Below are 49,566 nucleotides of genomic sequence, written 5' to 3'. Positions count from 1 at the left end.
GGATTTGTCCGACCCGGAGCTGGAAGAGTTCGCCACCTTTGCCGAGTCGCCGGAGGGCAAGGCGTATTACCAGGCTGCCCTTGCCGCCATTCGCGCAGGGCTTGCCGTTGGCCAGAGCACCTCAAGCCTGACGCAGTAAACCCTGTGGGAGCTGGCTTGCCTGCGATTGCGATCTGTCAGTTACACCGCTATCGCAGGCAAGCCAGCTCCCACATTTGGATTGCGTTATTTCAGGTGGCTTGTGAGAAAACTGAAGTACTCATAGCGAATCTGCGGAATTTCATTGGCCAAGTGATGCCGACCCTGCTTGAGCATCAACACCTCAGGCTGATCGAACTTACCCCGCAACACCTGCAGATTGTGCTGCCAGTCCACCGTCATATCTTCCTCACCCTGCACGATCACCGGGCGCCGGGGGCTGCGGGGTGCGGCTTCGATGCGTTTGATCCAGCGCGCCAGCGACCCCACCCAGGCGGTAGGCAGTTGGCGAGGCTGTAGCGGGTCGGCTTCCAGGAACGGCTTGAACGCCGGGTCGTTGGAGTTATCGCTGAAACGCCGGGCGATGCCTTTGACGAAGGGGCGCAGCAGGTAATAGCTGACCTGCGACCAACCCCAGGCACGCGGCCGCACCAACGGCGACAGCAGGAAGGTCTTGCCCTGGGCCGGGCTTTGGGCGCCGTGGTTGAGCAGGTGGTCCACCACGATGGCGCCGCCGGTGCTTTGCCCGAACAGGTGCCAGGGTTGCGGCAATTGCAAAGCCTTGGCCTCGACGAACAACGCCTGCACCACGCTCTGGTACACCGCAAAGTCATCGATGCTGGCGCGCACGCCGCTGGACAAGCCATGGCCCGGCAGGTCGCAGGCGATCACCACGAAGCCCTGGTCCAGCGCCCAATCCACCACATGGCGATACAGCCCCATGTGATCGTAGAAACCGTGAAACAGGAACATCGTCGCCACCGGCGCCGGCGGCCACCAGACCTGGGCCACCACCTCAAACCCATCCACCTCAAAACGCCCCAGGCGGCTCACCGCCGGCACCTGGCGTGCGGCCAGGTCGAGCCCGTAGAAACGCTGGTAAACCCTCGCCTCGGCTGACAGCGGCTGCGCATCCACCAGGGGGCGCAAGCTTTCGCGCAGATGATCAGGGTCAAAGGTGACGGGCATAAAGGCTTCCAGACTTGCGGTGAAGATGAATATCGAGCTGCGATATTCATCTGTCAGGACAAGCATGGCAAGCTACGCGACCTGCGAGGATACATCCAATGCGACCGCCCTACCGTAACGCCCTGTTCGCCAGCGTGATCCTGGTTATTTGCGCCGGGGTACTGTGGGCGGCCTATGACTGGTTCCAGGGCCGCTACCTGCGCGCCTTCAGCGAACACACCGCGGTATTTTCCGGCGATGCGCTGCAACTGCCCGCCGCCCTCAGCGGCCCTGGCCCGATTCGTCTGGTGCACTTCTGGGACCCGGCCTGCCCGTGCAATGTCGGTAACCAGCAACACCTGGGCGAGTTGATCGAGCAGTACGCGCCCCAGGGGGTGGAGTTCTATGCCCTGCAAAAACCCGGCAGCCACGGCCAGTTGCCCGAGAACCTGCGCCACCTGAAAGTCCTTGATGCCCTGGCCGGCGCCGACCAGATACCCGCCAGCCCGGCCGTGGGCATTTGGGACCGCACCGGCAAGCTGGCGTATTTCGGCCCCTATAGCGAAGGCCTGACCTGCAACGCCAGCAACAGTTTTATCGAGCCAATTCTCAAGGCCCTTGGAACCGGACGCGACGTGAATGCCACTCACACCCTCGCGGTAGGCTGCTATTGTTCGTGGCCTAAGGATCTGTAGCCCGTCCACTTTGGTAAGGAATGTTCATGAAGCGCGTCTTGCAGGTTTTTGCGGTGCTGATTGTGCTGGTCGCCCTGGGCGCCGGTTGGTACGTCTACAGCAAACAACCTACGCGCCAGGGCACGGTGACGCTGGCGCACCTGCAAGGCTCGGTCACGGTGCGTTACGACGACCGTGGCGTACCGCATATCCGCGCCGAGAACGAAGCCGACCTGTACCGCGCCCTGGGCTATGTGCACGCCCAGGACCGCCTGTTCCAGATGGAGATCATGCGGCGCCTGGCCCGTGGCGAACTGGCCGAGGTGCTGGGGCCCAAGCTGCTGGACACCGATAAGCTCTTTCGCAGCCTGCGCATCCGCGAGCGTGCCTTAAGCTATGTGGAGCATATGGACCCTGGCTCAGCCTCGTCCAAGGCCCTGCAAGCCTACCTGGACGGGATCAATCAGTATCAGGACAGCCACGCCAGCCCCATGGAGTTCGATGTGCTGGGCATCGCCAAGCGCCCGTTTACCGCCGAAGACAGCATCAGCGTCGCCGGGTACATGGCCTACAGCTTTGCCGCGGCCTTTCGCACCGAGCCGGTGCTGACCTATGTGCGTGACCGGCTGGGCAGCGACTACTTGAAGGTCTTCGATCTCGACTGGCAACCCAAGGGCGCACTCAACCTGGCGGCCAGCGATTGGCAGACCCTTGGCGCCATCGCCGCCCTGAGCGAACAGGCCCTGGCCGACAACGGCCTGCCGCAGTTCGAAGGCAGCAATGCCTGGGCCGTCAGCGGCAGCCATACCCAAAGTGGCAAGCCGTTGCTGGCGGGTGACCCTCATATCCGTTTTTCGGTGCCTTCGGTCTGGTACGAGGCGCAACTGTCGGCGCCAGGCTTCGAGCTATACGGCTACCACAACGCGCTGGTACCGGTGGCGTTCCTGGGGCACAACCTGGACTTCGGCTGGAGCCTGACCATGTTCCAGAACGACGACCTCGACCTGGTCGCCGAGAAGGTCAACCCAAACAACCCCAACCAGGTCTGGTATCACGACCAATGGGTGGACATGAGCAGCAGCGAGCAGCAGATCCAGGTCAAGGGCCAGGCGCCGGTGACCCTCACCCTGCGCCGCTCGCCCCACGGCCCGATCATCAACGATGTGCTCGGTGAGAACGCCGGCAGCACACCGATTGCCATGTGGTGGGCGTTCCTCGACAGCGAAAACCCGATCCTCGATGGTTTCTATCAGCTCAACCGTGCCGATACCCTGGCCAAGGCGCGTGCCGCGGCCGCGAAGGTCTCGGCGCCGGGCCTGAACATCGTGTGGGCAAACGCCAAGGGCGATATCGGCTGGTGGGCGGCGGCGCAGTTGCCGATCCGCCCGGCCGGCGTCAACCCGGCGTTCATCCTCGACGGCAGTACCGCCCAGGCCGACAAGCTGGGTTTCTACCCCTTCAGTGCCAACCCCCAGGAAGAAAACCCGCCGCGCGGCTATGTGGTGTCCGCCAATGCCCAGCCAGCATCGCCCACCGGCATGCCGATCCCCGGCTATTACAACCTGGCGGATCGTGGCCAGCAGTTGAACGTGCAGTTGAGCGACAAAAGCGTGAAGTGGGATGTGACCAACAGCCAGGCCCTGCAACTGGGCACCACCACCGCCTACGGCACGCGCCTGCTGGCGCCGCTGTTGCCGGTGCTGCGCGAGGTGGTCAAGGACCCGGCGCAACTCAAATTGGTGGAACAGCTTGCCAACTGGAAGGGTGACTACCCGCTGGACTCCACCAGCGCCACGCTGTTCAACCAGTTGCTGTTCAACCTCAGCGACGCGACCTTTCACCCCAAACTCGGCGATGCCTTGTTCAAGACCTTGCTCGGCACCCGCGTGATCGACGCCGCATTGCCCCGCCTGGCCGCATCGGCAGACTCGCCCTGGTGGAACGGCAACCGCGCCGATACCGTCAAGCTCGCCTGGGACAACAGCCTGGCCCACCTCAAGGCGACGTTCGGCGATGACCCGGCGCAATGGCAGTGGGGCAAGGCGCACACCCTGACCCACGGCCACCCGCTGGGCCTGCAAAAGCCGCTGGATAAAATTTTCAACGTCGGCCCGTTCCCGGCGCCGGGCAGCCATGAGGTTCCGAACAACCAGACCGCGCTGATTGGCCCGGCACCGTGGCCGGTGACCTACGGCCCGTCGACACGGCGCCTGATCGACTTCGCCGACCCGACCCACGCCCTCACCATCAACCCGGTGGGGCAAAGCGGTGTGCCGTTTGATACGCACTATGGCGACCAGGCGCAGAGCTATATCGAGGGAAGGTACGAGCAGGCGCACTTCAGTGATGAGGAAGTGACGGCCAATACCCGCGGCACCTTGAAACTGCTGCCCGCCCGATGATCGTTCCCACGCTCCGCGTGGGAATGCAGCCGTAGACGCTCCGCGTCCGCCCTTAAAAGCGGGGACGCAGAGCGTCCCAAGAGGCGTTACCACGCAGAGCGTGGGAACGATCATCGCTCAAACCGGCGCCGCAAAGTTAAGCCTGAACTGTTGCGGCGTGACGCCCAGCCGGCGGTTGAACACACTGCGCATGTGCTGGGCGTCGCGAAAGCCACATTGATAGGCCACGGTTTTAAGCGGTGCATGGCTGCTTTCAAGCATCACCCGCGCCGCATCCACACGCGCCCTCTCGACAAACTCCGCCGGCGTAATCCGCGCTTCACGGGCAAACACCCGGGAGAAATTACGTGCACTCATATTGGCCGCCTTGGCCAGGTCGGCAATGGTCAGGTCTCCCGTCAGGTTGGCCAACACGTACAGCTGCACCAGCGCCACCGCCGAGGTGGTTTCGGCATGGGGGGTTAGGAACGGGCTGAACTGCGATTGCCCGCCCGAGCGCTGGGTAAACACCACCAGGCGCTTGGCCACGCTCAGCGCGACTTCCGGGCCGTGATCCTGGGCCAGCAGATACAACGACAGGTCGATACCTGCCGTGACCCCGGCGGAGGTGTAGAGCTTGCCATCCTGCACATAGAGACGGTCGGCTTCGACCTGGGCCGAGGGGCACAGGCGCGCCAGGCTGGCGGCGTCGTTCCAGTGGGTAGTGACGGTCTTACCGTCCAGCAGGCCCGCACGGGCCAGCATGAAGGCGCCGTTGCAGATCGAGCCGAAGCGCTGCGCCTTCGCGGCGGCAGTGCGCAGCCAGGCGTCAAACTCGGGGCCGAAATCTTCGAAGGGTAACTGCGGGCCACCGGCGACCAGCAGCAGGTCGTAGGGTTGTCGGGCTTCGCTGTAGTGCTTGTGCGCCTGCAATGACAAACCGTTGGAGGCCGCCATGGCGCCGTGGCCGAAGCCGAGCACTTCCAGCCGATAGTGAGCCTCGGGCGCCAGGAAGCAGTTGGCCTCGCAGAACACATCCATCGGCCCGGTCACGTCCAGCGACTGAACACCAGGAAAGATCAGGATGGCGACGGTTTTGCCCATACTCACAAACACCTTTTTCCACTGAATAAACACCAATCCCTTGTGGGAGCTGGCTTGCCTGCGATGCAGACGCCTCGGTACCTCAGGTACACCGAGGTGATGCTATCGCAGGCAAGCAAGCTCCCACAGGGGATCGCTTACAGGCTTGGCACGATGTGGTGGCACATTGGCCGGGATCGCCTCCCTGTGGCGATAGCCGCTCCTGGGTCATGGGACCAGACTGGAATCTTTCCAGAGGAGATCCACCATGAGCACCACCATAGCCGGTATCCAGATTCCTGACAGCGCCTTGGCCCGGGCCACCACCGAATACATCCGCGACGTCGAGTCCGACCTGCTCTACCACCATTCGCGTCGGGTCTTCCTGTTCGGCGCCTTGAGCGGTGAGCGCAAGCAGTTGGCCTACAACCCGGAGTTGCTCTACGTCGGCGCGATGTTCCATGACCTGGGCCTGGTGGAAGGCCACCGCAGTGACGACGAGCGTTTCGAAGTGGACGGCGCCAACGCCGCCGCCGCGTTCCTCAAGCCTTATGGGTTGAGCGATGACGATATTGAACAAGTGTGGTTGTCCATCGCCCTGCACACCACGCCGGGCGTGCCGAAACACCTGCGCCCCACGGTGGCGTTGGTGACCGCTGGTGTGGAGATGGACGTGCTGGGCATGGACTACGCCGCCTTCAGCAGCGTGCAGCGCGAAGCGGTGGTGCATGCGCATCCACGGGGTGAAGGGTTCAAGGAGTGCATCATCTGCGCGTTCGCCGACGGCTTGCGCCATCGCCCGCAGACCACGTTTGGCAACGTGAAGACCGATGTGCTGGTGGACCAGGAACCTGGGTTCAAGCCGATGAATTTTGTGCAGGTGATCCGCACATCGCCGTGGGCTGACTGAAACCCGATTTTATAAGCACCGCAAAACTACTGTGGGAGCTGGCTTGCCTGCGATGGCGGTGGGTCAGCATCTTATAAGTGACTGATGCACCGCAATCGCAGGCAAGCCAGCTCCCACATTTTCACCCTGTTCCGGCAGTTAGACCGGTGCTGGCGCCCGGCGTTTGTCCGGCTGTTGCCAGCCATCCGCCGCAGCTTCTTCAATCGCCTGCTGGATGGCCTTCTTGCGATGCTCTTCGGCCCGACGGCTGAAGAACCACACCAGGAAGGTCACCAGCGACACCGCCAACAGAATCAGGCTCGCCACGGCGTTGATCTCGGGCTTAACCCCAAGGCGCACCGCCGAGAACACTTCCATCGGCAAGGTGGTGGAACCGGGGCCCGACACGAAGCTGGCGAGTACCAGGTCATCCAGGGACAGTGCGAAGGACATCATCCCGCCCGCCGCCAGCGACGGCGCGATCATCGGGATGGTGATCAGGAAGAACACCTTCCACGGCCGTGCGCCCAAGTCCATCGCCGCTTCTTCGATCGACAGGTCCAGCTCACGCAAGCGCGCCGACACCACCACCGCCACATACGCCGCACAGAAGGTGGTGTGGGCGATCCAGATGGTGACGATGCCACGCTCCTGGGGCCAGCCGATCATCTGCGCCATGGCCACGAACAGCAGCAACAGCGACAGACCGGTGATCACTTCGGGCATTACCAACGGCGCCGTCACCAGGCCACCGAACAGCGTGCGGCCCTTGAACTGGCTGATGCGCGTGAGCACGAAGGCTGCCAGGGTACCCAACGCCACCGCCGCCACCGCCGTGTAGCAGGCGATTTCCAGGGAGCGGGCCACCGAGCCCATCAACTGGGTGTTGTCCAACAGGCCCACGTACCACTTGATCGACCAACCGCCCCACACTGTTACCAGCTTGGATTCGTTGAACGAGTAGATCACCAGGATCAACATTGGCAGGTAGATGAACAACAAGCCTGCGACCAGCATGAAGCTGGAGAAACGAAAGCGTTTCATATCTTGCCCTCCAACTCTTTGGCTTGGCTGCGGTTGAACAGGATGATCGGCACGATCAGGATCGCCAGCATCACCACCGCCAGGGCAGACGCCACCGGCCAGTCACGGTTGTTGAAGAACTCTTGCCACAACACCTTACCGATCATCAGGGTTTCCGGGCCGCCGAGCAGTTCAGGAATCACGAACTCGCCCACCACCGGGATAAACACCAGCATGCAACCGGCGATGATGCCGTTCTTGGACAGCGGCACGGTGATTTTCCAGAAGCTGTTGAAGGTGCTCGACCCCAGGTCGGAGGCGGCTTCCAGCAGGCTCTGGTCGTGCTTCACCAGGTTGGCGTACAGCGGCAGGATCATGAACGGCAGGTACGAATAGACCACGCCGATGTACACCGCGATGTTGGTGTTGAGGATCTGCAGCGGCTCGTTGATCAAGCCCATGGACATCAGGAAGCCATTGAGCAGGCCGTTGTTGCTGAGGATGCCCATCCACGCATACACCCGGATCAGGATCGCGGTCCAGGTGGGCATCATGATCAGCAGCACCAGCACGGTCTGCATCTCTTTGCGCGCGGTGGCGATGGCGTAGGCCATCGGGTAGCCGATCAGCAGGCACAGCAGCGTGCTGAAAAACGCCATCTTCAGCGAGCCCAGGTAGGCGGCGATGTACAACTCGTCGCCCGCCAGCAAGCTGTAGTTGGCCAGGTTCAGCACCACCTCCAGCTTTTGCTCAACGTAGGTATAGATCTCGGTATAGGGCGGGATCGCCACATCGGCTTCGGCAAAGCTGATTTTCAGCACGATGAAAAACGGCAGTGCGAAAAACAGGAACAGCCAGAGGAAGGGAATCCCGATGACCACCTGCTTGCCATTGGGCACGATGCGATCCAAGCGCCGCTTGAATTTCTTCATGTTCATGAGCGAAGTACCACGCCGCTATCGTCTTCCCACCACACATACACCTGGTCACCCCAGGTTGGGCGCTGGCCACGGCGTTCGGCGTTGGCGACGAAGGACTGCACCAGCTTGCCGCTCGGCAGCTCCACGTAGAACACCGAGTGGCCGCCCAGGTAGGCGATGTCGTGCACCTTGCCGCTGGACCAGTTGTGCTCGCAGGTTGGCATTTCGGTGGTCACCAGCAGCTTTTCCGGGCGAATCGCGTAGGTCACCGACTTGTCTTCCACCGAGGTGGCGATGCCGTAGCCCACGTAGATGTCGCGGTCCAGGTCCGGGCACTTGAGCACCGCGTGGCCTTCAGCGTCGTCCACCACTTGGGTGTCGAAGATGTTGACGTTGCCAATGAACTCGCACACCAGGCGGCTGGTGGGGGTTTCGTAGATATCGATGGGGCTGCCGATCTGGGCGATCCAGCCCAGGTGCATGATCGCGATGCGTTCGGCCATGGTCATGGCCTCTTCCTGGTCGTGGGTCACCATCACGCAGGTCACCCCAACGCGCTCGATGATCTCCACCAACTCAAGCTGCATCTGCGAGCGCAGCTTCTTGTCCAGCGCGCCCATTGGCTCATCGAGCAGCAGCAGTTTCGGGCGCTTGGCCAAGGAACGGGCCAACGCCACACGCTGGCGCTGGCCGCCGGACAACTGGTGCGGCTTGCGCTTGGCGTACTGGCTCATCTGCACCAGCTTGAGCATCTCGGCCACGCGTGCGTCGACTTCAGCCTTGGGGATCTTGTCCTGTTGCAGGCCGAAGGCGATGTTCTGCGCCACGGTCATGTGCGGGAACAAGGCGTAGGATTGGAACATCATGTTGATCGGCCGCTCGTAGGGCGGCATGTCGGTGATGTCCACACCGTCGAGGTAGATGCGACCTTCGGTTGGGCGCTCGAAACCTGCCAGCATGCGCAGCAAGGTGGATTTGCCCGAACCCGAACCGCCGAGCAAGGCGAAGATCTCGCCTTTCTTGATTTCCAGGGACACATCGTCCACGGCAATCGTCTCGTCGAACTTCTTCGTGACCCGGTCGATTTTGACCAGCACCTTTTTCGGTGTCTGGTCGCCCTCGAGGGCTTTCTTATAGGCGCCGGAGGCAACTGCCATTTACGAAACTCCCAAAAAAAACTGTGCAGCCGGCCCAATGCGGGCCAGCCTTGGATAGTTTGAGCCTTACTTGCCCGTCTTGACCTTGGTCCAGCTACGGGTCATTAAACGCTGCACTTTCGGGGGTAGCTCAAAGTTGACGAATGTCCGCTCGAGAACCGCCTGCGGTGGGTAAACCGCTGCGTCAGTGCGTATCGATTGCTCCATCAGTTTGTCCGCCCCTGGGTTAGGGTTGGCGTAACCGACTTGATCGCTGACCTGAGCGATCACCTCAGGCTGCAGCAAATAGTTGATGAAGGCGTGGGCTTCCTTGACGTTGCTGGCATCCTTGGGAATCGCCAGCACGTCGAACCACAGGTTGCCGCCTTCTTTTGGAATCGTGTAGGCGATGTTCACGCCTTTGCCCGCCTCTGCTGCGCGAGCCTTGGCCTGGAACACATCGCCGGAGAAACCGGCCGCCACGCAGATGTTGCCGTTGGCCAAGTCCGAGATGTATTTGGAGGAATGGAAGTAGGTCACGTAGGGCCGCACTTTCAGCAATTTTTCCTCGGCTTTCTTGTAGTCGGCCGGGTTGGTGCTGTTGGGGTCCAGGCCCATGTAGTTGAGTACTGCCGGCAGCATTTCATCGGCCGAGTCCATGAACGACACGCCGCAAGTGGCCAGCTTCTTCATGTTTTCCGGTTCGAACAACACCGCCCAGGAGTCGATCTTGTCGACACCCAGCACTTGCTTGACCTTGTCGACGTTGTAGCCAATGCCGTTGGTGCCCCACAGGTACGGCACGGCGTATTGGTTGCCCGGGTCGTTCTTTTCCAGGCGTTTGAGCAGTACCGGGTCGAGGTTGGCGTAGTGGGTCAGCAGTGACTTGTCGAGCTTCTGGAACGCGCCAGCCTTGATCTGCTTGCCCAGGAAATGGTTGGACGGCACCACGACGTCGTAGCCGGTACGCCCGGCGAGCAACTTGCCTTCCAGGGTTTCGTTGGAGTCAAACACGTCATACACGGGCTTGATACCGCTGGCCTTTTCAAAGTTGACCAGGGTGTCGGGGCCGATGTAGTCCGACCAGTTATAAATATGCACCGTCGGTGCGGCCTGCACGCTGGCAGCCAGCGTGATACCTGCACCCACCAGCATGGCTTTGCGAAATAAAGAAATTGGCAAGTGGAGGTCCTCTTAATAGTTGGGGCCTTGAAGTTGTTGCCCGGCAACAAAACCGGCGCGCAACTTACCGTCGATAAACCGATCCGGCAAAACTTTCTGTCATTTATTTTCTGTACGGTTGCCGCTGTTTGTAGGAGCGAGCTTGCTCGCGAAGAACTCACAGGCAACGCGGGCGACCAGAGGCGCTGCGTTATCGTTGACGATTTTCGCGAGCAAGCTCGCTCCTACAGGTTTCTGGCGTTATTTACCGGATTTGATTTTGGTCCAGCTACGGGTCATTTCACGCTGAGTTGCCGCCGGCATGTCGGCAATGGCGTAGAGCTTGGATTGCACTTCGGCCGACGGATAAATACCCGGGTCGCTGGTGATGTCTTTATCGACCAGGGCGGTGGCTTTCTCGTTACCGTTCGGGAAACGCACACTGTTGGTGATCGCCGCCATGACGTCTGGCTTGAGCAGGTAGTTCATGAATGCGTAGGCAGCGTCGACGTTTTCGGCATCCTTGGGAATGGCGACCATGTCGAAGAAGCTGCCAGCACCTTCCTTGGGAATGTCATAGGCAATCTTGACCTTGCCACCGGCTTCAGCCGCGCGGGTTTTGGCCTGTTCGATGTCACCCGAGTAGCCCACAGCCACGCAGATGTTGCCGTTGGCCAGGTCGGAGATGTACTTGGACGAGTGGAAGTAGCCGATCGAAGGACGGATTTTCATGAACAGGTCTTCGGCCTGTTTCAGATCAGCCTTCTTTGTAGTGTCGGTCGGCAGGCCCAGGTAATGCAGCGCTACCGGCAGCATTTCGGTTGGCGAATCGAGGAAGCTCACGCCGCAGCTTTTCAGCTTGGCGATGTTTTCCGGCTTCATCAGTACGTCCCACGAGTCGATCTTGTCCACGCCCAGTGCGGCCTTGACCTTCTCCGGGTTGTAGCCGATGCCCATCGAGCCCCACATGTACGGGAAGGCGTGCTTGTTGTCCGGGTCGCTGACCGATACGGCCTTGAGCAGGGATTTGTTCAGGTTGTCGTAGTTGGACAGCTTGGACTTGTCCAGCTCCTGGTAGACACCTGCCTTGATCTGCTTGGCGAGGAAGCTGTTCGACGGCACGACGATGTCGTAGCCGGACTTGCCCGCCAGCAACTTGGCTTCCAGGGTTTCGTTGCTGTCAAAAACGTCGTACACCACTTTGATGCCCGACTCTTTTTCAAAGTTGGCGATGGTGTCCGGTGCAATGTAGTCGGACCAGTTGTAGACGTGCAGCACTTTGCTGTCTGCCTGGGCCGCGCCCGCCATTGCGCCCATCAGGGACAAGGCGAGGAGGGTCTTGCCAGCGTTCTTCAAACCTAATGCCTTCATTTGGTGATGCTCCAATTTTTTCTTTTTTGGGCCACAAGCGTTGTATGTTTTACGGCCCAACCGAAGGGCAACAAAACAGGGCGACAGTCTGGCAAGTTCAGGGGCCGGCTTTCAACCAAAGCCCCTGCATTTTTAACTGCCCAATGCACCGCGCACTGAGCCTAGCACTTAGCCCTGCAAGGCAGCCAAAGTCAGGTCCAGGCAATGGCGGGCCTTGGTTACCAGCTCGTCGATTTCAGCCTTGCTGATGACCAGCGGCGGCGAAATGATCATGGTGTCGCCCACGGCGCGCATGATCAGGCCATTCTCGAAGCAGAAGGTTCGGCAGATCATGCCGGCGCCTTTGCCTTCGTGACGCTTGCGCGTCGCCTTGTCCTGCACCAGCTCGATCGCCCCGAGCATGCCGACGCCGCGTACTTCACCCACCAGCGGATGATCGCCCAGTTCCCTCAGACGTTTCTGCAAATACGGTGCCGTTTCTTCGTGCACACGGTTAACGATTTTTTCATCGCGCAGGATGCGGATGTTTTCCAGGGCCACAGCCGCAGCGACCGGGTGACCGGAGTAGGTAAAGCCGTGGTTGAAATCGCCCCCTTCGTTGAGCACCGCCACCACTTCGTCGCGCACGATCAGGCCGCCCATGGGCACGTAGCCCGAGGTCAGGCCCTTGGCGATGGTCATCATGTGCGGCTTGAGGTCGTAGAAATCGCTACCGAACCACTCACCGGTACGGCCGAAACCGCAGATTACTTCGTCGGCGACAAACAGGATGTCGTACTTGGCGAGGATTTCCTTGATGCGCGGCCAGTACGTGGCAGGCGGCACGATCACGCCACCGGCACCCTGGATCGGCTCGGCAATAAAGGCGCCGACGTTGTCCACGCCCAGCTCCAGGATTTTTTCTTCCAACTGGTTGGCGGCCCACACACCGAATTCCTCGGGGCTCATCTCGCCGCCTTCGCCAAACCAGTACGGCTGCGCGATGTGGGTAATGCCCGGGATCGGCAAGTCGCCCTGCTCGTGCATATAGGTCATGCCGCCCAGGCTGGCGCCGGCCACGGTAGAGCCGTGATAGCCATTCTTGCGGGCAATGATGGTTTTCTTGTTGGGCTGGCCCTTGATCGCCCAGTAGTGGCGGACCATGCGCAACATGGTGTCGTTGCCTTCGGAGCCCGAGCCGGTGAAGAACACGTGATTCATGCCAGCCGGCGCGACATCGGAAATGACCTTGGCCAACTCCAATACCGGCGGGTGTGCGGTCTGGAAGAACAGGTTGTAGTACGGCAGCTCTTTCATCTGCTTGGCGGCGGCATCGGCCAGTTCATCGCGACCGTAACCGATCGCCACGCACCACAGGCCGGCCATACCGTCGAGGATCTTGTTGCCTTCGCTGTCCCACAGGTAAACGCCGTGGGCTTTGGTGATGATCCTTGGGCCTTTCTCTTTCAATTGCTTGAAGTCGCTGAACGGCGCCAGATGGTGATCATTGCTCAAGGCTTGCCATTCACGGGTTTGCGGGTTGTTGCTGGACATACCGATCTCCTAGACTTTTCAGTGAAGGGCGCGCCTGGAGGGCGTGATCCCCGTAAATGACGGCCGTCATTTACGGGGATCACGCCCTCCAAGGGCGCGCCCGGCGCATCAGACGGCGAAGAGCAGGAATTCCCGCTCCCACGAACTGATCACGCGCTTGAAGTTTTCATGCTCGGCCCGCTTGACCGCGACGTAGCCCGTGATGAATTTTTGCCCCAGGTATTTCTCGATGGTCTTGCTGTTTTCCATGCGTTCCAGGGCGTCTTCGATGGTCAACGGCAGACGCAGGTTGCGTCGCTCGTAACCACGGCCCACCACCGGCGCGCTCGGGTTATGGCCTTCGACCATGCCGATGTAGCCGCACAACAGGCTGGCGGCAATCGCCAGGTACGGGTTGGCGTCGGCGCCCGGCAGGCGGTTTTCCACGCGGCGGTTCTGCGGGCCGGCATCCGGGACGCGCAGGCCGACAGTGCGATTTTCTTCGCCCCATTCCACGTTCACCGGCGCCGAGGTATCGGGCAGGAAGCGGCGGAACGAGTTCACGTTGGGGGCGAATAAAGGCAGCAATTCAGGGATGAATTTCTGCAGGCCGCCAATGTGGTTGAGGAACAGTTGGCTCATGGTCCCGTCTTCATTGGAGAAGACGTTCTTGCCGGTGGCGATGTCGATGATGCTCTGGTGCAGGTGCATCGCGCTGCCGGGCTCGCCGGTCATGGGCTTGGCCATGAAGGTGGCGGCCACGTCGTGCTTGAGCGCGGCTTCGCGCATGGTGCGCTTGAACACCAGGATCTGGTCGGCCAGGGACAGGGCATCGCCGTGACGGAAGTTGATTTCCATCTGCGCGGTGCCGTCCTCGTGGATCAGGGTGTCGAGGTCCAGTTCCTGCAGTTCGCACCAGTCGTAGACGTCTTCGAACAGCGGGTCGAATTCGTTGGCCGCTTCTATAGAGAAGGACTGGCGACCGGTTTCCGGGCGGCCGGAGCGGCCAATCGGCGGTTGCAGCGGGAAGTCCGGGTCTTCGCAGCGCTTGGTCAGGTAGAACTCCATCTCCGGCGCCACGATGGGCTGCCAGCCGCGGTCGGAATAGAGCTTGAGGACTTTCTTGAGCACGTTGCGCGGCGACAGCTCGATCGGGTTGCCTTGCTTGTCGTAGGTGTCGTGGATCACCTGGGCGGTCGGCTCGATGGCCCACGGCACCAGAAATACCGCGTTCTGGTCGGGGCGGCAGATCATGTCGATGTCGGCCGGGTCGAGCAATTCGTAATAGATGTCGTCTTCGACATAGTCGCCGGTCACGGTCTGCAACAGAACGCTTTCGGGCAGGCGCATGCCTTTTTCGGCAATGAACTTGTTGGTCGGCGAGATCTTGCCCCGGGTAATACCGGTGAGGTCGCCAATCATGCATTCGACTTCTGTGATCTTGTGGTCTTTCAACCAATCGGTGAGCTGGTCGAGGTTGTTACTCATAAATGCCTCTGGGCTGGGTTTCCTGGCATCCATTAAAGGCCAGGCGTTGGTTGACGCAGCATCCGCGTCGTTTTTTCATTCAGGGTAGGAGCTTACCTGCCATTTGCCCATGGGTTGCATTCCTCAGGCCAAAGTTGTGCAGAATCACGATCGGCACAGCGGATGAGGGCAGGTCAGTGGCGTAGGAGATGGCAAAAAGGAGATCGGCCGGGCCGTCAAGAATATTGGCCGGTGCCTGGGCATTCACACGGGGCGAACGAGCTGCGGACAAAGCCTGGCTGGAGCAGGCGCAGACGCCGATTGGCGGCAGGTGAAACATGAAGCACCCCGGTATTATTGCTGTTATGGGTTTGAATCGAGCTTAGCCTTGTTCATTTTTTTACACAACACCCCCGTAAAAAATCCTACACGGCCCGCTCAAGCCTGCAGGTCCCAAGCCCCTCAAACCCAAAAAATCGCCCCAAAACCCCGCAAAAAAGGCTTCGTGGCGCTTTTTTAGGGCAAAAAATGCCTCGCTTGACTTCGGCAGGCCGTTCGGGTTGACTGAAACCAGAAAAGATCAATGATTGATATTTTTAACAACAAAGGTGTTGCATCATGTCGGTACCCCCGCGTGCCGTTCAGCTTAACGAAGCGAACGCGTTCCTTAAGGATCATCCTGAGGTTCTGTACGTAGACCTTCTAATTGCGGATATGAATGGTGTGGTGCGCGGTAAGCGCATCGAACGCACCAGCCTCCACAAGGTTTACGAGAAGGGCATTAACCTGCCTGCCTCTTTATTTGCCCTGGATATCAACGGCTCTACGGTGGAAAGCACCGGCCTGGGCCTGGACATCGGTGATGCTGACCGAATCTGTTATCCAATCCCCGACACCCTGTGCAATGAACCCTGGCAAAAGCGCCCTACCGCGCAACTGCTGATGACCATGCACGAACTCGAAGGTGAACCTTTCTTCGCCGATCCGCGCGAAGTGCTCCGCCAAGTTGTTACCAAGTTTGACGACCTCGGTCTGACCATCTGCGCCGCCTTCGAGCTTGAGTTCTACCTGATCGACCAGGAGAACGTGAACGGCCGCCCGCAACCGCCCCGCTCGCCGATCTCCGGCAAACGCCCGCACTCGACACAGGTCTACCTGATCGACGACCTCGACGAATACGTCGATTGCCTCCAGGACATTCTGGAAGGCGCCAAAGAGCAAGGCATCCCGGCGGACGCCATCGTCAAGGAAAGTGCCCCGGCGCAGTTCGAAGTGAACCTGCACCACGTCGCCGACCCGATCAAGGCCTGCGACTACGCGGTACTGCTCAAGCGCCTGATCAAGAACATCGCCTATGACCATGAGATGGACACCACCTTCATGGCCAAGCCTTACCCAGGCCAGGCAGGCAACGGGCTGCACGTACACATCTCCATTCTGGACAAGGACGGCAAGAACATCTTTGCCAGCGAGGATCCCGAGCAGAACGCCGCATTGCGTCACGCGATCGGCGGTGTGCTGGAGACCCTACCCGCCCAAATGGCGTTTCTGTGCCCCAACGTCAACTCCTACCGTCGTTTCGGCGCACAGTTCTACGTGCCGAACTCACCGTGCTGGGGCCTGGATAACCGCACCGTGGCGATTCGCGTACCGACTGGCTCGTCCGATGCCGTGCGTATCGAACACCGCGTGGCAGGCGCCGATGCCAACCCTTACCTGCTGATGGCCTCGGTATTGGCGGGCGTGCACCACGGCCTGACCAACAAGATCGAGCCGAACGCTCCGGTGGAAGGCAACAGCTACGAGCAGAACGAGCAAAGCCTGCCGAACAACCTGCGCGATGCCCTGCGCGAGTTGGACGACAGCGAGGTGATGGCCAAGTACATCGATCCTAAATACATCGATATCTTCGTCGCCTGTAAGGAAAGTGAGCTGGAGGAGTTTGAACACTCCATCTCCGACCTTGAGTACAACTGGTACCTGCATACCGTGTAAGCGGTGGTAGCTGTCGAAGGAACGCCGCTGGCTTTGGTCCGCGGCGTTTTTTTATGGGTTTATTTTGGGAAACCGGGTTGGCCTCATCGCAGGCAAGCCAGCTCCCACAGTGGATCGCATTTCAAGGCTTGAACTCGGTCAAATGTGGGAGCTGGCTTGCCTGCGATAGCGGCCTGGCAGACAACACAACCTTCCTGCTCATACAATGCCCGCTGCCTTGTAGGAGACATCCATGACCACCCGCCCCGCCACTGTTCGCAAACCCCGCGCCCGCAGCCAGGCCCGGATCGATGCGATCCTCGACGCCGCCCGCACCTTGCTGGCCGCCGAAGGCGTGGCCAGTTTGTCGATCTACAGCGTGGCCGAACGGGCACAGATTCCGCCGTCGTCGGTGTACCACTTTTTCGCCAGTGTGCCGGCATTGCTGGAGGCGTTGACCGCTGACATTCACGCGGCCTTTCGCGCCGCCATCCAGGCGCCCATCGAGCATGAATCTCTCAAGCATTGGCGCGACCTGTCCTACATCGTTGAACAACGCATGCTCAGCATCTACAGCAACGATGCCGCGGCGCGCCAGTTGATCCTGGCCCAGCACGGGTTGACCGAAGTGACCCAGGCCGATCGCCAGCATGATCTGGAATTGGGCGACTTGATGCTGGCGGTGTTCAATCGCCACTTTGAAGTGCCAACGCTACCGAGCGATGTGGATGTGTTTGCCCTGGCGCTGGAGTTGAGCGACCGCGTGTACGCGCGCTCGGTGCATCAGCATGGGCTGATTACGCCGCGCATGGCGGAGGAAGGGATGCGGGTGTTTGATGCGTATGTGGGGCTTTATTTGCCGGCCTACCTGCCCAAGCGCTGATCGTTCCCACGCTCTGCGTGGGAATACATCCCGTGACGCTCTGCGTCACCTTTGGCACAGCGGGACGCGGAGCGCCCCAGGCGGCATTCCCACGCAGAGCGTGGGAACGATCAGGACAGTGCCAATCACAACTTGGCAATCGACACCTCAGTGGACTTCACAAAAGCAATCACTTCACTGCCGATCACCAGCTCCAACTCCTTGACCGAACGGGTGGTGATCACCGAAGTGACAATGCCGGACGCGGTCTGCACGTCAATTTCCGACAGCACATCGCCGACCACGATTTCCTTGATGGTGCCTTTGAACTGGTTACGCACGTTGATGGCTTTAATCGTCATGATGTTTTTCCTGTGTGAGTTATTGAGCCCAACGCAATTGCGTCGGCAGCGGTGAAACAGGTTCGGGTTCCGGTGGAGAACCGGGGAGCGACAGCACGCGGTTGAGTACTTCGGCTTCCAGCGCGGCCAGGCGGTGTGAACCACGGGCCCGTGGGCGTGGCAGGTCGATGGTCAGGTCGAGGCCGATTTCGCCGTTTTCAATCAGAATCACGCGGTCGGCAATCGCCACGGCTTCGCTGACGTCGTGGGTCACCAGCAACACCGTGAAACCGTGCTTGCGCCACAGGTTTTCGATCAGTTGCTGCATCTCGATGCGGGTCAGGGCATCCAGTGCGCCCAGCGGCTCATCAAGCAGCAACAGGCGCGGCTGATGGATCAACGCCCGTGCGAGTGCCACGCGCTGTTTCTGGCCGCCGGACAACGCCGCCGGCCATTCATTGGCGCGCTCGGCCAGGCCGACCGCTTCCAGGGCTTCCAGCGCTTTGGGGCGCCAGTCGCCCTTGAGGCCCAGGCCGACGTTATCGATGATCTTTTTCCAGGGCAGCAAGCGCGCTTCCTGGAACATCAACCGTGTATCTTCAATCGCCTCGTGCAGCGGCGCGGAGCCGGCCAGCAGCTCGCCGCCACTGGCTTTGTCCAGCCCCGCCAACAGGCGCAGCAAGGTACTTTTGCCGCAACCACTGCGGCCGACCACGGCCACGAACTGCCCTGCGGGAATATGCAGGTCGATCTCTTTGAGCACTTCGCGGGTACCAAAGGCCTTGCGCAATTTGCGCACCGCCAACGGGATACCCTTCAACAAGCGCGGAGGTTGTTGAGCGGTCATGCTGCACCTCCTTTGACTTGATACGCCGGGTGCCAGCGCAGCCACACACGTTCCAGCCCACGGGCTGCCAGGTCGGCCAGTTTGCCGAGGATGGCGTACATGACGATGGCCAGCACCACCACGTCGGTTTGCAGGAATTCACGGGCATTCATCGCCAGGTAACCGATGCCGGAACTGGCCGAGATGGTTTCTGCCACGATCAGCGTCAGCCACATGAAGCCCAGGGCAAAGCGCACCCCCACCAGGATCGACGGCAGCGCGCCCGGCAAGATCACTTGCCAGAACAGGCTGAAACCGGACAAGCCATAGCTGCGCGACATCTCTACCAGCGCCGGGTCGACATTGCGGATGCCGTGGTAAGTGTTCAGGTAGATCGGGAACAAGGTGCCCAGGGCCACCAGGAAAATCTTCGCGGTCTCATCAATGCCGAACCACAGGATCACCAGCGGAATCAGCGCCAGGTGCGGCACGTTGCGGATCATCTGCACGGAGCTGTCGAGCAAGCGTTCGCCCCACTTCGACAAGCCGGTGATAAAGCGCAGGGCCAGACCGATGCTGCCACCGATCACAAAGCCCAGGCCGGCGCGCCAGCCGCTGATGGCCAGGTGAGTCCAGATTTCGCCGCTGACCACCAGGTTCACCCCGGCTTCGATCACCGCACTCGGCGCTGGCAGAATGCGCGTCGACAACCAACCCGCCGACACCGACAACTGCCACACCGCCAGCAATAAGATCGGCAGCACCCAGGGCGCCACGCGATGGCTGATTTTTTCTAAGTCCATAACGGCGCCTCAGCTCTGCGACGCAGCTTTGGGAAGGATGTCGTTGGCGACCATCTCGCCGAACGGGCTGACGTAGCCGGCGCTTTTGGGCAGCTCGGGACGTTCGATATCCAGGTGCGGGAACAACAGCTCGGCGACCCGATACGACTCTTCCAGATGTGGATAACCGGAGAAGATAAAGGTATCGATACCCAGGTCCGCGTACTCCTTGACCCGCGCCGCAACCGTTGGGCCATCGCCCACCAGCGCCGTCCCTGCGCCGCCACGCACCAGGCCGACGCCGGCCCACAGGTTGGGGCTGACTTCCAGGTTGTCACGGCTACCGCCATGCAAGGCTGCCATGCGTTGCTGGCCCACCGAATCGAAACGCGCCAAAGACGCCTGGGCGCGGGCGATGGTCTCGTCGTCCAGGTGGGAGATCAGTTTGTCGGCGGCTTTCCAGGCTTCGTCGTTGGTTTCGCGCACGATCACGTGCAAGCGAATACCGAAGCGCACCGTGCGCCCCAGCTTTGCGGCTTTGGCGCGTACCTGCGCGATCTTTTCCGCGACGGCTGCCGGCGGCTCGCCCCAGGTCAGCACCATCTCCACCTGTTCGGCCGCCAGGTCCTGGGCGGCGTCGGAGGAACCGCCGAAATACAGTGGCGGGCGTGGCTGCTGAATCGGCGGGTAGAGCAATTTGGCGCCTTTGACGCTGATGTGCTCGCCGTCGTAGTCCACGGTCTCGCCTTCCAAGACACGGCGCCAGATGCGGGTGAATTCCACCGACGCCTGGTAGCGTTCTTCATGGCTCAAGAACAAACCGTCGCCAGCCAGTTCTTCCGGATCGCCACCGGTGACCAGGTTGAACAGCGCACGACCGCCAGACAAGCGATCCAGAGTCGCGGCCTGACGCGCGGCCACGGTCGGGGAGATGATCCCGGGGCGCAGGGCAACCAAAAATTTCAAGCGCTGGGTCACGGGGATCAGCGAGGCTGCCACCAACCACGAGTCTTCGCAGGAGCGACCCGTAGGGATCAACACCCCGCCGAAACCCAGGCGGTCGGCAGCCTGGGCCACTTGTTGCAGGTAACCGTGGTCGACAGCGCGGGCGCCTTCGGCGGTGCCAAGGTAATGACCGTCGCCGTGGGTGGGCAGGAACCAGAAAATATTGAGGCTCATGGAGTTGTCTCCTGAATGAAGTCAGATTACGGCGCTTTGGCAACCGCGGCGGGTGGCGTCCAGATCACGTCCTTGATGCTCAAGGGCTTGGGGATCAATTTGAGTTGGTAGAAGCTGTCGGCGATTTTCTGCTGGGCGGCGACCACTTCCGGGGTCAAAAACAGCGCGCCATAGCCCTGGCGTTTCACCGAAGTGAGGGTGATATCTGCCGGCAGGCCGAGCAGTGGGGCGACCTGCTCAGTCACTTCCTGCGGGTTGGCCTTGGACCATTCGCCTACCGCACGCACCTCTTCCACCAACGCCTTGATCACTTGCGGGTGTTGCTCGGCGTAGGGCTTGGTGGCCAGGTAAAACTGATGGTTGTCGGCAATCCCGGTGCCGTCTCGCAGGGTGCGCGCTTGCAGTTGCTTCTCGGCGGCGGCCTGGTAGGGGTCCCAGATCACCCAGGCGTCCACGCTGCCACGCTCGAACGCGGCACGGGCATCGGCGGGCGGCAGGAACACGGTCTTCACGTCGGTGTAGTTGAGGCCGGCGTCTTCCAGGGCACGCACCAGCAGGTAGTGCACGTTGGAGCCTTTGTTGAGCACGACCTTTTTACCCTTGAGTTCGGCCACCGATTTGATCGGCGAGTCCTTGGGCACCAGGATCGCTTCGCTGGTAGGCGCGGGTGGTTCGTAGGCGACATAGAGCAGATCGGCGCCAGCCGCCTGGGCGAACACCGGTGGGGTTTCGCCGGTAACGCCGAAGTCGATGGAGCCGACGTTCAGGCCCTCGAGCAATTGCGGGCCACCGGGAAACTCGGTCCACTGCACCTGCACACCTTGGGCGGCCAGGCGTTTTTCCAGGGTGCCCTTGGCCTTGAGCAGCACCAGGGTGCCGTACTTCTGATAACCGATCCGCAAGGTCTCGGCGGCGTGGGCTTGAACGATGGCGCCGAAGGACACAGCCGCAGCAAAGAGTGCGACCAGACCACGACGCAAGATGACAGTGCGCATGGCGCTCTCTCCAACTGTGCGATTAGGGTTTTGGCTGCACCTGCTTGGCCGTTGTCGGCTGAGTAAGGTGAGGGTTTCCAGCTTTTCGGGGTGAGGCTCAGATGCTCCAGCGAGCACTCAACAAACGTTCATTCAATACGTCAGGGTCCAGCGGTTTTGGCCGGCGCGCCATGGCGCTGTAGAGCTGCTCCAGGGCTTCGTGCAAACGTTGCTCGAGTACCGGCACCAACTGCGCCTGTACGCTGCCTTCGCCATAGGCGATCTGGCTGTCTTCGGCAAAAATACCGTGGAGCAATTCCTGAGCCTTGAGCGCCGACAGCACCGGCTTCAGGGCGTAGTCCACCGCCAGCATGTGGGCGATGCTGCCGCCGGTCGCCATCGGCAGCACCACCTTATGGGCCAACGCACGCTCCGGCAGCAGGTCCAGTAGGGTCTTCAACGCCCCGGAAAACGACGCCTTGTACACCGGCGTGGCGATCACCAGGCCGTCGGCATTGGCGACTTGTTGCAGCAGGTCAATGACCTTGGGGCTGTCGAAGCGTGCGTGCAGCAAGTCTTCAGCCGGGAAGTCCCGTACCTGGTAACTCACCACTTCCACGCCCTGCTGTTGCAGCCACTGACGAGTTTTATCCAGCAAGACCCCAGAGCGGGAACGCTGGCTGGGACTGCCTCCAAGTGTTACGACCAGCATGCAGGAGATTCCTTGAGCAAGTGTCGGCGGTTCGCTGTGCGGCGATGGCGCCAAGATGGGATAGACCTTATCAGCAGATTTATATATCTATAAATCTTATTTATTCATTTGTTTATTCCACAAATGCATAAGTGTTTAATCAATCGCCAGGCGAAAAAAAAGGCCGTCGAAACGGCCTGAAAACCCCTGCTGTGTGAGACGGTTTGCAACTTGATGCCTTTGCTGTTCATGAGGCCACCATCGCGGGCAAGCCCGGCTCCCACAGGGGAATGCGGTCAACTGTGGGAGCCGGGCTTGCCCGCGATGGCGATATTCGCCTTAACGATTGGGTTGTGGGGTAAGACGCAGGTACGGCTTCACCGCGCGATAGCCCTTGGGAAAGCGTTTCTTGATCTCTTCCTCGTCCTTTAGCGACGGCACGATCACCACTTCATCCCCATCCTGCCAGTTGGCCGGCGTCGCCACCTTGTGGTTGTCGGTCAGTTGCAGGGAATCGATCACCCGCAGGATTTCATGGAAGTTACGCCCGGTACTGGCCGGATAGGTGATGGTCAGGCGGATCTTCTTGTTCGGGTCGATCACGAACAAGGAGCGCACGGTGAGGGTATCGCTGGCATTCGGGTGGATCAGGTCGTAGAGGTCCGAGACCTTGCGGTCTGCATCGGCCAGGATCGGAAAGTTGACCACGGTGTTCTGGGTCTCGTTGATGTCTTCGATCCACTTGTGGTGCGAGTCCACCGGGTCTACTGACAGGGCGATGGCCTTGACCCCACGCTTGGCGAATTCATCCTTGAGCTTGGCGGTGAAGCCCAGTTCGGTGGTGCACACCGGCGTGAAGTCCGCCGGGTGGGAAAACAACACTCCCCAGCTGTCGCCCAGCCATTCATGGAAACGAATCTTGCCGGCGCTGGAATCCTGTTCGAAGTCGGGGGCGATGTCGCCCAGTCTTAGGCTCATGGTATGGCTCCTGGTGAGTGCTTATGGAGCCCACTGTGCATGGATTTCTGCTGATTTAAAAAGAATAAATATCGATTTATCTAGACGATAAAGGAATATTAAAAATCAGTTCATTGGACTTGGGAACGGCCTGAGGCCAACATCGCTTTCAAGGTTCGAGAAGGCCTTGAGACGCTGCAAAAAAGAGGGGTTCAGGAAGGGCTTGCGGGGGTTGAGCCCGACTTGAACAGCAAGACACCTTGCCCGGCATTGCGCCGGGCAAGGTTTTACAGTCTTACAACAGCGGGATCGAGTAGCTGACGATCAAGCGGTTTTCGTCCTGGTTACGCGCGCTGGCGATGTCGCTGCGCCACATAGCGTTTTTCCACGCTACGCCGACGTTCTTCAGCGGACCTTCCGGTACAACGTAGGCAACAGTGATGTCACGTTCCCACTCGGACTGGCCGGTGAACTCGGTACGGTTGCTGGAGACGGTGTCGATATGGTCGCCCTTCAGGTAAACCACACCCGCGGTCAGGCCAGGTACGCCGACTTTGGCGAAGTCGTAGGAGTAGCGAGCTTGCCAGGTACGCTCGCCGGCACGGGCGAACTTCTGGATCTGCATGTCGGTGGTGATGTAAGCCGACGAGCCGTCACCCTGGTTCAGCCAAGGGAAGTCGCTGCTGCCGTTGCTGACCTGATAACCGCCACCAAAAGTGTGACCGGCTACCGAGTACAGGAACAGGCCGCTGTACAGGTTGTTGTCGACTTTGCCACGGCCGGAGTTCACGCCGCCGTAGTTGCCCGTCGAGAAGTAAGCGGACTGGTTGCCGTTGTTACCATCGTCGGAGCTGTTGAAGTAGCGCAGGTCAGACTTCAGCACGCCCGGGCCGATAGCCCAGTTGTGGGTCAGGCCCAGGAAGTGTTGCTTGTAGAAATCTTCCAGGTTGCCGTAGTAGTACTGGGCGGTCAGATCCTTGGTGATCTTGTAGTCGCCACCGGCGTAGTAGAACTTGTTGCTCGAACGCCAGTTCACGCCACGGCTGTTGGCGCCGGAGATGGACAGGCTTTCGTTGTTGCTGGAGTTACGGCCCTTGGCTTTTTCGATCTGGCCGGCAACCAGGGTCAGGTCCTTGATGTCGCTGGAGGTGATCTGGCCACCCTGGAAGGTCTGCGGCAGCATACGACCATCGTTGGTGACGATGACCGGCAGCTTAGGCTGCAAGGTACCCAACTTCAGTTCGGTCTGGGAGATCTTGGCCTTGGCGGTCAGGCCCAGGCTCGAGTAGTTATCAACGGCTTCGCCATTGGACTTGCTCGGGAAGATGGTGCCGCCGTAGGAGCTGGCAGTCGCGCCGTTGGTGCCGCCGCCCGAATCCAGGCGAACGCCCAACAGGCCGATAGCGTCGAGACCGAAGCCAACAGTGCCTTGGGTGTAACCGGAGATGAAACGCAGATCGAAGCCTTGGCCCCATTCTTCGTTGCGGCTCGGGTTGGCCGTGCCTTCGCGGTTATCGGTGTTGATGTAGAAGTTACGCAGGCCCAGTGTGGCCTTGCTGTCTTCGATGAAACCGGCAGCGCCTGCTTGCTGGGCGATTGCGCCCAACGTTACAGCCACAGCCAAGGTGGACTTCTTCATGTACCGCTCCTCTCATTTCTAATTTTTGTATTTCTTTGGTCTCGGGTCTGACGCCCTCGATCCACAGATGCGCGATTAGCGCCAGATAGTGACTACCAAGTCAATCGTAACCTTGTGTGTCTACTACCTTCGTCTAATCGCAGTTGATTTGGTCCCTGCAGGGTAATGAGTTTTTCATACACCCAAAAAGAATTATTTCATTCTTTTTCATACGATCCAGGAATAAGTCTTTCCGTGAAGCTGGCCGGTCAGGATAGACGCGCCGCTCCATAAGCTAATTCCTAAAGGGTATTTACTGGTGCCTTTTTAGATCGATTAGTGTGGTCGTACGGTTGCATACGTCACTCACGATCAAAAAGGCGACGCCATCATGGCCAAACGCACATCCTCCCGTCAATTTGTTACAGTTTTTGTATCGCTATTACTTTCTTTTGGTGTCAACGCCGCCGACCTGACGGTGGGCTACCAGACCGGCATCGATCCCAGCAAGGTTCCCCAGGCCGACGGCCTGTACGAAAAAGCCATCGGCGAAAAAATCGCCTGGCGCCGCTTCAACAGCGGGCCAGAGGTGGTCACGGCCATCGCTTCGGGTGATGTACAAATCGGCAACCTCGGCTCCAGCCCGCTTGCGGCGGCGGCGTCGCGCAACCTGCCGATTGTGGCGTTTATCGTATCGGCACAGATCAACGCTTCTGAAGCCCTGGTGGTGCGCAACGGCAGTGGCATCGACAACCCTCAAGACCTGATCGGCAAAACCATCGCCACCCCGTTCGTCTCGACCTCCCATTACAGCCTGCTCGGCGCGCTGAAACACTGGGGGTTGAACACCCAGCAAGTCAAAGTGGTGAACTTGCAGCCAGCCGAAATCGCCGCCGCTTGGAAGCGCGGCGATATTGATGGGGCTTTCGTGTGGTCGCCGGCCCTGGGCGAAATCCGCAAGACCGGCAAGACCCTGACAGACGCGGCGCAGGTGGGCCAATGGGGCGCGCCGACGTTTGAGGTGTGGGTGGCGCGCAAGGATTTCGCGGAAAAACATCCTGACGTAGTGGCCAGGTTCGCCAAGGTCACCCTGGATGCTTTTGCCGACTATGCCGCCCACAAAGACAGCTGGACGGTGGATTCCGAGCCGGTGCAAAAAATCGCCAAATTGACAGGTTCCAATGCCGACGACATTCCGGAGCTGTTGGCGGGCACAACGTTTCCGGATGCGCGGGCACAGCAAACCGCTGCGTTGCTCAAGGGCGGCACGGCGAAGGCGATTGGGGAGACGGCGAAGTTCTTGAAGGAACAGGGGAAGGTGGAGACGGTGCTGCCGGATTATTCGGCCTACGTGACCGATAAATTCATCCCAGAATAAAAGCGCGGTCCAGTGTGGGAGCTGGCTTGCCTGCGATGCCAGCAACTCGGTCCTTCAGATAAACCGAGGCGCCGCTATCGCAGGCAAGCCAGCTCCCACACAGAGCAGTAATCTTTTACAGGGCCTTTTCGAAGATCTTGGAGTTGCGCTGATAGTTGTACAGCGACGCCCGCGCCGACGGCAGGCGGTCTACGCTGCTCGGCACAAAGCCGCGTTCGCGGAACCAGTGGGCCGTACGGGTGGTGAGTACAAAGAGGGTTTTCAAGCCCTGGGCGCGCGCCCGGGTCTGGATGCGTTCGAGCAACACATCGCCGCGCGCGCCGTGGCGGTACTCCGGGTTCACTGCCAGGCACGCCAGCTCCCCCGCATCCGAATCCGCAATCTGATACAGCGCTGCGCAGGCGATGATCATGCCTTCGCGCTCGACCACGCTGAACTGTTCGATCTCACGCTCCAGCACTTCCCGCGAGCGGCGCACCAGAATGCCCTGCTCTTCCAGCGGGCTGATCAGATCCAGCAAACCGCCGACGTCTTCAATCGCCGCTTCGCGCACCAGTTCGAATTGCTCCTGGGCCACCAGCGTACCGCCGCCGTCGCGGGTGAACAGTTCAGTGAGCAAGGCGCCATCTTCGGCGTAACTGACGATATGGCTGCGCCCTACTCCACCGCGGCAGGCTTCAGCAGCGGCATCGAGCAGTTCGGCTTGATAGTTGCTGCCCAGGCGTTGCAGGTGCGCAGGCACTTGTTGTGGGCGCAATTCACGCACCAGGCGACCGTTCTCATCGATCAGACCGGGATCGGCGCCGAACAGCAGCAACTTGTCGGCACCCAGGTCGATGGCGGCGCGGGTGGCGACGTCTTCGCAGGCCAGGTTGAAGATCTCGCCGGTAGGCGAATACCCCAGGGGCGACAGCAGCACGATGGAGCGTTCGTCCAACAGGCGGTTGATACCCTTGCGATCGACCCGGCGCACTTCGCCGGTGTGGTGGTAGTCCACGCCTTCCAGCACGCCGATTGGCCGCGCGGTAACCAGGTTGCCGCTGGCCACACGCAGGCGCGAGCCCTGCATCGGCGAGGACGCCATGTCCATGGACAAGCGCGCCTCAATGGCAATGCGCAGATGGCCAACCGCGTCGATCACACATTCCAGCGTCGCGGCATCGGTGATGCGCAAGCCTTCGTGGTAAGCCGGGGTAAGGCCGCGTGCTTCAAGGCGGGTTTCGATTTGCGGGCGCGAGCCGTGCACCAGCACCAGGCGCACACCCAGGCTGTGAAGCAGCACCAGGTCGTGGACGATATTGCCGAAGTTGGGGTGGTCCACACCATCGCCGGGCAGCATGACCACAAAGGTGCAGTCGCGGTGGGCGTTGATGTAGGGCGAAGCGTGACGAAGCCAATTGACGTATTCGGGCATAACACCTGGGCCTGTAATAAAAAGCAGCCAAATAAAGGATCAATCGTGAAAGCGCACAGCGGCTGATGGTTATCGTCGGAACAGGCTTGGCGACACGCTCACTCTCCTTATGTACGAATGGGCAAGGGTTAATTTATGCAGGTTTCAGGCAGTAGTGTTCGATCAGTTCCCGCAATAGACGCACTGTAGGCGTCAAGCGTGACATTTCAAGGTATTCGCCCGGCTGGTGGGCGCAGGCAATGTCGCCAGGGCCGAGCACCAGGGTTTCGCAACCGAGGCGCTGAAGATAAGGCGCTTCGGTGCCGAACGCTACTGCTTCGGCACGATGACCGGTCAAACGTTCCGCCACCCGCACCAACTCGGCGTCTTCGGGCTGCTCAAAGGGTGGCACTGCGGGGAACAACGGCGCGTAGTCGATCTTGACCTTATGCCGCTCGGCCACGGGTTCGAGCTTCTGGCGAATCGCGGCGCGCAGCACCTCGGGGTCCATGCCCGGCAGGGGTCGCAGGTCGAACTCCAGGGAGCACTGGCCACAGATGCGGTTGGGGTTGTCGCCGCCGTGAATGCAGCCGAAGTTCATGGTCGGCTGCGGCACGCTGAATTGCGCGTTGCGGTACTCGCGCTGCCAGGCCAGGCGCAGGCCGCGCAACTCGCCAATAGCGTCATGCATGGCTTCCAGCGCGCTGTGGCCCAAGCTTGGGTCCGACGAGTGGCCGCTGCGCCCGAGGATGTCGATGCGCTCCATCATCACGCCTTTGTGCAGGCGGATCGGCTTGAGCCCGGTCGGCTCGCCGATCACAGCTGCGCGACCCAGCGGGCGCCCCGCCTCGGCCAGCGCACGGGCACCGGACATGGAGCTTTCCTCGTCACAAGTGGCAAGAATCAACAGCGGCTGCTTGAAGGGTTGGTCGAGCAGCGGCAACACCGCTTCGATGATCAGGGCGAAGAAACCCTTCATGTCACAGCTGCCCAGCCCTACCCAGCGGCCATCGACTTCCGTCAGCTTGAGCGGGTCGGTTTTCCACAGCGCCGCGTCATACGGCACGGTATCGCTATGCCCCGCCAGCACCAGGCCACCGGGGCCGCTGCCGAAGCTGGCCAACAGGTTGAATTTGCCGGGGCTGACGTGTTGGATATCGATGGCAAAGCCCAGATCGCCCAGCCAAGCGGCGAGCAGGTCGATCACCGGGCGGTTGCTCTGGTCGAGAGACGCCTGGGTGCAACTCACCGACGGCGCGGCGATCAAGGCGGCGAACTGCTCTTTCATGGACGGTAACGGCATGCGCGGTCTCCCAACTTCCCGGATGAACCTCACTATAGAGGCATCTGTGCAACACAATAAACCGTTGCGGCGCGTTGCCGGGCTCAGTCCTGTACACTGCACGACCTTGGCAGCCACACTTTTCCCCGGCTGCGCTCCCGATCCTGGATTTTCCGGCCATGCAGAAAGAAACCGAAATCAAGCTACGCGTCAGCCGCGAAACACTCGCCGCGCTGCGTGAGCACCCGTTACTGAAAAAACGCAACAAAAGTGGCTGGGAACGCCGTGAGTTGATGAACCAGTACTTCGATACCCCCGAGCGCGACCTGGCCCAGGCCAAGGTTGCCCTGCGCCTGCGCAAGGACGGTGACGACATCATCCAGACCCTCAAGACCCGCGGCCAAAGCGTCGCCGGCTTGTCGGAACGCAACGAATACAACTGGGACCTGCCCAAAGCCAAGCTCGACGTGAAGAAACTCGATGGCGAGTGCTGGCCCGAGCAACTGGCCGAGCTGGACAAAAAGACCCTCAAGCCGATCTTCACCACCGACTTCGTGCGTGAACGCGCCGAGATCGCTTGGGGCCGTGGCAAGGCCAAGGTGGTGATCGAAGCCGCCCTGGACCTGGGCCACGTGGTGGTCGGCAAGCAGAAAGAAGAAATCTGCGAACTGGAGCTGGAATTGCGCGAAGGCGAACCGGCTGCCCTGCTGGAATTGGCTGCCGAGCTGGCCGCGACCCTGGCCCTGATGCCGTGCGACATCAGCAAGGCCGAACGCGGCTACCGCCTGTATGACGCCAGTAGCTATTCCCTGAGCTTGCCGGCGCCACAGATCCACGCCGAAATGCCATTGGACGACGCCTTCGCCGCGATCCTGTGGTACCTGCTGGGCAGCAGCCAGCGCCTGGCCGAGCAATACCGCTTCAATGGCCACTGGCGCCTGCTGCAAGACTGGGTCGAGAACCTCGGTGAATTGCGCGCCCTGATCGGCAGCCTCGGCCAGGCCGCGCCGCGCCAATCCACCAGCGAACTGCGCAGCGCCCTGGATGCGTTGCTGGAAGACTGGCGCCCGCTGGTCCAGGCCGGTGACGACGATGAAGACATCCGCAAAGCCGCGCCAGAGCAGTTCATCGAAGAGCTGCAAGACGTGCGGTGGGGCCTGTTCTCACTCAACCTCTCGCGCTGGTTGTTGGCTCGCACCTGGACAGCCGAACGTAACGTGCGTGGCAACCGCCAGGGCGCTGCGCAAATCACCAACTGGCTGCCACGCCTGCTGGCCGACGACGCCGTCGCCCTGCAACTGCAGCGCTACCAGCAACAGCCGGAAGACCTGGCCGAGCAACTGCCGCGCATCGAACGCATCCAGGCCTGGCTGCACCATGCGCGCCAGGTGGTGGACATTCCTGAACTGGACCGCTTGTACGGCGAGCTGAACAAGCTGGCACACCTGGCCAACCAGCCGATTACCGATGAATCGCTGGATGCGCGTATGCACCAGGCGATTGCGGTGTATCAGAACCGTGCCTGGAAGACCCTTCTGCGCCTGTAATACCGCTATCGCGGGCAAGCCCGCTCCCACATTTCCTGTGGGAGCGGGCTTGCCCGCGATGAGGCCCTCCCTGTCAGCGCAATACTGGCAGGCTGGTGGTGGACTTGATTTCCGACAGCGCCACAATCGAGTTGACCTCTTGGATGCCCGGCACCATCGACAACTTCTCGAAGAAGAACCGCTCGTACGCCTCGATATCCGAGGTGACGATACGCAGCAGAAAATCCACCGCTCCCATCAGCACGTAGCACTCCAACACTTCCGGAAAACCGCGAATCGCCTCGGTGAACTCAGTGAAATTGGAGCGACCGTGGGCGTTGAGTTTGACCTCGGCGAAAATCTGCGTGTTGAGCCCGATTTTCTTGCGGTCCAGCAGGGTGACCTGGCCGCGGATCACGCCCTCTTCCTTGAGCCGCTGAATGCGCCGCCAGCATGGCGACTGCGACAGGCCGACCTGCTCGGCAATCTGTGCGCTGGAGAGCGAGGCGTCCTCTTGCAGCAAGGCCAGGATGCGGCGGTCGTAGGCGTCCAACTCACTGTGCATAAACGTACCCGTTAATAGGCTGATCTTGAATTGATTGAGTCGATTTATCGCCAAACAGGCTCATCTTAGATAAGAAAACTCCCGAGGCGAATGTAAAAATTCCTCCAGTCGAATTTGGAGAGTCAGCATGCACGCCGTCGAAACCGCCTACCCTGCCACCCGCGTCGATGCGTGGGCGGCCAATAGCAGCCACTGCCGGGCGCACTATCACATCGTCGCCGAGGCCGAACCGGACGTGCTGTGCCGGGTGCTCAACTACTTCGCGCTGCAATTGCTCACGCCCACCCAGGTCAGCGCGAACCGGGAAGCCGACCTACTGAGCATCGATATCGTGATGACCGGCCTGAGCTGGCACCGCGCCCAGGTGATCGGTGAAAAGATTCGAAACCTGGTCAGCGTCTGCACCCTGGAGCTGTGGTCGGCTGATTCCGAGCGGCCCCAAGCGTTGGCGGCGATGGCGCAGTAAAAACCTGCAATACACGCGCAGGCAGGATCTTCAGCGGCTCGCTAGCCTGGGATTACACCCAAGCCGCCCAGGAAAACCTGCATGCCCGTCGCCGCTCACGATCACCCCTTGGAACTGCAGCAATTGTTGCCGGCGTTGGTCGAGCAAGGGCTGATCACGGCGCAGGCGGCGCAAAAGGTGGTGCCAGCGCCCGCCAGCCAGCACCCCCTGGAATGCATCGCAGCCCAGGGCCCTTGCCTGGAGACCTTGACCCAATGGCTGGCCCGGCAGGTCGGCCAGCCTTACCTGCACATCGACCCGTTGAAGATCGATGTGGCAGCCGTGGTGCCCTTGATGTCCCACGCCTTTGCCCAGCGCCACGGCATTCTTGCAGTCGCCGTGGATGCCCGCAGCGTAACGGTCGCCAGTGCCCAACCCCATATCACCGCCTGGGAAGCCGGGCTGTCCCAGGTGCTCAAACGCACGATCAAGCGCGTGGTTGCCAACCCCCAGGATATCCAACGCTGTATCAACGAATTTTACCGCTTGGCCAAGTCCGTCAGCGGCGCGGATCAAAAGATGACGGCGCCTGGCAATGTCGACTTGCTCAGCCTCGGCGCCAGTGACAAGGAGCCGGATGCCAACGACGCGCATATCGTCAACATTGTCGACTGGCTGCTGCAATACGCCTTTGGCCAACGAGCCAGCGATATCCATATCGAGCCCTGCCGCGACCAGGGTCGGATGCGCTTTCGCATTGATGGGCTGCTGCATGACGTCTATCAATTTCCCCCGCAGGTCACCATGGCCGTGGTCAGCCGCCTGAAAAGCCTGGGGCGAATGAACGTGGCCGAAAAACGCAAACCCCAGGATGGCCGCGTCAAAACCAGGAACCCTGCGGGTGTCGAAGTGGAATTGCGGCTTTCCACACTGCCCACGGCATTCGGCGAAAAACTGGTGATGCGAATTTTCGACCCACAGGTGCTGCTCAAGGACTTTGACCAGTTGGGTTTGTCCGACGCCGACCAGCAACGCTGGCACGCCATGACGCAACGCACCCACGGCATCATCCTCGTCACCGGCCCGACCGGCTCAGGCAAGACCAGCACCCTCTACACCACCCTCAGGCAACTGGCGACCCGTGAGGTCAACCTGTGCACGGTGGAAGACCCGATTGAAATGGTCGAGCCGGCCTTCAACCAGATGCAAGTCCAGCACAACATCGACCTCACGTTCGCCAGCGGCATCCGCGCCCTGCTGCGCCAGGACCCGGACATCATCATGATCGGCGAAATCCGCGACCAGGAAACCGCAGAGATGGCTATCCAGGCCGCGCTGACGGGGCACTTGGTGCTCTCGACCCTACATACCAACGATGCGCCCAGCGCCATCAGCCGCCTGCAGGAACTGGGCATTGCTCACTATTTGATCAAAGCCACGCTCATAGGCGTGATGGCGCAGCGCTTGGTGCGGGTTCTGTGCAGCCACTGCAAGCGCCCCGTGGGCCAGGAGGACGCTGGCGGCTTTGATGCTGTCGGCTGTGCGCAATGCCGTGACAGCGGTTATCGAGGCCGGGCCGGGCTGTATGAAATCATGCTCATGGACCCAGCCCTCCAGGCGCTGGTCACCCCGGGTGCGGACGTACAAGCCCTGCGCCGTGGGGCACTGGCGCAGGGCATGAGCAGCCTGCGCATGGCCGGCATCGAGAAAGTGAAAGCCGGCCTGACCACGATGACGGAGGTGTTGCGGGTCACGCCAGGGGATTCAGAAACAAATCCTTTGTTTGTTGGGCCATGAAACCGTCTTTATCCGTGACCAGACCGTTACAATCGGCCTAATGTCGTTCACTGACACCTCCAGATAGGGAATCGCTATGCAGATCGGAACCGTACTGCTTCTTTTCGTGGGCTTGGCCATCGCCATCCTGTTCATGGGGTTCAAAGTGGTGCCCCAGGGCTACCAATGGACCGTCGAGCGTTTCGGCCGCTACACCAACACCCTCAAGCCTGGCCTGAATATCATCATCCCGGTGATGGACCGTATCGGCCGCAAGATCAACGTGATGGAAAGCGTGCTGGATATCCCGCCTCAAGAAGTCATCACCGCCGACAATGCCACCGTGCAGATCGATGCCGTGTGCTTCTTCCAGGTGGTCAACACCGCCCAGGCCGCCTATGAGGTCAACAACCTCGAACATGCTATCCGCAACCTGCTGCAGACCAATATCCGCACCGTACTCGGCTCCATGGAGCTGGACGCCATGCTGAGCCAGCGTGACGGCATCAACGAAAAACTCCTGCGCACCGTGGATGAAGCTACCGCGCCGTGGGGCATCAAGATCACCCGTATCGAGATCAAGGACATCAGCCCGCCCGCCGACCTGATGGCCGCCATGTCCGGCCAAATGAAAGCCGAGCGGATCAAGCGTGCACAGATCCTCGAAGCCGAGGGCCTGCGGGCGTCGGCGATCCTGACAGCGGAAGGCAAGAAGCAGGCGCAGATCCTCGAGGCCGAAGGTAGCCGTCAGGCCGCGTTCCTGGAGTCCGAGGCGCGCGAGCGCCAGGCCGAAGCCGAAGCGCGGGCGACACAAGTGGTGTCCGAAGCCATTGCGTCGGGCAATGTGCAGGCGGTGAACTACTTCGTCGCGCAAAAATACATCGACGCCCTGGGCAAGCTGGCGTCGGCCAACAACAGCAAGGTCATCCTGATGCCGCTGGAAGCCAGCCAGGTGATTGGCGCCGTGGGCGGTATCGGCGAAATCGTCAAGGCAACCTTCGGCAACCAGAAAGGCTGAGGCCAACACCATGTGGGACTTTTTGCTGCATTTGTCGTTCTGGGACTGGTTGGCACTGGGCACCGTGCTGTTGATTCTCGAGGTGTTCGGTGCCGGAGGCTACCTGCTCTGGATGGGCATCGCCGCCGCAGCCGTGGGCGTGATCAAGTTCCTGTTCCCACCGCTGGGGCTGGAATGGCAACTGCTGCTGTTTGCGGTGTTGTCGATACTGACCGCCGTGTACTGGTGGAAACGCCAACGCAGCAGTGCCAAGGCCAGCGATCAACCGGGGTTGAATGAGCGCGGTTCAGAGTTGGTCGGGCGCACTTTCGTGGTGCATCAAGCCATTGTGGATGGTCGCGGCAAGGTCAAAGTCGGCGATGGCGTATGGATGGTCACCGGTGTCGACGCCCCCGTGGGCGCTCAAGTCCGCGTGGTTGGCCAGGATGGGGTGATTTTGAAGGTTGAAACTGTTTAGTCAGTGATGGAACTGGATCGGCTTAACTACAATCAAAACGTACAGATAACCCACCGGAGTCACCCATCATGCGTCTCAAATATGCTGTCGCAACCCTCGCTGTGCTTTCCCTACCTGTCGGCTCAGCCATGGCCGATAGCTTCTGGCGTAATGTCATCTCGTCGGGCGCCACCACTGGCTCGACTTACCTGACGTTCAAGGACCACAAGCTGGTGGTCGCCGCCCAAGACGACGCCGGCAGCTTCGTCGCCAGCGACGGCGGCATTCGCGGCCCGTACCTGGAAGCGGCCATGCAGAAGGTCCGCGCCGATAACCCTGGCCTTCAAGCCACCGATATGGAACTGGCTAACGCCATCCTGGCGAAGAATGCTGTAACCGAGTAACAACTGCCCTCATAAAAAATGCCGCTTTCTCAAGCGGCATTTTTTTGCCTGCTGCATGACGAATCGTTCATGGATGACAGGCTATATTCAGTCTCAGCATGCAACCATGCCCTACTGACACGTCTATTTTAATTGCCTACCTGAAACGGATGCCTTCTTCGTCATGAGCCAACAGCCCTTCCTGCCGTTTTCCAAACCGACCATTGATGAAGCCACCATCTCGGCGGTCGGCGATGTTCTGCGTTCCGGCTGGATCACCAGCGGGCCGAAGGTGCAGGCGTTCGAAGCACAGTTGTCGGAGTATTTTGGCGGACGTCCGGTGCGCACCTTCAACTCGGGCACCTGCACCATGGAGATCGCCTTGCGCATCGCCGGGATCGGGCCTGGAGATGAAGTTATCACCACGCCCATCTCCTGGGTTGCCACGGCCAACGTGATTCTCGAAGTCGGCGCCACTCCCGTCTTCGCCGACATCGACCCGGTGACGCGCAATATCGATCTGGCTCAGGTAGAAGCCGCGATTACCCCGCGCACCAAGGCGATCATCCCCGTCTACCTGGCCGGCTTGCCCCTGGATATGCCGATGCTCTATGCGCTGGCCAACAAGTACAACCTGCGCATTGTCGAAGATGCTGCCCAGGCCCTGGGTTCCAGCTGGGATGGAGAACGCATCGGCGCAACCGGCGACTTCGTGTCCTTCAGCTTCCAGGCGAACAAGAACATCACGTCGTCCGAAGGCGGCTGCCTGGTGTTGAACAATGCCGAGGAGGCCCGTCTGGCAGAGAAGTACCGCCTGCAAGGCGTCACCCGCAGCGGCTTCGATGGCCTGGATGTGGATGTGCTGGGTGGCAAGTTCAACATGACCGACATTGCCGCCGCCATCGGCCTGGGGCAATTTGCGCACATCGAGAAGATCACCGCCCATCGTCAGAACCTGGCACGGCACTACTTCAAATGCTTTGGCAGCGATTTCGAAGCCCAATACGGCGCGCAACTGCCGCCGGCCGACTTCGAAAACAGCAACTGGCACCTGTTCCAACTGGTATTGCCGGAGCGCCAGGATGGCCTGCCAGCCCGCGCGACGTTCATGGAACAGATGCAGGCCCACGGCGTGGGTATCGGCTATCACTACCCGCCGATCCACCTGCTGAGCCTGTATCGGGCACAGGGTTTCAAGGAAGGCATGTTCCCGGTGGCAGAGCGTGTTGGGCGTTTGATTGTGTCGTTGCCAATGTTCACGGCGATGACAGAGGCGGATGTGGAGCGGACTGTAGCGGCGGTTAAAGCTGTATTGAAAAGAGACTGATCACAACAAATCAACTGTGGGAGCTGGCTTGCCTGCGATGCTGGCACCTCGGTGTATCGGTGATACCCGGGTGATCCAATCGCAGGCAAGCCAGCTCCCACATTGATTTGTGTCGTTGTAACTATTGCGATTATTCGCCGATGGCGGCTTTGTAGCCGGCGGCATCCAACAGCTTGTCCAGCTCGGCCTTGTCGCTTGGCTTGAGCTTGAAGATCCAGGCGCCGTACGGGTCGGAGTTCAACAGCTCAGGACTGCCACTCAACTCTTCGTTGACAGCAATCACTTCGCCGGCAACCGGCGAGTAGATATCCGAGGCTGCTTTCACCGACTCAACCACACCCGCCTGGCCTTGCGCTTCAAAATTGGCACCCACCTCTGCCAACTCAACAAACACCACATCACCCAAAGCTTCCTGTGCATGGTCGGAAATCCCGACGGTCACGGTGCCGTCAGCTTCCAGACGGGCCCATTCGTGACTTTCGGCAAAACGCAGGTCGGCAGGGATATTGCTCATAGTCTGTGTCCTCAAGATGAAATGTCAGCGGCCTTCGGCCTGCCGGAATTGGTTAGATCAAGGTTTTGCCATGGCGCACGAAGGTCGGCTTGACCACTCGAACCGGATACCACTTGCCGCGGATTTCCACTTCGGCCCGGTCGGCAGTCGCCGTCGGCACACGCGCCAGCGCAATGGATTTGCTTAGCGTAGGCGAGAAACTACCACTGGTGATCTCTCCTTCGCCAACATTGGCGATACGAACCACCTGATGAGCGCGCAGCACACCCCGTTCTTCGAGGACGAGCCCCACCAGTTTGAACTGCACGCCGGCTGCCTTTTCTGCTTCCAGCGCGGCGCGGCCAATGAAGTTACGCTCGACAGGTTCCCAGGCGATGCTCCAGGCCATGTTGGCCGCCAGGGGTGAGACGGCCTGGTGAATATCCTGGCCATACAGGTTCATGCCGGCCTCCAGGCGCAAGGTGTCGCGCGCACCGAGGCCGATGGGGGAAATGCCAGCGCCTACCAAGTCGTTGAAAAAGCCCGGTGCCTGATCGGCCGGCAGCACGATTTCGAGGCCGTCTTCGCCGGTATAGCCGGTGCGGGCGATATACCAGTCGCCGTCGGCCCGGCCTTCGAACGGTTTGAGCTGATGGATCAGGATGCCACGGGACTGGGTCACCAGTTCGGCGATTTTCTGCCGGGCGTGGGGGCCTTGGATGGCGAGCATGGCCAACTCGGAGCGCTCATGCAGTTGCACTGAGTAGCTGCCCAGTTGCGCCTGCATCCAGGCCATGTCCTGGTCACGCGTGGCGGCGTTGACCACCAAGCGGTAACCGGTTTCGGTGCGGTAGACGATCATGTCATCCACCACCCCGCCCTGCTCGTTGAGCATGGCGCTGTACAACGCTCGGCCACAGCCGTGCAGTCGGTCGACATCATTGGCCAGTAGGTACTGGAGCCATTCCTTGGCCTGGGGGCCGGTGACATCGATCACGGTCATATGAGATACATCGAAGACCCCGCAGTCGCGTCGCACCTGATGGTGTTCTTCAACTTGCGAGCCGTAATGCAAAGGCATATCCCAACCGCCAAAATCGACCATTTTCGCGCCGAGGGCGAGATGCAGGTCATACAGAGGCGTACGCTGTCCCATGGGTTTCTCCTTCCGGGCTTGGCGAAGGCGCGCAGAGCTGCCACTTGCGCCGAACACCTTGTATTACAAGGCCCGCAGCCACATACAGCAGGTCGATCCGAAAGACGGAGCGCACCGAATGCCGCGCATTGTAGCCTCAAGCCGTAGGACTGGCACCTAACCGATTTGCCGAGCCGAGCGACGAATCAGCCCGATGACCGGCAACAAGCCGACCAGCACCAGGGTCAGCGCCGGCAAAGACGCCCGCGCCCATTCGCCTTCACTGGTCATTTCAAAGATGCGGACCGCCAGGGTGTCCCAGCCAAACGGGCGCATCAGCAAGGTGGCGGGCATTTCCTTGAGCACATCCACAAACACCAGCAGCGCTGCGCTCAACGTGCCCGGCAGCAACAATGGCAGATACACTTTGCAAAACAGTCGTGGGCCGCTCACCCCAAGGCTGCGTGCCGCTTCAGGCAATGACGGACGGATGCGCGCCAGGCTGTTTTCCAGCGGCCCGTAGGCCACCGCCAGGAATCGCACCAGGTATGCCAGCACCAGTGCCGACAGGCTGCCCAGCAGCAAAGGCTTGCCCGCCCCGCCCAGCCAGCCGGAGATCGGCACCACCAGCTCGCGGTCCAAGTAGCTGAACGCCAACATGATCGACACCGCCAGCACCGAGCCCGGCAAGGCATAGCCGACATTGGCCAGGCTGATACCGGAGCGAATCGCACGGATCGGCGCCAGACGGTTGGCAAACGCCAGTATCAACGCCACGCTGACCGTGATCAGGGCTGCGATCCCGCCCAGGTAGAGGGTATGGATGATCAGCCCGGTGTAACGCTCATCGAGGTCGAAGCGGCCACGCTGCCAGAACCACGTCACCAGTTGCAGCATCGGAATCACGAACGCACAGGCGAAAACCAGACCGCACCAAGCGCTGGCCGCCACTGCCTTGAATCCGCGCAGGTGGTACAACGCCTTGCCCCGCGGGCGCTCATTGCTCGGTCGGCTGGCCCCGCGCGCGCGTCGCTCGCCATACAGCACCAACATCACTACCAGCAGCAACAAGCTGGCCAACTGCGCGGCACTGGACAGGCTGAAAAAGCCGTACCAGGTTTTATAGATAGCGGTGGTGAAAGTGTCGAAATTGAACACCGAGACCGCGCCAAAATCCGCGAGTGTCTCCATCAGCGCCAGGGCTACACCGGCACCAATCGCTGGGCGCGCCATTGGCAATGCCACACGCCAGAACGCTTGCCATGGCGATTGCCCCAGCACCCGCGCCGCTTCCATCAAGCCTTTGCCCTGGGCCAGGAACGCGCTGCGCGCCAGCAGGTAGACATAGGGATAGAACACCAGCACCAACACGATGACCACGCCGCTGGTAGAGCGTACCCGCGGCAAGCGCAACCCGGTGCCGAACCACTCGCGCAGCAGGGTTTGCACCGGGCCGGCAAAATCCAGCAGGCCCACAAACACGAAGGCCAGCACATAGGCAGGGATTGCAAAGGGCAACATCAATGCCCAGTCGAGCCAGCGCCGCCCGGGGAACTCGCACAGGCTGGTCAGCCAGGCCAGGCTGACGCCCAGCAGCGTCACGCCCAGGCCGACACCGAGCACCAGAGTCAAGGTGTTGCCAAGCAAGCGGGGCATCTGAGTGTCCCAGAGGTGCGACCAGATCTGTGGATCGATGCTTTGCCAGGAGAGCAGCAGCACGCTCAGCGGCAACAGCACCAGGGCGGCGACGCTGAAAACCGGCAGGTACCAGCGACGTTGGGCGGGGTGGGCCAAGGAAAAGCTCTCAGAAAAATAAAAATGTTGAAGCGGCCACTAACCAATGTGGGAGCTGGCTTGCCTGCGATACAAGCACCTCGGTGTATCAGTGATACCGAAGTGATGCAATCGCGGGCAAGCCAGCTCCCACAGTTGAGCGGCGCAGCTTCAGTTCCAGCCAGCGCGATCCATCAGGCGGATCGCTTCGGCCTGGCGCTTGCCCGCCACTTCCACTGGCAAGGTATCGGCCACGAACTTGCCCCAGGTCGCCACTTCCGCCGATGGCGGTACAGCCGGGTTGGCCGGGAATTCCTGGTTGACGTCGGCGAAGATCTTCTGTGCCTCAGGCGTAGTCATCCACTCCACCAGCGCCTTGGCCGCTTCCGGGTGCGGCGCGTGCTGGGTCAGGCCGATGCCGGAGAGGTTCACATGCACGCCGCGGTCGCCCTGGTTCGGCCAGAACAACTTCACCGCCAGGTCTGGCTTCTGCTTGTGCAGGCGACCGTAGTAATAGGTGTTGACGATACCCACGTCGCATTGCCCGGCGTTGATGGCCTCCAGCACGGCGATGTCATCAGAGAACACGTCGGTGGACAGGTTATTCACCCAACCCTTGATGATTTCTTCGGTCTTGGCCGCGCCATGGGTTTCGATCAACGTGGCGGTCAGCGACTGGTTATAGACTTTTTTCGCCGTGCGCAGGCACAGGCGGCCTTCCCACTGCTTGTCGGCCAGGGCTTCGTAGGTGGTCAGATCGCCCGGTTTTACCCGGTCGGTGGAATAGGCGATCGTGCGCGCACGCAGGCTCAAACCGGTCCAGGCGTGGGCCGATGAGCGATATTGCAGAGGAATGTTCTTGTCGATGACAGGAGAGGTGAACGGTTGCAGGATGCCCATCTGCTCGGCCTGCCAGAGGTTGCCGGCGTCAACGGTCAGCAACAGGTCGGCGGTGGCGTTCTCGCCCTCGGCCTTGATGCGCTGCATCAACGGGGCTTCCTTGTCGGTGATGAACTTGACCTGTACGCCGGTCTTTTTGGTGTAGGCGTCGAACACGGGCTTGATCAGTTCGTCGATACGCGAGGAGTAGACCACGACTTCGTCGGCCGCCTGCACGGTGGTGGTGCCGATCAGGGTGAGTGCCAGGGCAGTCAGGAGGCGCTTGGGTGCCAACATGGGTGCGGTCTCTCATTTGCAAATGGAGGGCAAATGATAAGGACTCACATTTGGTAACGCTTGGTGGAGGCGTTACCAGATGTTGCACAGCCAGAATATGCGCTGGAGCTGACGGCCTCATCGCGGGCAAGCCCGGCTCCCACAGAGGGTTGTATTGTCAGGTCAGGGTTTGGCGAGTTCGGGGAGATCGCCTGTCAATCCCAGTGCTTGGCGCACAAACACGGCTTTGGCTTCGGGCATCTGGTCAACGATTTTCAAACCCGCGTTGCGCAACCAGCGCAGCGGCAGTTGATCGGCCTGGAACAAGCGTTCGAAGCCTTCCATCGCCGCCATCAGCGCCAGGTTGTGGGGCATACGACGTCGCTCGTAACGGCTCAGCACTTTCACATTGGCCAGGCGCTCGCCGCGCTCGGTCGCGGCCAGCAGCACTTCGGCCAGCACGGCCGCATCGAGGAAGCCCAGGTTCACGCCCTGCCCTGCCAACGGGTGGATGACGTGGGCGGCGTCGCCGATCAACGCCAGGCCTTCGGCCACATAACGTTTGGCATGGCGCTGGCGCAACGGTACGCACACACGCGGGTCGGCACTGATCACAGTGCCCAAGCGCCCCTCGAAGGCACGTTCCAGTTCGCGGCAGAAGCGTTCATCATCCAGCGCCATCAAGCGCTCGGATTCAGCGGGCGTGGTCGACCAGACAATCGAACACCAGTCTTCCTGCCCATCGCGCACCAGCGGCAGGAACGCCAGCGGGCCGGTGTCGGTGAAGCGTTGCCACGCGGTGCGCTGGTGCGGCTGGCTGCTGCGCACGCTGGTGACGATGGCGTTATGCAGGTAATCCCATTCGCGGGTAGGTGTACCGGTCAGGCGGCGCACGGCGGAGTTGGCACCGTCGGCGGCTACCACCAGGGGTGCGCGCAGCTTGCGGCCGTCGGCCAGGGTCAGCAACCAGTCATCGCCAGAGCGGCGCATCTGTTCCAGGCGTGCGTTGGCCAGCAGGCCGAGGTCGCAGTCATGCAGGCGATCAAGCAAGGCATCCTGCACCACGCGGTTTTCGACGATATGCCCAAGCACCTCGGCATGCACACTGGCCGCCGAGAAATGGATCTGCCCGGTACCGCTACCGTCCCATACCTGCATTTCGCCGTAGGGGCTGGCACGACGCTCTACGATGCCGTCCCACACGCCCAGGCGCTCAAGAATGCGCTGGCTGGCCGCCGACAACGCGCTCACCCGCGGTTCAAACGCCGCAGCCGGCTCAAACGGCTTGACGCTCAACGGGCTGCCGTCGAGCAGCAGCACCTGCAGGCCACTGCCCTGCAACGCCAGCGCCAGGGCGCTTCCGACCATTCCAGCCCCGACAATCAGCACATCTGCGCGCATGTCCATATTCAAGCCTTGTCTCGTGTGCGGCACAGGCCGCAAGTAAAGGTGTGGTCCGCTTCAAACATCGGAACGAGTGCCCAGGCCCATGGCCTGACGGGCGAACCAGCGTTTGGCCGGGGGCAACAGGTCGAGGCCGAGCAAGCCCATATTGCGGCCCAGCGCCACCAATGGCTGAGCACTGCCAAACAGCCGCGTGACCTGGTCGGAGAAGCCTACGGTGAGTTGCTGGTCCAGGCGCTGGCGCTCGCGATAGCCTTGCAACGTCGCCAGGTCACCCGGCACGTCCGGCCCGGCCAACAGGGCTTCGGCCAAGGCACTGGCATCGCGCAGGGACAGGTTGAACCCCTGCCCGGCAATCGGGTGCAGGCTGTGGGCGGCATTGCCGAGAACGGCCAGGTGCGAGCGCACTTGCTCTTCGGCTTCCACCAGGGTCAACGGGTACAGGTGACGGGCACCCACTTGTTTGAGAGTGCCCAGGCGATATCCGAACACACTCTGCAACTCGCTCAGGAAGCTACGCTCGTCAAGGCTGGCCAGGCGCTGAGCGTCCATGCCGATGCGGGTCCAGACCAGCGCGCAACGGTTGTCCGGCAGCGGCAGCAAGGCCATGGGGCCTTCATCGGTAAAGCGCTCGAACGCCTCGCCATTATGAGCTTCGCTCGGGGTGATGTTGGCGATCAGGGCGCTCTGGTTGTAGGGCCGGGTTTTCACGCCAATGCCCAGTTGCTCACGCAAGCCGGAACGGCCGCCATCGGCCAGTACCGCCAGGTCGCATTCCAGCACGGTTTCATCGTTGAGGGTCAGGCGATAGCCATCGGGCAGCGGCTCCATACGCGTGACTTCCGCCGGGCAGCGCCAGCTCACCACGTCCTTGTCCAAGCCTTGCCACAGGCATTGGCCGAGCCAGGCGTTTTCCACCACATAACCCAGGGCCGGCACGCCCTCCTCCATCGCGGACAAGCGCGCGGTGGAGAAACGCCCACGGTCCGACACGTGGATCTGCTTGATCGGCTCGGCGCGCCGGGAAATGGCTTGCCACAGGCCCAGCCGCTGGTAAATCTGGCGTGCGCCAAACGACAGCGCGGAAGAGCGCGCATCGTAGCTCGGCTGGTAGCCGTCGCCCGGTGCAAAGGGTTCGATCAGTATGATCTTCCAACCCCGAGCCTTGGCCCCGGCTTGCAATGCCAGGGCCAGGCTGGCCCCCACCAGGCCGCCGCCGACAATCGCCAGGTTGACCCGGCTCATCGGGCAGCCGCCATCAACGCTTCGATCTCGGCAACGGTCTTGGGCACACCGCCGGTCAGGATTTCACAGCCTTGCTTGGTCACTACCACGTCGTCCTCGATGCGCACGCCAATGCCACGCCATTTCTTTGCCACAGTCTGGTTGTCCGGGGAAATATAGATACCCGGCTCCACGGTCAAGGCCATGCCCACTTCCAGCACGCGCCATTCACCGCCCACTTTGTACTCGCCCACATCATGCACATCCATGCCCAGCCAGTGGCCGGCACGGTGCATGTAGAAGGCGCGGTAGGCTTCGCTGGCGATCAGTTCGTCAACGTCACCTTGCAACAACCCCAGCTTTACCAGGCCGGCGGTGATGACCTGCACGGTCGCCTCGTGGGCCTGGTTCCAATGTTTGTTCGGCGCGATCTGCTTGAAGGCGGCTTCCTGGGAGGCCAGCACAATCTCGTAGATCGCCTTCTGCTCGGGCGAGAACTTGCCATTGACCGGCCAGGTACGGGTGATGTCGCTGGCGTAGCAATCGATCTCGCACCCAGCATCGATCAGCACCAGGTCGCCGTCTTTGAGCACCGCGTCATTCTGCTGGTAATGCAGGATGCAGCTGTTGCGCCCAGCGGCGACGATGGAGCCATAGGCCGGCATTTTCGCACCGCCTTTGCGAAACTCGTAATCCAGCTCGGCTTCCAGGCTGAACTCATGCAGGCCGGCACGGCTGGCCTGCATCGCCCGTACATGGGCTGCACAGGATATTCGCGCCGCCTCGCGCATCACCCTCACTTCTGCCGCCGATTTATACAGGCGCATATCGTGAAGCAAATGATCCAGGGCAACGAATTCGTTCGGCGGCTGGGCGCCCAGGTGCGCTTTGGAACGGATCACGTTGATCCACTCCATCACATGCCGGTCGAACTCGGCATTGCTGCCCATGGCCGAGTACACGCGGTCGCGACCTTCGATCAGGCCGGGCAGGATGTCGTCGATATCGGTAATGGGGAATGCGTCGTCAGCGCCAAAGTCGCGAATCGCGCCCTCGGTGCCGGCACGCAGGCCGTCCCACAATTCGCGCTCGGCATTGCGCTCGCGGCAGAACAGCACGTACTCGCCGTGCTGGCGACCGGGCATCAGCACGATCACCGCTTCGGGCTCGGGGAAACCGCTCAGGTATTGGAAATCGCTGTCCTGGCGGTAAACATGCTCGACATCACGGTTGCGGATGGCCACGGCGGCGGCCGGCAGGATCGCGATGCTGTTGGGTTCCATCTGCGCCATGAGCGCCTTGCGGCGCCGGGTGTATTCCGCTTTGGGGATATGGATCATGGGCAGATGGGCTTCCTTTCTCAGTGCAGCGACGGCTTGGGCGCGGCGGGCTCAGCGGACTTGCGGGTCTCGGTGAACAGCAGCAGCGGCGCGACGCGCAGGTATTCCATGACTTCCATGTAGTCGCCTTCGCCGTCTTCGGATTCTTCCAGGGCGTCTTGCACCTGGGAGATGGCCGCCAGATCCTGCAGCACTTCCTTGGCGTCGGTGCTCAGCTCCAGGCCGCCGGCATTCACGCCGAAACCGTGGAGGAAACCCTGGCACCATTGGCCCAGCGCGGCAGCGCGATCAGCCAGCGGGGCGTCGTCGGTGGGCAGCAGCAGGACCACGGTGACGTCATCACCGGTCAGCTCGCCCTTGACCATTTCTTGCAGGCCGATCAGCGCGTTACGCACATTGTCGGTGGGTTCGATTTCCAGCAGCTCGGCCACATCGGCCAGCCAGTTGTCGGCATCAAAGCCGACACCGGTGCAACTGCGGCCCAACAGCACGCCGTGCAGTTCAGCAGGCGAGCATGGATGGCCGCTGGTGCTCAGCAGTTTGGAAAAAGCATCGTACGGGGAGTTCTGAATGGGCATGGTGAGCTAGGCGCCAGACGGCGCAATGTCTAGAATGGAGCGCTGTATCCTAGCACCGGCAGACGCACCAAGACTATCGAGGGCGTCAGATCGTTTATCCTGCAGTTGCCATTCATCAGACAAATCCAGTGGAACCCAATGGAAGACACCGACCTGCAAGCGCTGATGGCCAGACTCGAACTGCTAATTGATCGGGTCGAGCAACTTAAGAGTCAAAACGGACTCCTATTAGCTCAGGAAAAGACCTGGCGCGAGGAACGCGCTCACCTCATTGAAAAAAACGAAATCGCCCGGCGTAAGGTCGAATCGATGATTTCGCGCCTGAAGGCCCTGGAGCAAGACTCATGAGTTCAAGCAATAGCGTTACCGTGCAGATCCTCGACAAAGAATATTCGATCATCTGCCCCCAGGAAGAACGCAGCAACCTGGTGAGCGCTGCCCGCTACCTGGACGGCAAGATGCGCGAAATCCGCAGCAGCGGCAAAGTGATCGGCGCCGACCGCATCGCCGTAATGGCCGCGCTGAATATTACCCACGACCTGCTGCACAAGCAGGACCGCCCTGACGTGCAGGCCAGCGGCTCGACGCGCGAGCAGGTGCGTGACCTGCTCGATCGCGTGGATCTGGTGCTTTCCACCGATTCAGACACACCCAAGGGCTGATTGCCGAGCAGGTTTAAGGTATACTCGCCCCACTCCCTGGCGTGTTTGCCAGTCGGCGATGTCCCTGAGCCGATTCGCACTACCCTGGAAGTTGCACGTTGGGCTGGTGTGCATGTCCGCTAGACGGAAAGCCTTAAAGCCTACTGCTTCTTCCACCTTGAACTTTCGGGTTCAAGGGCTAAGTCGACAGCGGCTCTGTCGGGGAGCCTGAATTCCCAAACTCAATGCCAGTCTCCGGACTGGCATTGTTTTATGAGCCCAAAACCATGACCGAACCTGCGCCGCTATCTCGTCCGCACCTTCGACGCATGTTGCGCAAGGCCCGCCGCGCCCTCACGCCAAGCGAGCAGCGCCAGGCCGCTCACGGTCTTTACCGGCAACTGGCACAGCACCCACTGTTTCGCCGGGCCAAACATATCTCTTTATATCTGCCCACGGACGGTGAAATCGATCCGCGCCTGCTGCTGCGTGCAGCCCAGCGCCGCGGCAAAGCCACTTACCTGCCGGTGCTCAGCGCCTGGCCGCGCACCAAGATGGTGTTCCAGCGCGTACGGCCTGGGGATAAGTTGCTGCCCAACCGCTTTCGCATCCTTGAGCCTCGGGTCAATGCCCGTCGCCAACGCCAAGTCTGGGCGCTGGACCTGGTGTTGTTACCGTTGGTGGGGTTCGATGATCTGGGCGGGCGCCTGGGCATGGGCGGCGGGTTCTACGACCGCAGCCTGGCCTATCTTGCCCGCCGCCAGAGCTGGCGCAAGCCTACGCTGCTGGGGCTGGCCCACGAATGTCAGAAAGTCGAACGCCTGGCGCAGGCAAGCTGGGATGTGCCGTTGGTGGGAACGGTGACTGATAAGCAGTGGTATGTCGCACAAACGCCGCTGGAAACGGCGGCGCCTTAGTGAATGCTTGAGTTAACGCTTGAACGGTTGTGGCTGCTGCTGAGCCAGTTCAACCGGTGCATCGGTCTTGTTCGACCACAGGCTTTGGGCATAACCGGTGGTCACAACGCCCAGACCAAACAAAATAACCAAAATCCATAGTAAATCCGGCTTACGTTGCATCGATTGCCCCCCTTTCAGGCACCTCGTACACGATGACAACAACGTTCCAAAGTAGTCCGTTGCAGCTGCGTCAAGCTTAAAAGCGCGCATTCTGCGGTAACGTGAACCAACACGCAAACCTTGACGCCAACCGACTGTCGGTTTGTCACGGGATTGCCCGACAACTTACCCAACGCCTTTTTCAGGAGCCCAAAAATGGCCTACTGGCTGATGAAATCCGAGCCCGACGAACTCTCCATCAACGGTCTGGAAAAGCTCGGCGAAGCGCGCTGGGACGGGGTTCGCAATTATCAGGCACGCAACTTTTTGCGCGCCATGACCGTGGGGGACGAGTTTTTCTTCTATCACTCCAGTTGCCCGGAGCCAGGGATTGCCGGCATCGGCAAAATCATCCGGGCCGCCTACCCGGACCCCACTGCACTGGAACCAGAAAGCCACTATTTCGACGCCAAGGCTACAACGGAGAAAAACCCGTGGAGCGCAATCGACGTCGCGCACGTGCAAACCTTTCCCAAGGTGCTGGGCCTGGGCTACCTGAAACAGCAGCCCGCGCTGGCCGAGATGCCTTTGGTGCAAAAAGGCAGCCGGCTTTCGGTCATGGCCGTTACGCCCGACCAGTGGGCGACGATCATCAGTATTCTTTAGCTGAGCGACATCAAGTGCTGACGTCCATCGGAGAGAAATAATTATAACAAGACATTAGAAATTTAAAAAAGAATATAAAAAACTGTTACTTATGACAGTAGAAAGCTTCATCTCCACGAAGTCTAATGACTGCATAGAAATTGGCTACCGACAAAATTGGAGTAGTGGCAAATTTTTATGCTTTTTACTTAACGGAGATTGATCATGACGGACATACCGAAGTTGGATAAAGACGTTAAAAAAACTGAACACATTACTGCGAGCGCCCCAAGCACCACAGCAACCAAGATGACGGTAGAAGGCGGGTACGCCCCTTGGGGGTACAGTGGCAAGATCGAACTTGAGTACTCTCTTGTACCAGGCTCGTCGAAAATCTTAGTGAGGACTTTAAGATACTTTCTAGGAGCGTCATACCCACCGGAATATTCGAAATTTAGCATCGAACTATTTGGGGTAAGCCCCTTAGAGGTATTCCCAAGAGATATAAATACATGGAAGAGTTGGGGCTCGGAGGATGAAACAACCTCTAGAACCTTTACTGTTTTTTTCATTTTCCAGGCAATATCGGGAGGCCCCAGCGCAACCGATCGGAAAGTCATAACTCTGCCCATTTGAAAGCGCCTATCGCCTGCGGCCGGCAAACTAGCCGCAGGCTTAGTTAATCTGCACTTATTGAATAATCAAGTTATTGAACAACAAATCTTCCACCACCGGCTTGCCGGTTTCATCGTTCATCACCTGCTGCGTTTGCTTCAACGCTTCCTGACGCAGCTTTTCCTTGCCTTCCACACTGCTCATGGTCTCGTTGGTCTGCTGGGTAAACAGCGCCACCAGTTGGTTGCGAATCAACGGATCGTTGGCCTTGACCAACTTCGCCGCTTCTTCACCGGTCACGCGCAGTGCAATGTCGGCCTTGTAGACCTTAAGTTTCGCGGTGCCATCCAGGCCGTAATTGCCCACGAATGGCGGGCTCAGGCTGATATAGCTGACCTTCGGCGCCTCGCCCTCTTTGGCTTCTTCGGCCTGGGCTGCCATCGGCAAGGTCAGGGCCAGCATCAACAGGATCCACGCTTTCACAGTTCATTCCTCGAATTCGGTTGCCGGGTAGCATAACGCTAGCAAGGCTGAGCACAAGCTTATGGGGGCTTATCAGGCGTGGGCATGCTCGTTGACCCACGGGCGTACCCTCCTACACTTATCGGCCACGACGCCAAAAGGAATAGTCCGATGAAAGCTGTGCTGTGCAAAGCCTTCGGCCCCGCCGAAACCCTGGTGCTGGAAGAGATCGCCAGCCCGGCGATCAAGAAGAATGAAATCCTGTTGAACGTGCATGCGGCCGGGGTGAATTTCCCGGACACGCTGATCATCGAAGGCAAATACCAGTTCAAGCCGCCCTTTCCGTTCTCACCCGGTGGCGAAGCGGCGGGCGTGGTCAGTGAAGTGGGTGAAAAAGTCAGTCACCTGAAAGTCGGCGACCGTGTGATGGCGTTGACGGGCTGGGGCAGCTTTGCCGAGCAGGTCGCGGTGCCCGGCTATAACGTGCTACCGATCCCGCCGAGCATGGACTTCAACACCGCCGCCGCCTTCAGCATGACCTACGGCA

49 protein-coding genes, 1 other RNA gene and 1 pseudogene are annotated in these 49,566 nt (G+C 60.5%); 20 read left to right on the top strand and 31 right to left on the bottom strand.

Annotation, left to right across the window (positions count from 1 at the left end; genetic code table 11):
• A pseudogene (locus tag GIW04_RS31440) lies at positions 1 to 139 on the top strand (hypothetical protein); the annotation flags it as partial.
• Between the two features lie 86 nt (positions 140 to 225).
• Here GIW04_RS31440 and GIW04_RS05495 read toward each other — a convergent pair.
• Entirely contained in the window at positions 226 to 1,167 is a 942-nt protein-coding gene (locus GIW04_RS05495; RefSeq protein WP_034134012.1) for an alpha/beta hydrolase, read from the bottom strand.
• A gap of 98 nt (positions 1,168 to 1,265) precedes the next feature.
• Between GIW04_RS05495 and GIW04_RS05490 the strand changes: the two genes are divergently transcribed.
• Together GIW04_RS05490 and GIW04_RS05485 are read left to right on the top strand one after the other, a co-directional pair.
• Complete coding sequence (locus GIW04_RS05490) at positions 1,266 to 1,841, top strand: DUF6436 domain-containing protein (RefSeq protein ID WP_003195228.1); 576 nt, start codon at positions 1,266 to 1,268, stop codon at positions 1,839 to 1,841.
• Between the two features lie 26 nt (positions 1,842 to 1,867).
• Positions 1,868 to 4,222 (top strand): penicillin acylase family protein, encoded by a 2,355-nt coding sequence (locus GIW04_RS05485; protein WP_003195230.1) that lies wholly within the window; start codon positions 1,868 to 1,870, stop codon positions 4,220 to 4,222.
• Positions 4,223 to 4,339: 117 nt separating this feature from the next.
• On the opposite strand, the gene GIW04_RS05480 is transcribed toward GIW04_RS05485, so the two are convergent.
• Positions 4,340 to 5,305, bottom strand: coding sequence for a GlxA family transcriptional regulator (locus tag GIW04_RS05480; protein ID WP_120247485.1), 966 nt, complete (start codon positions 5,303 to 5,305; stop codon positions 4,340 to 4,342).
• A 247-nt stretch (positions 5,306 to 5,552) separates the two neighbouring features.
• Here GIW04_RS05480 and GIW04_RS05475 point away from each other — a divergent pair, with 247 nt between their 5' ends.
• A complete protein-coding gene (locus tag GIW04_RS05475; protein WP_069558179.1) occupies positions 5,553 to 6,194 on the top strand; it encodes an HD domain-containing protein in 642 nt (213 codons plus the stop codon).
• A 138-nt stretch (positions 6,195 to 6,332) separates the two neighbouring features.
• Here GIW04_RS05475 and GIW04_RS05470 read toward each other — a convergent pair whose 3' ends face one another.
• From GIW04_RS05470 to GIW04_RS05435, 8 genes are all read right to left on the bottom strand, one after another.
• The gene (locus GIW04_RS05470; RefSeq protein ID WP_003195236.1) at positions 6,333 to 7,217 is read right to left on the bottom strand and encodes an ABC transporter permease subunit; all 885 of its coding nucleotides are present in this window, start codon (positions 7,215 to 7,217) and stop codon (positions 6,333 to 6,335) included.
• Complete coding sequence (locus tag GIW04_RS05465) at positions 7,214 to 8,134, bottom strand: ABC transporter permease subunit (RefSeq protein ID WP_003195238.1); 921 nt, start codon at positions 8,132 to 8,134, stop codon at positions 7,214 to 7,216. Before GIW04_RS05465 ends, GIW04_RS05470 begins: the two co-directional genes overlap by 4 nt.
• Positions 8,131 to 9,273 (bottom strand): ABC transporter ATP-binding protein, encoded by a 1,143-nt coding sequence (locus GIW04_RS05460; RefSeq protein WP_003195240.1) that lies wholly within the window; start codon positions 9,271 to 9,273, stop codon positions 8,131 to 8,133. The genes GIW04_RS05465 and GIW04_RS05460 overlap by 4 nt, the downstream gene beginning before the upstream one ends.
• Positions 9,274 to 9,339: 66 nt before the next feature.
• Positions 9,340 to 10,434 (bottom strand): polyamine ABC transporter substrate-binding protein, encoded by a 1,095-nt coding sequence (locus GIW04_RS05455; protein WP_098950091.1) that lies wholly within the window; start codon positions 10,432 to 10,434, stop codon positions 9,340 to 9,342.
• Positions 10,435 to 10,674: 240 nt separating this feature from the next.
• The gene (locus tag GIW04_RS05450) at positions 10,675 to 11,769 is read right to left on the bottom strand and encodes a polyamine ABC transporter substrate-binding protein (RefSeq protein ID WP_032897707.1); all 1,095 of its coding nucleotides are present in this window, start codon (positions 11,767 to 11,769) and stop codon (positions 10,675 to 10,677) included.
• A gap of 183 nt (positions 11,770 to 11,952) precedes the next feature.
• Positions 11,953 to 13,317, bottom strand: a complete 1,365-nt coding sequence (locus GIW04_RS05445) for an aspartate aminotransferase family protein (RefSeq protein WP_120247484.1) — start codon at positions 13,315 to 13,317, stop codon at positions 11,953 to 11,955.
• 108 nt (positions 13,318 to 13,425) lie between these two features.
• Positions 13,426 to 14,784 (bottom strand): glutamine synthetase family protein, encoded by a 1,359-nt coding sequence (locus GIW04_RS05440; protein WP_003195249.1) that lies wholly within the window; start codon positions 14,782 to 14,784, stop codon positions 13,426 to 13,428.
• Positions 14,785 to 14,863: 79 nt separating this feature from the next.
• Entirely contained in the window at positions 14,864 to 15,103 is a 240-nt protein-coding gene (locus GIW04_RS05435) for a hypothetical protein (protein WP_080765515.1), read from the bottom strand.
• A gap of 278 nt (positions 15,104 to 15,381) precedes the next feature.
• On the opposite strand from GIW04_RS05435, the gene GIW04_RS05430 reads away from it, so the two are divergent.
• Both GIW04_RS05430 and GIW04_RS05425 read left to right on the top strand, forming a co-directional pair.
• Entirely contained in the window at positions 15,382 to 16,758 is a 1,377-nt protein-coding gene (locus tag GIW04_RS05430; protein ID WP_003195252.1) for a glutamine synthetase family protein, read from the top strand.
• Positions 16,759 to 16,990: 232 nt separating this feature from the next.
• Positions 16,991 to 17,620 carry a TetR/AcrR family transcriptional regulator gene (locus tag GIW04_RS05425; RefSeq protein ID WP_003195254.1) on the top strand — a complete coding sequence of 210 codons (630 nt, stop codon included), beginning with the start codon at positions 16,991 to 16,993 and terminating at the stop codon, positions 17,618 to 17,620.
• A gap of 125 nt (positions 17,621 to 17,745) precedes the next feature.
• Here the strand turns inward: GIW04_RS05425 and GIW04_RS05420 are convergent, their stop codons facing one another.
• The 8 genes from GIW04_RS05420 to GIW04_RS05385 all read right to left on the bottom strand — a co-directional run bounded on the left by GIW04_RS05420 (position 17,746) and on the right by GIW04_RS05385 (position 24,988).
• Positions 17,746 to 17,961, bottom strand: a complete 216-nt coding sequence (locus GIW04_RS05420) for a TOBE domain-containing protein (protein ID WP_003176783.1) — start codon at positions 17,959 to 17,961, stop codon at positions 17,746 to 17,748.
• Positions 17,962 to 17,980: 19 nt separating this feature from the next.
• Positions 17,981 to 18,787: an aliphatic sulfonates ABC transporter ATP-binding protein gene (gene ssuB / locus GIW04_RS05415; protein ID WP_003195256.1), complete on the bottom strand. Its 807-nt coding sequence runs from the start codon at positions 18,785 to 18,787 to the stop codon at positions 17,981 to 17,983.
• Positions 18,784 to 19,569: an aliphatic sulfonate ABC transporter permease SsuC gene (ssuC, locus tag GIW04_RS05410; protein ID WP_120247483.1), complete on the bottom strand. Its 786-nt coding sequence runs from the start codon at positions 19,567 to 19,569 to the stop codon at positions 18,784 to 18,786. Before ssuC ends, ssuB begins: the two co-directional genes overlap by 4 nt.
• Before the next feature lie 9 nt (positions 19,570 to 19,578).
• The gene (gene ssuD, locus GIW04_RS05405; protein ID WP_120247482.1) at positions 19,579 to 20,727 is read right to left on the bottom strand and encodes an FMNH2-dependent alkanesulfonate monooxygenase; all 1,149 of its coding nucleotides are present in this window, start codon (positions 20,725 to 20,727) and stop codon (positions 19,579 to 19,581) included.
• A gap of 26 nt (positions 20,728 to 20,753) precedes the next feature.
• The gene (locus tag GIW04_RS05400; RefSeq protein WP_034134016.1) at positions 20,754 to 21,722 is read right to left on the bottom strand and encodes a sulfonate ABC transporter substrate-binding protein; all 969 of its coding nucleotides are present in this window, start codon (positions 21,720 to 21,722) and stop codon (positions 20,754 to 20,756) included.
• A 97-nt stretch (positions 21,723 to 21,819) separates the two neighbouring features.
• On the bottom strand, positions 21,820 to 22,413 hold the full coding sequence (gene ssuE, locus GIW04_RS05395) for an NADPH-dependent FMN reductase (protein ID WP_003195265.1): 594 nt from the start codon (positions 22,411 to 22,413) through the stop codon (positions 21,820 to 21,822).
• A 318-nt stretch (positions 22,414 to 22,731) separates the two neighbouring features.
• Positions 22,732 to 23,370: a peroxiredoxin gene (locus GIW04_RS05390; protein ID WP_003195267.1), complete on the bottom strand. Its 639-nt coding sequence runs from the start codon at positions 23,368 to 23,370 to the stop codon at positions 22,732 to 22,734.
• Between the two features lie 274 nt (positions 23,371 to 23,644).
• A complete protein-coding gene (locus GIW04_RS05385) occupies positions 23,645 to 24,988 on the bottom strand; it encodes an OprD family porin (RefSeq protein ID WP_034134017.1) in 1,344 nt (447 codons plus the stop codon).
• A gap of 370 nt (positions 24,989 to 25,358) precedes the next feature.
• Between GIW04_RS05385 and tauA the strand changes: the two genes are divergently transcribed.
• Complete coding sequence (tauA, locus tag GIW04_RS05380; protein WP_120247481.1) at positions 25,359 to 26,345, top strand: taurine ABC transporter substrate-binding protein; 987 nt, start codon at positions 25,359 to 25,361, stop codon at positions 26,343 to 26,345.
• Between the two features lie 115 nt (positions 26,346 to 26,460).
• Here the strand turns inward: tauA and argA are convergent, their stop codons facing one another.
• Both argA and argE read right to left on the bottom strand, forming a co-directional pair.
• Positions 26,461 to 27,759 carry an amino-acid N-acetyltransferase gene (gene argA, locus GIW04_RS05375; protein WP_003195273.1) on the bottom strand — a complete coding sequence of 433 codons (1,299 nt, stop codon included), beginning with the start codon at positions 27,757 to 27,759 and terminating at the stop codon, positions 26,461 to 26,463.
• A 133-nt stretch (positions 27,760 to 27,892) separates the two neighbouring features.
• Complete coding sequence (gene argE, locus GIW04_RS05370) at positions 27,893 to 29,041, bottom strand: acetylornithine deacetylase (protein WP_003195275.1); 1,149 nt, start codon at positions 29,039 to 29,041, stop codon at positions 27,893 to 27,895.
• A 158-nt stretch (positions 29,042 to 29,199) separates the two neighbouring features.
• On the opposite strand from argE, the gene GIW04_RS05365 reads away from it, so the two are divergent.
• Positions 29,200 to 30,567 (top strand): CYTH domain-containing protein, encoded by a 1,368-nt coding sequence (locus GIW04_RS05365; protein ID WP_034134019.1) that lies wholly within the window; start codon positions 29,200 to 29,202, stop codon positions 30,565 to 30,567.
• 73 nt (positions 30,568 to 30,640) lie between these two features.
• Here GIW04_RS05365 and GIW04_RS05360 read toward each other — a convergent pair whose 3' ends face one another.
• Complete coding sequence (locus tag GIW04_RS05360) at positions 30,641 to 31,111, bottom strand: Lrp/AsnC family transcriptional regulator (RefSeq protein ID WP_003195279.1); 471 nt, start codon at positions 31,109 to 31,111, stop codon at positions 30,641 to 30,643.
• A gap of 127 nt (positions 31,112 to 31,238) precedes the next feature.
• Here GIW04_RS05360 and GIW04_RS05355 point away from each other — a divergent pair, with 127 nt between their 5' ends.
• The 6 genes from GIW04_RS05355 to GIW04_RS05330 all read left to right on the top strand — a co-directional run bounded on the left by GIW04_RS05355 (position 31,239) and on the right by GIW04_RS05330 (position 36,496).
• Positions 31,239 to 31,577, top strand: coding sequence for a hypothetical protein (locus GIW04_RS05355; protein WP_094773949.1), 339 nt, complete (start codon positions 31,239 to 31,241; stop codon positions 31,575 to 31,577).
• Between the two features lie 81 nt (positions 31,578 to 31,658).
• On the top strand, positions 31,659 to 33,353 hold the full coding sequence (locus GIW04_RS05350) for a GspE/PulE family protein (protein WP_120247480.1): 1,695 nt from the start codon (positions 31,659 to 31,661) through the stop codon (positions 33,351 to 33,353).
• Between the two features lie 76 nt (positions 33,354 to 33,429).
• Complete coding sequence (locus tag GIW04_RS05345) at positions 33,430 to 34,350, top strand: SPFH domain-containing protein (RefSeq protein WP_003195285.1); 921 nt, start codon at positions 33,430 to 33,432, stop codon at positions 34,348 to 34,350.
• A 10-nt stretch (positions 34,351 to 34,360) separates the two neighbouring features.
• Positions 34,361 to 34,807 (top strand): NfeD family protein, encoded by a 447-nt coding sequence (locus GIW04_RS05340; protein WP_003195289.1) that lies wholly within the window; start codon positions 34,361 to 34,363, stop codon positions 34,805 to 34,807.
• A 68-nt stretch (positions 34,808 to 34,875) separates the two neighbouring features.
• Positions 34,876 to 35,190 carry a DUF2388 domain-containing protein gene (locus tag GIW04_RS05335; RefSeq protein WP_003176799.1) on the top strand — a complete coding sequence of 105 codons (315 nt, stop codon included), beginning with the start codon at positions 34,876 to 34,878 and terminating at the stop codon, positions 35,188 to 35,190.
• A gap of 163 nt (positions 35,191 to 35,353) precedes the next feature.
• The gene (locus GIW04_RS05330; protein ID WP_120247479.1) at positions 35,354 to 36,496 is read left to right on the top strand and encodes a DegT/DnrJ/EryC1/StrS family aminotransferase; all 1,143 of its coding nucleotides are present in this window, start codon (positions 35,354 to 35,356) and stop codon (positions 36,494 to 36,496) included.
• Between the two features lie 130 nt (positions 36,497 to 36,626).
• Here GIW04_RS05330 and gcvH read toward each other — a convergent pair whose 3' ends face one another.
• From gcvH to GIW04_RS05290, 8 genes are all read right to left on the bottom strand, one after another.
• Complete coding sequence (gene gcvH / locus GIW04_RS05325; RefSeq protein ID WP_003195293.1) at positions 36,627 to 37,010, bottom strand: glycine cleavage system protein GcvH; 384 nt, start codon at positions 37,008 to 37,010, stop codon at positions 36,627 to 36,629.
• Positions 37,011 to 37,062: 52 nt separating this feature from the next.
• Complete coding sequence (gene gcvT / locus GIW04_RS05320) at positions 37,063 to 38,145, bottom strand: glycine cleavage system aminomethyltransferase GcvT (protein ID WP_003195295.1); 1,083 nt, start codon at positions 38,143 to 38,145, stop codon at positions 37,063 to 37,065.
• 156 nt (positions 38,146 to 38,301) lie between these two features.
• Positions 38,302 to 39,918, bottom strand: a complete 1,617-nt coding sequence (locus GIW04_RS05315; RefSeq protein ID WP_120247478.1) for an ABC transporter permease — start codon at positions 39,916 to 39,918, stop codon at positions 38,302 to 38,304.
• Positions 39,919 to 40,068: 150 nt separating this feature from the next.
• Positions 40,069 to 41,073 carry an extracellular solute-binding protein gene (locus GIW04_RS05310; RefSeq protein ID WP_120247477.1) on the bottom strand — a complete coding sequence of 335 codons (1,005 nt, stop codon included), beginning with the start codon at positions 41,071 to 41,073 and terminating at the stop codon, positions 40,069 to 40,071.
• A gap of 162 nt (positions 41,074 to 41,235) precedes the next feature.
• Positions 41,236 to 42,453 (bottom strand): 2-octaprenyl-3-methyl-6-methoxy-1,4-benzoquinol hydroxylase, encoded by a 1,218-nt coding sequence (locus GIW04_RS05305; RefSeq protein ID WP_164692219.1) that lies wholly within the window; start codon positions 42,451 to 42,453, stop codon positions 41,236 to 41,238.
• 60 nt (positions 42,454 to 42,513) lie between these two features.
• The gene (gene ubiH, locus GIW04_RS05300) at positions 42,514 to 43,701 is read right to left on the bottom strand and encodes a 2-octaprenyl-6-methoxyphenyl hydroxylase (RefSeq protein WP_120247476.1); all 1,188 of its coding nucleotides are present in this window, start codon (positions 43,699 to 43,701) and stop codon (positions 42,514 to 42,516) included.
• Positions 43,698 to 45,020, bottom strand: a complete 1,323-nt coding sequence (pepP, locus tag GIW04_RS05295) for a Xaa-Pro aminopeptidase (RefSeq protein ID WP_120247475.1) — start codon at positions 45,018 to 45,020, stop codon at positions 43,698 to 43,700. The genes ubiH and pepP overlap by 4 nt, the downstream gene beginning before the upstream one ends.
• A 20-nt stretch (positions 45,021 to 45,040) precedes the next feature.
• Positions 45,041 to 45,598 (bottom strand): YecA/YgfB family protein, encoded by a 558-nt coding sequence (locus tag GIW04_RS05290; protein ID WP_003195306.1) that lies wholly within the window; start codon positions 45,596 to 45,598, stop codon positions 45,041 to 45,043.
• Positions 45,599 to 45,736: 138 nt separating this feature from the next.
• On the opposite strand from GIW04_RS05290, the gene GIW04_RS05285 reads away from it, so the two are divergent.
• The 4 genes from GIW04_RS05285 (at position 45,737) to GIW04_RS05270 (ending at position 47,156) form a co-directional block, all read left to right on the top strand.
• Positions 45,737 to 45,946 carry a TIGR02449 family protein gene (locus GIW04_RS05285; RefSeq protein WP_003177365.1) on the top strand — a complete coding sequence of 70 codons (210 nt, stop codon included), beginning with the start codon at positions 45,737 to 45,739 and terminating at the stop codon, positions 45,944 to 45,946.
• Positions 45,943 to 46,260: a cell division protein ZapA gene (locus GIW04_RS05280; RefSeq protein ID WP_003195308.1), complete on the top strand. Its 318-nt coding sequence runs from the start codon at positions 45,943 to 45,945 to the stop codon at positions 46,258 to 46,260. Before GIW04_RS05285 ends, GIW04_RS05280 begins: the two co-directional genes overlap by 4 nt.
• 30 nt (positions 46,261 to 46,290) lie before the next feature.
• Positions 46,291 to 46,469: non-coding RNA, 6S RNA (ssrS, locus tag GIW04_RS05275), on the top strand.
• A gap of 57 nt (positions 46,470 to 46,526) precedes the next feature.
• Positions 46,527 to 47,156, top strand: a complete 630-nt coding sequence (locus GIW04_RS05270) for a 5-formyltetrahydrofolate cyclo-ligase (protein WP_034134027.1) — start codon at positions 46,527 to 46,529, stop codon at positions 47,154 to 47,156.
• Positions 47,157 to 47,168: 12 nt separating this feature from the next.
• On the opposite strand, the gene GIW04_RS05265 is transcribed toward GIW04_RS05270, so the two are convergent.
• Positions 47,169 to 47,318, bottom strand: coding sequence for a hypothetical protein (locus tag GIW04_RS05265; RefSeq protein WP_010207387.1), 150 nt, complete (start codon positions 47,316 to 47,318; stop codon positions 47,169 to 47,171).
• Between the two features lie 195 nt (positions 47,319 to 47,513).
• Between GIW04_RS05265 and GIW04_RS05260 the strand changes: the two genes are divergently transcribed.
• Positions 47,514 to 47,963: an EVE domain-containing protein gene (locus GIW04_RS05260; protein WP_034134028.1), complete on the top strand. Its 450-nt coding sequence runs from the start codon at positions 47,514 to 47,516 to the stop codon at positions 47,961 to 47,963.
• A gap of 669 nt (positions 47,964 to 48,632) precedes the next feature.
• On the opposite strand, the gene GIW04_RS05255 is transcribed toward GIW04_RS05260, so the two are convergent.
• The gene (locus GIW04_RS05255) at positions 48,633 to 49,040 is read right to left on the bottom strand and encodes a flagellar basal body-associated protein FliL (RefSeq protein ID WP_003195317.1); all 408 of its coding nucleotides are present in this window, start codon (positions 49,038 to 49,040) and stop codon (positions 48,633 to 48,635) included.
• A 150-nt stretch (positions 49,041 to 49,190) separates the two neighbouring features.
• On the opposite strand from GIW04_RS05255, the gene GIW04_RS05250 reads away from it, so the two are divergent.
• Positions 49,191 to 49,566, top strand: a 376-nt coding sequence (locus tag GIW04_RS05250) for an alcohol dehydrogenase catalytic domain-containing protein (protein ID WP_236478943.1), incomplete at its 3' end; no start/stop codon positions are given.

Source organism: Pseudomonas sp. PA-4-8C (assembly GCF_021606625.1).
Classification (GTDB): domain Bacteria; phylum Pseudomonadota; class Gammaproteobacteria; order Pseudomonadales; family Pseudomonadaceae; genus Aquipseudomonas; species Aquipseudomonas lactis.
Note: the sequence above shows the minus strand (reverse complement) of the source record. Positions and strands in the feature narration are given on the sequence as shown.

Excerpts from the sequence above, each read along its gene's own strand:
- GIW04_RS05475 (WP_069558179.1), top strand. The coding sequence starts at position 5,553 with ATGAGCACCACCATAGCCGGTATCCAGATTCCTGACAGCGCCTTGGCC.
- GIW04_RS05425 (WP_003195254.1), top strand. The coding sequence starts at position 16,991 with ATGACCACCCGCCCCGCCACTGTTCGCAAACCCCGCGCCCGCAGCCAG.
- GIW04_RS05470 (WP_003195236.1), bottom strand. The coding sequence starts at position 7,217 with ATGAAACGCTTTCGTTTCTCCAGCTTCATGCTGGTCGCAGGCTTGTTG.
- tauA (WP_120247481.1), top strand. The coding sequence starts at position 25,359 with ATGGCCAAACGCACATCCTCCCGTCAATTTGTTACAGTTTTTGTATCG.
- GIW04_RS05355 (WP_094773949.1), top strand. The coding sequence starts at position 31,239 with ATGCACGCCGTCGAAACCGCCTACCCTGCCACCCGCGTCGATGCGTGG.
- GIW04_RS05260 (WP_034134028.1), top strand. The coding sequence starts at position 47,514 with ATGGCCTACTGGCTGATGAAATCCGAGCCCGACGAACTCTCCATCAAC.
- GIW04_RS05480 (WP_120247485.1), bottom strand. The coding sequence starts at position 5,305 with ATGGGCAAAACCGTCGCCATCCTGATCTTTCCTGGTGTTCAGTCGCTG.
- pepP (WP_120247475.1), bottom strand. The coding sequence starts at position 45,020 with ATGATCCATATCCCCAAAGCGGAATACACCCGGCGCCGCAAGGCGCTC.
- GIW04_RS05420 (WP_003176783.1), bottom strand. The coding sequence starts at position 17,961 with ATGACGATTAAAGCCATCAACGTGCGTAACCAGTTCAAAGGCACCATC.
- GIW04_RS05305 (WP_164692219.1), bottom strand. The coding sequence starts at position 42,453 with ATGCGCGCAGATGTGCTGATTGTCGGGGCTGGAATGGTCGGAAGCGCC.
- GIW04_RS05440 (WP_003195249.1), bottom strand. The coding sequence starts at position 14,784 with ATGAGTAACAACCTCGACCAGCTCACCGATTGGTTGAAAGACCACAAG.
- ubiH (WP_120247476.1), bottom strand. The coding sequence starts at position 43,701 with ATGAGCCGGGTCAACCTGGCGATTGTCGGCGGCGGCCTGGTGGGGGCC.
- GIW04_RS05490 (WP_003195228.1), top strand. The coding sequence starts at position 1,266 with ATGCGACCGCCCTACCGTAACGCCCTGTTCGCCAGCGTGATCCTGGTT.
- GIW04_RS05335 (WP_003176799.1), top strand. The coding sequence starts at position 34,876 with ATGCGTCTCAAATATGCTGTCGCAACCCTCGCTGTGCTTTCCCTACCT.
- argA (WP_003195273.1), bottom strand. The coding sequence starts at position 27,759 with ATGCCCGAATACGTCAATTGGCTTCGTCACGCTTCGCCCTACATCAAC.
- argE (WP_003195275.1), bottom strand. The coding sequence starts at position 29,041 with ATGCCGTTACCGTCCATGAAAGAGCAGTTCGCCGCCTTGATCGCCGCG.
- GIW04_RS05400 (WP_034134016.1), bottom strand. The coding sequence starts at position 21,722 with ATGCGCACTGTCATCTTGCGTCGTGGTCTGGTCGCACTCTTTGCTGCG.
- GIW04_RS05430 (WP_003195252.1), top strand. The coding sequence starts at position 15,382 with ATGTCGGTACCCCCGCGTGCCGTTCAGCTTAACGAAGCGAACGCGTTC.
- ssuC (WP_120247483.1), bottom strand. The coding sequence starts at position 19,569 with ATGGACTTAGAAAAAATCAGCCATCGCGTGGCGCCCTGGGTGCTGCCG.
- GIW04_RS05365 (WP_034134019.1), top strand. The coding sequence starts at position 29,200 with ATGCAGAAAGAAACCGAAATCAAGCTACGCGTCAGCCGCGAAACACTC.
- GIW04_RS05290 (WP_003195306.1), bottom strand. The coding sequence starts at position 45,598 with ATGCCCATTCAGAACTCCCCGTACGATGCTTTTTCCAAACTGCTGAGC.
- GIW04_RS05265 (WP_010207387.1), bottom strand. The coding sequence starts at position 47,318 with ATGCAACGTAAGCCGGATTTACTATGGATTTTGGTTATTTTGTTTGGT.
- GIW04_RS05485 (WP_003195230.1), top strand. The coding sequence starts at position 1,868 with ATGAAGCGCGTCTTGCAGGTTTTTGCGGTGCTGATTGTGCTGGTCGCC.
- GIW04_RS05435 (WP_080765515.1), bottom strand. The coding sequence starts at position 15,103 with ATGTTTCACCTGCCGCCAATCGGCGTCTGCGCCTGCTCCAGCCAGGCT.
- GIW04_RS05390 (WP_003195267.1), bottom strand. The coding sequence starts at position 23,370 with ATGAGCCTAAGACTGGGCGACATCGCCCCCGACTTCGAACAGGATTCC.
- GIW04_RS05460 (WP_003195240.1), bottom strand. The coding sequence starts at position 9,273 with ATGGCAGTTGCCTCCGGCGCCTATAAGAAAGCCCTCGAGGGCGACCAG.
- GIW04_RS05360 (WP_003195279.1), bottom strand. The coding sequence starts at position 31,111 with ATGCACAGTGAGTTGGACGCCTACGACCGCCGCATCCTGGCCTTGCTG.
- GIW04_RS05345 (WP_003195285.1), top strand. The coding sequence starts at position 33,430 with ATGCAGATCGGAACCGTACTGCTTCTTTTCGTGGGCTTGGCCATCGCC.
- GIW04_RS05285 (WP_003177365.1), top strand. The coding sequence starts at position 45,737 with ATGGAAGACACCGACCTGCAAGCGCTGATGGCCAGACTCGAACTGCTA.
- GIW04_RS05495 (WP_034134012.1), bottom strand. The coding sequence starts at position 1,167 with ATGCCCGTCACCTTTGACCCTGATCATCTGCGCGAAAGCTTGCGCCCC.
- ssuD (WP_120247482.1), bottom strand. The coding sequence starts at position 20,727 with ATGAGCCTCAATATTTTCTGGTTCCTGCCCACCCACGGCGACGGTCAT.
- GIW04_RS05445 (WP_120247484.1), bottom strand. The coding sequence starts at position 13,317 with ATGTCCAGCAACAACCCGCAAACCCGTGAATGGCAAGCCTTGAGCAAT.
- GIW04_RS05280 (WP_003195308.1), top strand. The coding sequence starts at position 45,943 with ATGAGTTCAAGCAATAGCGTTACCGTGCAGATCCTCGACAAAGAATAT.
- GIW04_RS05330 (WP_120247479.1), top strand. The coding sequence starts at position 35,354 with ATGAGCCAACAGCCCTTCCTGCCGTTTTCCAAACCGACCATTGATGAA.
- GIW04_RS05385 (WP_034134017.1), bottom strand. The coding sequence starts at position 24,988 with ATGAAGAAGTCCACCTTGGCTGTGGCTGTAACGTTGGGCGCAATCGCC.
- GIW04_RS05340 (WP_003195289.1), top strand. The coding sequence starts at position 34,361 with ATGTGGGACTTTTTGCTGCATTTGTCGTTCTGGGACTGGTTGGCACTG.
- GIW04_RS05465 (WP_003195238.1), bottom strand. The coding sequence starts at position 8,134 with ATGAACATGAAGAAATTCAAGCGGCGCTTGGATCGCATCGTGCCCAAT.
- GIW04_RS05350 (WP_120247480.1), top strand. The coding sequence starts at position 31,659 with ATGCCCGTCGCCGCTCACGATCACCCCTTGGAACTGCAGCAATTGTTG.
- GIW04_RS05270 (WP_034134027.1), top strand. The coding sequence starts at position 46,527 with ATGACCGAACCTGCGCCGCTATCTCGTCCGCACCTTCGACGCATGTTG.
- gcvH (WP_003195293.1), bottom strand. The coding sequence starts at position 37,010 with ATGAGCAATATCCCTGCCGACCTGCGTTTTGCCGAAAGTCACGAATGG.
- ssuB (WP_003195256.1), bottom strand. The coding sequence starts at position 18,787 with ATGACCGCTCAACAACCTCCGCGCTTGTTGAAGGGTATCCCGTTGGCG.
- GIW04_RS05310 (WP_120247477.1), bottom strand. The coding sequence starts at position 41,073 with ATGTTGGCACCCAAGCGCCTCCTGACTGCCCTGGCACTCACCCTGATC.
- ssuE (WP_003195265.1), bottom strand. The coding sequence starts at position 22,413 with ATGCTGGTCGTAACACTTGGAGGCAGTCCCAGCCAGCGTTCCCGCTCT.
- gcvT (WP_003195295.1), bottom strand. The coding sequence starts at position 38,145 with ATGGGACAGCGTACGCCTCTGTATGACCTGCATCTCGCCCTCGGCGCG.